59 protein-coding genes, 1 tRNA gene, 3 pseudogenes and 1 riboswitch (2 of these 64 cut by a window edge) are annotated in these 56,871 nt (G+C 37.8%); of the genes and pseudogenes, 36 read left to right on the top strand and 27 right to left on the bottom strand.

Going from position 1 to position 56,871, the window contains the following annotated elements:
- The 3 genes in view from AC4G3O_RS11330 to AC4G3O_RS11320 are tightly spaced (each overlapping or abutting the next) and all read right to left on the bottom strand, a layout consistent with a single transcriptional unit that may run on beyond the window.
- Positions 1–165 carry the beginning of a Na(+)/H(+) antiporter subunit C gene (locus AC4G3O_RS11330; RefSeq protein WP_066106626.1) on the bottom strand. The gene continues 177 nt to the left of window position 1, outside the view, so the window shows 165 of its 342 coding nt (coding positions 1–165); the start codon lies at positions 163–165; its stop codon lies beyond the left edge, outside the window.
- Positions 165–587, bottom strand: coding sequence for a Na(+)/H(+) antiporter subunit B (locus AC4G3O_RS11325; RefSeq protein WP_066106630.1), 423 nt, complete (start codon positions 585–587; stop codon positions 165–167). Before AC4G3O_RS11325 ends, AC4G3O_RS11330 begins: the two co-directional genes overlap by 1 nt.
- Positions 584–2,992 (bottom strand): Na+/H+ antiporter subunit A, encoded by a 2,409-nt coding sequence (locus AC4G3O_RS11320; RefSeq protein ID WP_139892296.1) that lies wholly within the window; start codon positions 2,990–2,992, stop codon positions 584–586. Before AC4G3O_RS11320 ends, AC4G3O_RS11325 begins: the two co-directional genes overlap by 4 nt.
- Before the next feature lie 226 nt (positions 2,993–3,218).
- On the opposite strand from AC4G3O_RS11320, the pseudogene AC4G3O_RS11315 reads away from it, so the two are divergent.
- Positions 3,219–3,776, top strand: a pseudogene (locus AC4G3O_RS11315) (DUF5366 family protein).
- 364 nt (positions 3,777–4,140) lie between these two features.
- Here AC4G3O_RS11315 and AC4G3O_RS11310 read toward each other — a convergent pair.
- Both AC4G3O_RS11310 and AC4G3O_RS11305 read right to left on the bottom strand, forming a co-directional pair.
- Positions 4,141–5,085 (bottom strand): annotated as a pseudogene (locus AC4G3O_RS11310) (transglycosylase domain-containing protein).
- Positions 5,086–5,096: 11 nt separating this feature from the next.
- Positions 5,097–5,321, bottom strand: coding sequence for a hypothetical protein (locus AC4G3O_RS11305; protein ID WP_066106641.1), 225 nt, complete (start codon positions 5,319–5,321; stop codon positions 5,097–5,099).
- 117 nt (positions 5,322–5,438) lie between these two features.
- Between AC4G3O_RS11305 and kapD the strand changes: the two genes are divergently transcribed.
- On the top strand, positions 5,439–6,059 hold the full coding sequence (gene kapD, locus AC4G3O_RS11300; RefSeq protein WP_066106643.1) for a 3'-5' exonuclease KapD: 621 nt from the start codon (positions 5,439–5,441) through the stop codon (positions 6,057–6,059).
- Between the two features lie 41 nt (positions 6,060–6,100).
- Here kapD and kapB read toward each other — a convergent pair whose 3' ends face one another.
- Positions 6,101–6,487 carry a kinase-associated lipoprotein KapB gene (gene kapB, locus AC4G3O_RS11295; protein ID WP_139892300.1) on the bottom strand — a complete coding sequence of 129 codons (387 nt, stop codon included), beginning with the start codon at positions 6,485–6,487 and terminating at the stop codon, positions 6,101–6,103.
- Positions 6,488–6,616: 129 nt separating this feature from the next.
- Here kapB and AC4G3O_RS11290 point away from each other — a divergent pair, with 129 nt between their 5' ends.
- Together AC4G3O_RS11290 and AC4G3O_RS11285 are read left to right on the top strand one after the other, a co-directional pair.
- Positions 6,617–7,357: a peptidylprolyl isomerase gene (locus AC4G3O_RS11290; RefSeq protein ID WP_077248121.1), complete on the top strand. Its 741-nt coding sequence runs from the start codon at positions 6,617–6,619 to the stop codon at positions 7,355–7,357.
- A 151-nt stretch (positions 7,358–7,508) separates the two neighbouring features.
- Complete coding sequence (locus AC4G3O_RS11285; RefSeq protein WP_066106649.1) at positions 7,509–7,712, top strand: hypothetical protein; 204 nt, start codon at positions 7,509–7,511, stop codon at positions 7,710–7,712.
- A gap of 108 nt (positions 7,713–7,820) precedes the next feature.
- Here the strand turns inward: AC4G3O_RS11285 and AC4G3O_RS11280 are convergent, their stop codons facing one another.
- The gene (locus AC4G3O_RS11280) at positions 7,821–8,990 is read right to left on the bottom strand and encodes a MalY/PatB family protein (protein ID WP_491136199.1); all 1,170 of its coding nucleotides are present in this window, start codon (positions 8,988–8,990) and stop codon (positions 7,821–7,823) included.
- Positions 8,991–9,222: 232 nt separating this feature from the next.
- Between AC4G3O_RS11280 and AC4G3O_RS11275 the strand changes: the two genes are divergently transcribed.
- Positions 9,223–9,723: an Lrp/AsnC family transcriptional regulator gene (locus AC4G3O_RS11275; protein WP_066106655.1), complete on the top strand. Its 501-nt coding sequence runs from the start codon at positions 9,223–9,225 to the stop codon at positions 9,721–9,723.
- Positions 9,720–10,886 (top strand): aminotransferase, encoded by a 1,167-nt coding sequence (locus AC4G3O_RS11270; protein ID WP_491136198.1) that lies wholly within the window; start codon positions 9,720–9,722, stop codon positions 10,884–10,886. The genes AC4G3O_RS11275 and AC4G3O_RS11270 overlap by 4 nt, the downstream gene beginning before the upstream one ends.
- Before the next feature lie 685 nt (positions 10,887–11,571).
- On the opposite strand, the gene AC4G3O_RS11265 is transcribed toward AC4G3O_RS11270, so the two are convergent.
- Both AC4G3O_RS11265 and AC4G3O_RS11260 read right to left on the bottom strand, forming a co-directional pair.
- Positions 11,572–11,916: a helix-turn-helix domain-containing protein gene (locus AC4G3O_RS11265; RefSeq protein ID WP_139892306.1), complete on the bottom strand. Its 345-nt coding sequence runs from the start codon at positions 11,914–11,916 to the stop codon at positions 11,572–11,574.
- A 49-nt stretch (positions 11,917–11,965) separates the two neighbouring features.
- Positions 11,966–13,303, bottom strand: a complete 1,338-nt coding sequence (locus AC4G3O_RS11260) for a sodium-dependent transporter (protein WP_491136197.1) — start codon at positions 13,301–13,303, stop codon at positions 11,966–11,968.
- A gap of 248 nt (positions 13,304–13,551) precedes the next feature.
- Between AC4G3O_RS11260 and yugI the strand changes: the two genes are divergently transcribed.
- Positions 13,552–13,956 carry a S1 domain-containing post-transcriptional regulator GSP13 gene (gene yugI, locus AC4G3O_RS11255; protein WP_140461708.1) on the top strand — a complete coding sequence of 135 codons (405 nt, stop codon included), beginning with the start codon at positions 13,552–13,554 and terminating at the stop codon, positions 13,954–13,956.
- A 203-nt stretch (positions 13,957–14,159) separates the two neighbouring features.
- Positions 14,160–15,362, top strand: coding sequence for an ornithine--oxo-acid transaminase (locus AC4G3O_RS11250; protein WP_187393487.1), 1,203 nt, complete (start codon positions 14,160–14,162; stop codon positions 15,360–15,362).
- A gap of 44 nt (positions 15,363–15,406) precedes the next feature.
- On the opposite strand, the gene AC4G3O_RS11245 is transcribed toward AC4G3O_RS11250, so the two are convergent.
- Positions 15,407–15,649: a DUF378 domain-containing protein gene (locus AC4G3O_RS11245; protein WP_066106678.1), complete on the bottom strand. Its 243-nt coding sequence runs from the start codon at positions 15,647–15,649 to the stop codon at positions 15,407–15,409.
- Positions 15,650–15,789: 140 nt separating this feature from the next.
- Between AC4G3O_RS11245 and AC4G3O_RS11240 the strand changes: the two genes are divergently transcribed.
- The 3 genes from AC4G3O_RS11240 to AC4G3O_RS11230 all read left to right on the top strand — a co-directional run bounded on the left by AC4G3O_RS11240 (position 15,790) and on the right by AC4G3O_RS11230 (position 19,035).
- Complete coding sequence (locus AC4G3O_RS11240) at positions 15,790–16,953, top strand: iron-containing alcohol dehydrogenase (RefSeq protein WP_066106679.1); 1,164 nt, start codon at positions 15,790–15,792, stop codon at positions 16,951–16,953.
- Between the two features lie 146 nt (positions 16,954–17,099).
- On the top strand, positions 17,100–18,452 hold the full coding sequence (locus tag AC4G3O_RS11235) for a glucose-6-phosphate isomerase (protein ID WP_491136196.1): 1,353 nt from the start codon (positions 17,100–17,102) through the stop codon (positions 18,450–18,452).
- A gap of 157 nt (positions 18,453–18,609) precedes the next feature.
- Complete coding sequence (locus AC4G3O_RS11230) at positions 18,610–19,035, top strand: YugN family protein (protein ID WP_148630737.1); 426 nt, start codon at positions 18,610–18,612, stop codon at positions 19,033–19,035.
- A gap of 2 nt (positions 19,036–19,037) precedes the next feature.
- Here the strand turns inward: AC4G3O_RS11230 and AC4G3O_RS11225 are convergent, their stop codons facing one another.
- The 7 genes from AC4G3O_RS11225 to AC4G3O_RS11195 form a co-directional block, all read right to left on the bottom strand.
- On the bottom strand, positions 19,038–19,811 hold the full coding sequence (locus AC4G3O_RS11225; protein WP_066106697.1) for a potassium channel family protein: 774 nt from the start codon (positions 19,809–19,811) through the stop codon (positions 19,038–19,040).
- A 30-nt stretch (positions 19,812–19,841) separates the two neighbouring features.
- A complete protein-coding gene (locus AC4G3O_RS11220; protein WP_148630739.1) occupies positions 19,842–20,963 on the bottom strand; it encodes a Ger(x)C family spore germination protein in 1,122 nt (373 codons plus the stop codon).
- Between the two features lie 3 nt (positions 20,964–20,966).
- Positions 20,967–22,085 (bottom strand): GerAB/ArcD/ProY family transporter, encoded by a 1,119-nt coding sequence (locus tag AC4G3O_RS11215; protein ID WP_139892311.1) that lies wholly within the window; start codon positions 22,083–22,085, stop codon positions 20,967–20,969.
- Positions 22,086–22,092: 7 nt separating this feature from the next.
- The gene (locus AC4G3O_RS11210; protein ID WP_181162020.1) at positions 22,093–23,553 is read right to left on the bottom strand and encodes a spore germination protein; all 1,461 of its coding nucleotides are present in this window, start codon (positions 23,551–23,553) and stop codon (positions 22,093–22,095) included.
- Positions 23,554–23,813: 260 nt separating this feature from the next.
- Entirely contained in the window at positions 23,814–25,277 is a 1,464-nt protein-coding gene (locus AC4G3O_RS11205) for a hypothetical protein (protein WP_491136195.1), read from the bottom strand.
- Between the two features lie 128 nt (positions 25,278–25,405).
- Positions 25,406–25,840 (bottom strand): hypothetical protein, encoded by a 435-nt coding sequence (locus AC4G3O_RS11200; protein ID WP_491136194.1) that lies wholly within the window; start codon positions 25,838–25,840, stop codon positions 25,406–25,408.
- Positions 25,841–25,972: 132 nt separating this feature from the next.
- On the bottom strand, positions 25,973–28,054 hold the full coding sequence (locus AC4G3O_RS11195) for a penicillin-binding transpeptidase domain-containing protein (RefSeq protein WP_225983623.1): 2,082 nt from the start codon (positions 28,052–28,054) through the stop codon (positions 25,973–25,975).
- 190 nt (positions 28,055–28,244) lie between these two features.
- On the opposite strand from AC4G3O_RS11195, the gene AC4G3O_RS11190 reads away from it, so the two are divergent.
- Positions 28,245–29,681 carry an NAD-dependent succinate-semialdehyde dehydrogenase gene (locus AC4G3O_RS11190; RefSeq protein WP_140461703.1) on the top strand — a complete coding sequence of 479 codons (1,437 nt, stop codon included), beginning with the start codon at positions 28,245–28,247 and terminating at the stop codon, positions 29,679–29,681.
- A 24-nt stretch (positions 29,682–29,705) separates the two neighbouring features.
- Entirely contained in the window at positions 29,706–30,629 is a 924-nt protein-coding gene (locus AC4G3O_RS11185) for an MBL fold metallo-hydrolase (protein ID WP_373925484.1), read from the top strand.
- 47 nt (positions 30,630–30,676) lie between these two features.
- On the opposite strand, the gene AC4G3O_RS11180 is transcribed toward AC4G3O_RS11185, so the two are convergent.
- Together AC4G3O_RS11180 and AC4G3O_RS11175 are read right to left on the bottom strand one after the other, a co-directional pair.
- The gene (locus AC4G3O_RS11180; protein WP_139892323.1) at positions 30,677–30,904 is read right to left on the bottom strand and encodes a sulfurtransferase TusA family protein; all 228 of its coding nucleotides are present in this window, start codon (positions 30,902–30,904) and stop codon (positions 30,677–30,679) included.
- A gap of 21 nt (positions 30,905–30,925) precedes the next feature.
- Positions 30,926–31,990: a YeeE/YedE family protein gene (locus AC4G3O_RS11175; protein ID WP_139892325.1), complete on the bottom strand. Its 1,065-nt coding sequence runs from the start codon at positions 31,988–31,990 to the stop codon at positions 30,926–30,928.
- A 396-nt stretch (positions 31,991–32,386) separates the two neighbouring features.
- On the opposite strand from AC4G3O_RS11175, the gene AC4G3O_RS11170 reads away from it, so the two are divergent.
- The 5 genes from AC4G3O_RS11170 (at position 32,387) to AC4G3O_RS11150 (ending at position 36,855) form a co-directional block, all read left to right on the top strand.
- Positions 32,387–33,343: an ABC transporter permease gene (locus AC4G3O_RS11170; RefSeq protein ID WP_066106731.1), complete on the top strand. Its 957-nt coding sequence runs from the start codon at positions 32,387–32,389 to the stop codon at positions 33,341–33,343.
- Positions 33,330–34,286 carry an iron chelate uptake ABC transporter family permease subunit gene (locus tag AC4G3O_RS11165; RefSeq protein ID WP_066106734.1) on the top strand — a complete coding sequence of 319 codons (957 nt, stop codon included), beginning with the start codon at positions 33,330–33,332 and terminating at the stop codon, positions 34,284–34,286. Before AC4G3O_RS11170 ends, AC4G3O_RS11165 begins: the two co-directional genes overlap by 14 nt.
- Positions 34,283–35,047: an iron ABC transporter ATP-binding protein gene (locus AC4G3O_RS11160; RefSeq protein WP_066106739.1), complete on the top strand. Its 765-nt coding sequence runs from the start codon at positions 34,283–34,285 to the stop codon at positions 35,045–35,047. Before AC4G3O_RS11165 ends, AC4G3O_RS11160 begins: the two co-directional genes overlap by 4 nt.
- Positions 35,048–35,423: 376 nt before the next feature.
- Positions 35,424–36,461: a siderophore ABC transporter substrate-binding protein gene (locus AC4G3O_RS11155; RefSeq protein ID WP_066106744.1), complete on the top strand. Its 1,038-nt coding sequence runs from the start codon at positions 35,424–35,426 to the stop codon at positions 36,459–36,461.
- Between the two features lie 61 nt (positions 36,462–36,522).
- Positions 36,523–36,855 (top strand): antibiotic biosynthesis monooxygenase family protein, encoded by a 333-nt coding sequence (locus AC4G3O_RS11150; protein WP_066106747.1) that lies wholly within the window; start codon positions 36,523–36,525, stop codon positions 36,853–36,855.
- A 131-nt stretch (positions 36,856–36,986) separates the two neighbouring features.
- Here AC4G3O_RS11150 and AC4G3O_RS11145 read toward each other — a convergent pair whose 3' ends face one another.
- A complete protein-coding gene (locus AC4G3O_RS11145; RefSeq protein WP_066106751.1) occupies positions 36,987–37,676 on the bottom strand; it encodes a polysaccharide deacetylase family protein in 690 nt (229 codons plus the stop codon).
- A gap of 150 nt (positions 37,677–37,826) precedes the next feature.
- On the opposite strand from AC4G3O_RS11145, the gene AC4G3O_RS11140 reads away from it, so the two are divergent.
- The 9 genes and pseudogenes from AC4G3O_RS11140 (at position 37,827) to AC4G3O_RS11100 (ending at position 46,414) form a co-directional block, all read left to right on the top strand.
- The gene (locus AC4G3O_RS11140) at positions 37,827–38,129 is read left to right on the top strand and encodes a DUF6509 family protein (protein WP_139892327.1); all 303 of its coding nucleotides are present in this window, start codon (positions 37,827–37,829) and stop codon (positions 38,127–38,129) included.
- 26 nt (positions 38,130–38,155) lie between these two features.
- A riboswitch (cobalamin riboswitch) is annotated at positions 38,156–38,349 on the top strand.
- Between the two features lie 110 nt (positions 38,350–38,459).
- The gene (locus AC4G3O_RS11135; protein ID WP_139892328.1) at positions 38,460–39,425 is read left to right on the top strand and encodes an ABC transporter substrate-binding protein; all 966 of its coding nucleotides are present in this window, start codon (positions 38,460–38,462) and stop codon (positions 39,423–39,425) included.
- A gap of 154 nt (positions 39,426–39,579) precedes the next feature.
- Positions 39,580–40,191, top strand: coding sequence for a TetR/AcrR family transcriptional regulator (locus AC4G3O_RS11130; RefSeq protein WP_490552346.1), 612 nt, complete (start codon positions 39,580–39,582; stop codon positions 40,189–40,191).
- 29 nt (positions 40,192–40,220) lie between these two features.
- Positions 40,221–41,393: an acyl-CoA dehydrogenase family protein gene (locus tag AC4G3O_RS11125; protein WP_491136193.1), complete on the top strand. Its 1,173-nt coding sequence runs from the start codon at positions 40,221–40,223 to the stop codon at positions 41,391–41,393.
- On the top strand, positions 41,353–42,570 hold the full coding sequence (locus AC4G3O_RS11120; RefSeq protein WP_491136192.1) for an acyl-CoA dehydrogenase family protein: 1,218 nt from the start codon (positions 41,353–41,355) through the stop codon (positions 42,568–42,570). Before AC4G3O_RS11125 ends, AC4G3O_RS11120 begins: the two co-directional genes overlap by 41 nt.
- Before the next feature lie 113 nt (positions 42,571–42,683).
- Positions 42,684–43,049 (top strand): SCP2 sterol-binding domain-containing protein, encoded by a 366-nt coding sequence (locus tag AC4G3O_RS11115; protein WP_066106771.1) that lies wholly within the window; start codon positions 42,684–42,686, stop codon positions 43,047–43,049.
- A gap of 346 nt (positions 43,050–43,395) precedes the next feature.
- Entirely contained in the window at positions 43,396–45,273 is a 1,878-nt protein-coding gene (locus AC4G3O_RS11110) for an AMP-dependent synthetase/ligase (protein ID WP_491136191.1), read from the top strand.
- 35 nt (positions 45,274–45,308) lie between these two features.
- A pseudogene (locus AC4G3O_RS11105) lies at positions 45,309–45,662 on the top strand (hypothetical protein); the annotation flags it as partial.
- A complete protein-coding gene (locus tag AC4G3O_RS11100) occupies positions 45,635–46,414 on the top strand; it encodes an enoyl-CoA hydratase/isomerase family protein (RefSeq protein WP_491136190.1) in 780 nt (259 codons plus the stop codon). The pseudogene AC4G3O_RS11105 and the gene AC4G3O_RS11100, both read left to right, overlap by 28 nt.
- Positions 46,415–46,521: 107 nt before the next feature.
- Here AC4G3O_RS11100 and AC4G3O_RS11095 read toward each other — a convergent pair whose 3' ends face one another.
- The gene (locus AC4G3O_RS11095) at positions 46,522–46,995 is read right to left on the bottom strand and encodes a hypothetical protein (protein ID WP_066106781.1); all 474 of its coding nucleotides are present in this window, start codon (positions 46,993–46,995) and stop codon (positions 46,522–46,524) included.
- A gap of 114 nt (positions 46,996–47,109) precedes the next feature.
- On the opposite strand from AC4G3O_RS11095, the gene AC4G3O_RS11090 reads away from it, so the two are divergent.
- The gene (locus AC4G3O_RS11090; protein WP_066106784.1) at positions 47,110–47,307 is read left to right on the top strand and encodes a YwbE family protein; all 198 of its coding nucleotides are present in this window, start codon (positions 47,110–47,112) and stop codon (positions 47,305–47,307) included.
- 80 nt (positions 47,308–47,387) lie between these two features.
- Here AC4G3O_RS11090 and AC4G3O_RS11085 read toward each other — a convergent pair whose 3' ends face one another.
- On the bottom strand, positions 47,388–48,125 hold the full coding sequence (locus AC4G3O_RS11085; protein WP_139892335.1) for a YqcI/YcgG family protein: 738 nt from the start codon (positions 48,123–48,125) through the stop codon (positions 47,388–47,390).
- Between the two features lie 185 nt (positions 48,126–48,310).
- Complete coding sequence (locus AC4G3O_RS11080) at positions 48,311–48,808, bottom strand: cupin domain-containing protein (protein ID WP_491136189.1); 498 nt, start codon at positions 48,806–48,808, stop codon at positions 48,311–48,313.
- 441 nt (positions 48,809–49,249) lie between these two features.
- Here AC4G3O_RS11080 and AC4G3O_RS11075 point away from each other — a divergent pair, with 441 nt between their 5' ends.
- Together AC4G3O_RS11075 and AC4G3O_RS11070 are read left to right on the top strand one after the other, a co-directional pair.
- Entirely contained in the window at positions 49,250–49,780 is a 531-nt protein-coding gene (locus tag AC4G3O_RS11075; RefSeq protein ID WP_066106793.1) for an HD domain-containing protein, read from the top strand.
- 183 nt (positions 49,781–49,963) lie between these two features.
- Positions 49,964–50,770 (top strand): formate/nitrite transporter family protein, encoded by an 807-nt coding sequence (locus tag AC4G3O_RS11070; RefSeq protein ID WP_066106796.1) that lies wholly within the window; start codon positions 49,964–49,966, stop codon positions 50,768–50,770.
- Between the two features lie 304 nt (positions 50,771–51,074).
- Here the strand turns inward: AC4G3O_RS11070 and AC4G3O_RS11065 are convergent, their stop codons facing one another.
- Complete coding sequence (locus tag AC4G3O_RS11065) at positions 51,075–51,281, bottom strand: hypothetical protein (RefSeq protein ID WP_066106799.1); 207 nt, start codon at positions 51,279–51,281, stop codon at positions 51,075–51,077.
- Between the two features lie 138 nt (positions 51,282–51,419).
- Here AC4G3O_RS11065 and AC4G3O_RS11060 point away from each other — a divergent pair, with 138 nt between their 5' ends.
- On the top strand, positions 51,420–51,929 hold the full coding sequence (locus AC4G3O_RS11060; RefSeq protein ID WP_180349988.1) for a GNAT family N-acetyltransferase: 510 nt from the start codon (positions 51,420–51,422) through the stop codon (positions 51,927–51,929).
- Positions 51,930–52,183: 254 nt separating this feature from the next.
- On the opposite strand, the gene AC4G3O_RS11055 is transcribed toward AC4G3O_RS11060, so the two are convergent.
- Positions 52,184–52,789, bottom strand: a complete 606-nt coding sequence (locus AC4G3O_RS11055; RefSeq protein WP_139892338.1) for a hypothetical protein — start codon at positions 52,787–52,789, stop codon at positions 52,184–52,186.
- Between the two features lie 216 nt (positions 52,790–53,005).
- Between AC4G3O_RS11055 and AC4G3O_RS11050 the strand changes: the two genes are divergently transcribed.
- From AC4G3O_RS11050 to AC4G3O_RS11035, 4 genes are all read left to right on the top strand, one after another.
- A complete protein-coding gene (locus AC4G3O_RS11050) occupies positions 53,006–53,185 on the top strand; it encodes a hypothetical protein (protein WP_066106805.1) in 180 nt (59 codons plus the stop codon).
- Positions 53,186–53,389: 204 nt separating this feature from the next.
- Positions 53,390–53,887, top strand: a complete 498-nt coding sequence (locus AC4G3O_RS11045; RefSeq protein ID WP_375138413.1) for a kinase — start codon at positions 53,390–53,392, stop codon at positions 53,885–53,887.
- A 170-nt stretch (positions 53,888–54,057) separates the two neighbouring features.
- Complete coding sequence (locus AC4G3O_RS11040) at positions 54,058–54,363, top strand: hypothetical protein (protein ID WP_490552332.1); 306 nt, start codon at positions 54,058–54,060, stop codon at positions 54,361–54,363.
- Position 54,364: 1 nt separating this feature from the next.
- The gene (locus AC4G3O_RS11035; RefSeq protein ID WP_491136188.1) at positions 54,365–54,568 is read left to right on the top strand and encodes a helix-turn-helix transcriptional regulator; all 204 of its coding nucleotides are present in this window, start codon (positions 54,365–54,367) and stop codon (positions 54,566–54,568) included.
- A 408-nt stretch (positions 54,569–54,976) separates the two neighbouring features.
- On the opposite strand, the gene AC4G3O_RS11030 is transcribed toward AC4G3O_RS11035, so the two are convergent.
- Positions 54,977–55,048, bottom strand: a tRNA-Ala gene (locus AC4G3O_RS11030).
- Between the two features lie 165 nt (positions 55,049–55,213).
- Entirely contained in the window at positions 55,214–55,909 is a 696-nt protein-coding gene (locus AC4G3O_RS11025) for an MgtC/SapB family protein (RefSeq protein WP_066106820.1), read from the bottom strand.
- Between the two features lie 120 nt (positions 55,910–56,029).
- Here AC4G3O_RS11025 and AC4G3O_RS11020 point away from each other — a divergent pair, with 120 nt between their 5' ends.
- Positions 56,030–56,871 carry the 5' portion of a DMT family transporter gene (locus AC4G3O_RS11020; protein ID WP_066106823.1) on the top strand. The gene runs 64 nt beyond the window's last position, so 842 of the gene's 906 nt are visible here — the first part of the coding sequence; the start codon lies at positions 56,030–56,032; its stop codon lies off the right edge, out of view.

Below are 56,871 nucleotides of genomic sequence, written 5' to 3'. Positions count from 1 at the left end.
AGGCACAGCTCCTTGTTTTAATCCTCCCATGGTAAGAACCAATAAATTCACCGCATGGCTCAATATGCTTGTTCCAATAATGATACGAAGCAAGCTTTTTGATAAAAGTAAATAGGTGGAAATCGTAAATAGAATTCCTATAGCAAAACACATTAAAATCTCCATCATTCACTCTCCCCAATCGTTTGAATAATGGTCATTGTCACGCCGATTACAACTAGATAAACACCCGTATCAAAGATAACTGCTGTATGAAGGGATGTTTTTCCAAGGAGCGGCAAATCAAAATAATCAAAGGCGTGCGTCAGGAAAGGAGCATCGAAGAATAACGCACCAGCTCCAGTCCCGACAGATAACAACAACCCCACAGCTATCAACGATAAATAATTTACCGGCAGAAAACTTTTTACGGTTTTTAAATCAAATGCCAGCAATAAAAGAATGATGGCAGAAGAAGTCATAAGACCACCGATAAATCCACCGCCCGGCGTATAGTGTCCGGCAAAGAAAATGTGTATAGAGAACAAAATAATAATAAAAGTTGCGATTTTAGTAACCGTCTGTAAAATTAAATCATTTGTTTTCATTCTTCCCCTCCTCTTTTCGTGAGACGGAGTTTAATCATGGTGTAAATTCCCATGGCTGCAATGGATAATACGGTGATTTCAAACATGGTATCCAAACCACGGAAGTCAACCAGGATTACGTTAACCATATTCTCTCCACCAGCTTCTTTGTACGTAACCTCTTTATAAAATTCAGAGATGGATTCAAATAGCTTCGTACTGTGAGAAGCCAGCGCGATAAGTGTCATCGTAATTCCGACACCGAGAGAGATTGCCAGGTTTGTCAATTTAAAACGCATACGCTTTTCCTTTGGTTTATACTTCGGCAAGTGATAGAAACAAAGCAAGAACAGCGATGTAGATACTGTTTCAATGACAAATTGAGTTAAGGCTAAATCAGGTGCCCTAAATAGAACAAATAAAAGTGATACCGTATAACCAACCGCTCCCATTAAAATGATTGAAGTCAGTCTCGATTTTGCAAATAGAATCATGATTGAAGCCAGAACTAAGATAAAGATCAAAATAACTTCGTATACCCCAATTGGAGTCATACTGGTTGTTTCGAATGCAAAGCTATCGGTTTTCCAAACCGTATAAAGTAAACTGATAATCAAGAAGCCAAATATATAAACTAAATAATCATGGATACTCCCGTTCATATATCCGCGGGTAATGAGACGTGAACCTGTATCCAGTGATCTTAATCCCATATTATATGCATTGTTTAATGTGTATTTATCAGAGAAATACGTATAAATCTTGCTCCATTTTGGATAGAACTTATACAAGATAATTCCTAAGATGACAACTCCGATTGTCATTAATAATGCGCCATTTACTCCGTGCCACATTTGTATATGAAGATGCGGAGGGTTTCCGTTTTCATAAAGGCTCGGCAGGATAGCTGCAGTAGCTGGCTCAATAATTGTTGAAGTAAGGATGTTTGGAAATAATCCAAAAATAATAACCAAGGCTGCAAGCGTGATTGGTGAAATCAATAATCCAATCGGTGCTTCATGTGGTTTTTTCGTTAATTTTTCAGGCTGAAGTTTGCCGCCAAATGTTCTAAATAAAAGAATCATACAGTAAACAAATGTGAATACACTTGCCAGCCATCCAATAACAGGGAATAAATTACCCCATGTTTGCAGGTTAAGAAAATCTGCTTTTGTTATATCTAATAGGCTGCCAAAGAACATTTCCTTACTCAAGAAGCCATTGAATGGAGGCAAGCCTGCCATTGAGAATGCTCCGATTGCAGCAATAGTAAAAGTGATTGGCATTATGGTCATTAATCCGCCCAGTTTACGAATATCCCTAGTTCCCGTTTCGTGATCAATTATACCGACTGCCATGAATAATGAACCTTTAAAGGTTGCATGGTTAATTAGGTGAAAAACAGCTGCCGAAACAGCGGCAATATATACATTATTCTCGGCTGATCCAAAATGGAGGGAAGCCGCACCGATGCCAAGCAGGGACATGATTAAGCCGAGCTGGCTGACTGTTGAGTAGGCAAGAATCCCTTTTAAATCATACTGACGTACTGCATTAAAGGAACCCCAAATTAAGGTTATGATACCGACCAGGCCGATAATCCATACCCATTCACCTGATAAAGCAAATATAGGGCTCAAACGTGCTACTAAATAGATACCTGCTTTAACCATCGTTGCTGAATGAAGATATGCACTGACTGGTGTAGGTGCTTCCATTGCATCAGGTAACCAAATGTGGAATGGGAATTGGGCAGACTTCGTGAATGCCCCTAATAAAACGAGTATCATCGAAAAATAAAAAAGAGGATGGTTTACCAAATCAGGAGCCATTGAAATTAATTCTCTGATGCTGAAGGTATTTCCCATTACAGAGAGGGTTATAAAACCTCCTAGCATGGATAAGCCACCTAAAAAGGTGATTAATAATGATTTTTGCGCTCCGTAGCGAGATCCTTTTCTCTCATGCCAATAGCCAATCAGCAGGAAGGAAGAAAGGCTGGTAAATTCCCAAAACGTATAAAGGACGATTAAGTTGTCAGATAGGACAACCCCAAGCATAGCCCCCATAAATAATAGTAAATAAACATAAAAATTACTCAGTTTTTCTTTTGTTTTGTCCATATAAAAGATGGAGTACAGAATAACTAGTGTACCAATACCTGTGATCAGCATAGCGAAGAGCAGGCCTAATCCGTCTACATAAACATCAAATGATATGTTTAGTGAAGGAATCCACTCAAAACTAGCTGTTATGGATTGATGATCCGTTATTTCAGGCAGGAACGTAAACAAATAACCAAATAATACGATAGGTATAATGAGTACGAACCATCCGGTATGTATTTTACGAGCATATTTGCCTATAAACGGAATACATATCGCAGCCAAAAAAGGCAGTAATATACTCAAGTGAAGCATTGACATAAGGACCTCCCTTAAAAAATTATAAAATATTGAAAAATTACAACAAAATGTACCAATCCGTACATTCAGCATAGCAAATTATACAGCAAATTTATATTAGACTGTACTTGAAAAGACTGGTATTCATGTGTTTTAACCATGTATTATATGAAGGAAAAAATTTAAAAATTTAATTCTCCTTTCCGATAAATGGTTTATAATGGGAAAATGTGAAGTATAAGGAATAATGAAAATGAAGAATACATATGTAACAGGTTATTTTCCCTTATTATCGATAATGGCATTTAGTCTGTTCTTTGCTGTTCATCTTATGGTAAGAATGATTGCATTTTTAAAAAGCAATGGGCTCTATTCAGGCATGACTGGATTGTTATCAGAGATCCATATTAAATTATCCTTTTTATTATTGTTCTTTATCTGTTTTTTTATGTTACTTGCTGTGTTAAAGCTTCTTGTCGATACCTTTTTGGAACTGTCACTTTTATTTTTCTCAAAGGATAAGGTGGGAGAAGACCTGCAAAAGCTGAGAGGGACTTCTATCATTTTTCTGATAGGTGGACTTATATCTATGTTATGTTGTCTTTGGTTGCTTGCAGGCTGCTTTTTACTTACTTCATTATTCGCTTTTATATACTTTCTGTATAAAATCAGTTCATCCTTATCGGGTACCTGATTGATAGGGATTATATTTTTTCATGTAACTATCTGGGCCGTTCTGTTATTGGCAGTCTGTCTCTCTGTCTTAAAATTATATAATAGTATAATGGCGGGACTTCCGCTGTAAAGGAAAAAGCATGATGAACCTCTAATAGAGAGAATACATCATGCTTTTCCATATTTGTATTTGCGGCTGACTTTTATTTAAAAAATCAATACTGGACGGCTGATCCTTGCCCACCCAGACCCCACCAGTATACGAAGCAGTCATCCCAATAAACCATAAATCATGATAATCATTTGTTGTACCGGTTTTTCCTCCTATATAAGCTACCTGTTTTTTGAAGCAATCGAACAGCTGCAGTATTAACCGATTTGGCCATTGCCTGATTGAGTGGAAGATTGCTATATGTTGAATGACCATAGTTCTCTGGGCAGTAATTTTCGATGCATATCGCTGAAGCGTCTATTTTTTGGATCCTTATTAGTTTTCAAATAAGGCGCATATACCAGCAATGGTTTAATCGTAGATCCTGGCTGACGAAAACTTTAAGGGCTCGATTAAATGTTGAGGGTTTATATGTTTTTCCCCCAATCAATGAGACAAGCTCATGAGTAGAATGATTAATAACTACCGCTGATGCTTCAACGTTTTTATAAGGCAGGATGCTACTAACGGCTGATTTGGCTTTTTCTGAATATCTGAATCGAGAAAAAGTGTGGATCGTAATTCCTGAATGCAGCAGTTCCGTGATGCGGTTATCTAATTTCTCTGTTAATTGATTAGATTCTTGTTCAGATAAACCAGAAAACTGATAACCATCCTGCTCTGCGACCAGCTGACGAAATTCAGCCAGCGTGTAATCGGTATAATCAGGAAATTCTTGGATTCGTTTGGAAAGATTTAATTTTATTGATTCTTTTAAAATTTGCTCTTTTTCTCCATTCGTTATGAAATTCTTATTCTCAAGTTGCTGCAGAAGTCTAACCTGGCGTTTTTTTGTATTTTGGAAATTAGTCAGCGGGTCATAAAGACTAGGGTTATTAGGAATTGCCGCTAGAAAAGAGAGTTCACCATGCTTGAGATTCTTTGCTGATTTGGAAAAATAAAAATAAGCAGCAGCTTCAATTCCATAGGAACTGTTACCATAGTAAATCGCAATTATGTAAGTATTTAATAGTTAATCTTTTGAAAAATCACGCTCAAGCTGATAGGCGTAAAGCAGTTCAGTTAATTTACGATTATATGTACGTTCATTTGTGAGGAATAAATTTCGAGCGAGCTGTTGTGTAATGGTGCTGCCCCCTTGATGAATTCCCCCGCTTTCCGTATTAATTATGAACGCTCTGCTAATAGCTGATAAATCAAACCCCTTATGTGAATAAAAATGCTGATCCTCTGAAACTACGTAAATATCCTTTAAAATTTGAGGGATATCAGCATCCTTTATATATTTCCGATTCTCTGTTTGATAGATTTCTCTGATAATTGTCCATCGGAATCTGTGATTGTACTGTTAAGCTGCATGGCTGATTGATCTATTTGTAAATTGGTGTCCAAAACATGATTGAGGCTTTGCAATTTGGAAAACTCATTCAGTGTTAATGTACTCAATCCGTATAAGGATGGAACCAGTAATAAAATCATACAAAATCCAATTGATTTTCTCATTTTTACCCACCTGGAATTCTATTCGTATATTTAACTATATCGTATTGATTTTATGGTTAAAAGAGGAAAATTTGGAAGGAGCAATAGATTACACGAAAACAAGGAGGTTGTATCATTGTGAAGAAGGATGACCACTATTTATTCATAGATTTTGAATTTACAATGCCAGAGGATCGAAATAATCCGAATGGGTTCTTTCCTGAAATCATTGAATATGGAATTATCGAGGTAAAGAGTGGAACAATAGTCAATCAATACAATTCTTATGTCCTGCCCAGAGTATTTCAGTCGTTAACGAACCGATGTAAGAACTTTTTGCACATTACCGAAGATGATCTTAAGACAGGGGTGGAATTTGATGTTTTTCACAGTTTACTGCGAGAATTGGATCATCCTAACTCTCCAACGATTGCTACATGGGGAAACATGGATATGAAGGTGTTAAAGCAAAACTGTCAGTATTCAGGACATATATTCCCTTTAACGGGAAAGCAATTGGATTTATCGATTGAGTATCAAAAATTCTTTGGTGACCGAAATCAGACAGGCCTATGGAAAGCAGTTCAGCAATATGGGGACAAGGCTAAAGGCGTTTGGCATCGTGCTTTGGATGATGCCAGAATGACTTATGAACTGTTTACATTAATTGAGCAGGACAGGAGGTATGTGGATAACTATAAGCCAACGACAATCGGAGACGTTGTGGATTTTTCACAGTTATTTAATGGGTTGACGTAAAAAACCAAATCAGTAAAGAGTGATTTGGTTTTTTATGTTTATCATATTGGAAAATACTCGCGCTCTATATTCGATATAGCTGACAAAGACATATCTGACCACTTTGATTCTTCTTTTTGCAATTCCTGTTTTAATGTTTCAAGAGACTGGCGCAGGGATTCTGTGTAATCAGGAATTTCCCCTTTAAACGGTTTCACCATGTTTACCGGGATGTTGGTTTGTTCCCTGTAAGCTAAAGCCTTTCGCTCATGGAAAAAATCAACTTCTGTTTGTTTTGGATGATGAAGATCTCCCTGCATAGGGTGCTTTAATACAGCCAGTATTTTAACAACCATATATCCATTTGTTCGGATATTGGTGATTTCGCCTACATATTTACCGGTTTTATAATGTGCAATCACTTGGTCGCCAATAGTGAGTTCATTCATTTTTATCCCCCATTCATATCTGTTCTTCTCTATCATACCGATGTACCATAATCAATCCTATAAAAAGCTCTTCAGAAAGATGCTTTTTTTTTGAGAATCGTGTAAAGTGAAAAATTGGAGGTAGTTTAAATGAAATGGAAGACCATGATACTATTATTAATAATCCTCCTTGGTGCAGCGATTTGGAATCTGTATATAAAAGATAAGGTATTCCAATCTGGTGATCAAACAACTTTAAAGCTGGATCAAACCATTAAAGAGAAAGAAGGCGAAGATAAAATGACAGTATTACCTCAATTTACAGAAGTACAAGGTAATGAAAGATTAGTGGAGATGGTAACTAATAAAGGTTCCATCCAAATCAAATTATTCCCTGACCAAGCTCCTAAAGCGGTTGAAAATTTCCTGACTCATGCAGAAAATGGATACTACGAGGGGATCATTTTCCACCGCGTGATCAATGATTTCATGATTCAAGGCGGAGATCCAACTGGAACAGGAATGGGTGGAGAAAGCATTTGGGGTAAATCATTCGAAGATGAATTCACGATGGATTTATTTAATTTCCGTGGTGCTTTGTCTATGGCAAATGCCGGCCCTGGTACAAATGGAAGTCAATTCTTTATTGTTCAAAAAGGTGCTGTTGAAGCGAATCTAAAAGGACAAATGGAACAAGCGGGATATCCTCAGGAAGCAGTGGAAAAATACATGGAAATAGGCGGAACTCCTTGGCTTGACCACAGACATACCGTGTTTGGACAAGTTACTGAAGGAATGGATGTTGTAGATGACATCGCAACTACTAAAGTAGGTCCTAACGATAAACCGGTTTATGATGTAGTGATTGAAAAAATCAACATCCTAAAATAATCCCTATAATGTAAGTAGGCTGTCGATGACTCGGCAGCTTTTTTCTTATTTATAAATGAGGATAATCAAATATCACTTATACTCACCCTAGTCGTGTTATAATATGGTTAAAATTCAAATGTTTTCAAATCAGGAAAGGGTGTCTCAAAACATGTCTCAGCCATTAGCGTTTATTATAGGATTATTCTTGTATTTTCCTGAAGATAAAAGAGAATACATTCCAGCCGGATTAACGATGGCCATTTTTACATTGTTTGCAGTGTTAACGATGCGGTTTATCATTGTTTATAATCGTAAGCAGGTACAGAAGGCAAAGGAATTGGAAGAAAAATTAAAAGAGCAAAATATTCAATGATGGCTGCACATGCAAAGTGTGCAGTTTTTTTTTGCCGAAATCTGAGTGGATTCTTCTTAAAATTAAACAAGCATTTGCCAGACTGATTGGCAAATGCTTGTTACATAATTAGTTGAGGTCTTGGAATGCTTCGTGCAATCTGCGCAAACCCTCAGTGAGAGTGTCCTTAGAGCACCCTATATTCATTCGAACAAATCCTTGGCCATCCTGCCCATATTTCGCACCGGGTTCAAGAGCCAATTTCCCTTTATGGATGAGCCTTTCTGTGATTTCAATATCTGATATTCCTAAATCCCGTAAATCGATCCAAACAAGGAAAGATGCTTGAGGAATCATGATGTTTATTTTCGGTAAATGCTTAGAAACATAATCAGTCAGGATTTCAATATTCTCTTCAATTTTGGATACGGTCTCACTCACCCACTCAGCACCATGGGTGTAGGCCGCTTCCATGGCAGTATAGGCAAGTACATTAATGCCCCCAATACCTTGCTTGAGGAATTGCTGTTCCATTTTTAAGAGGTAATCTTTATTTTCACTTAGGATCAGAGAGCCATGCAATCCAGCGATATTAAAGGTTTTACTAGGAGCCATCAGTGTAATAACATCTTTGCTGATGATTCCGGCAGGTGTGTGAATATTGTCATAAAAGATCAGGTCAGCGTGAATTTCATCGGAAATGACAGGCACTTGATAGTGCTGACATAGGCTAATCATTCTCTCAAGGTCTTTCTTTGCCCAAACCGTTCCGCCAGGATTGTGCGGGCTGCATAAGATGAATAATTTTACTCCATTACGAAGCTTGTTTTCAAAGTCTTCAAAATCAATTTCAAATTGATTTTGGTTGATTTTCATTCTATTGGTAACAAGAGTTCGGCCATTACTTTTAACGACATTATGAAATGGACCGTAGACAGGTGTTTGAATCATCACTTGATCTCCAGCTTCAGTAAATGCAAGAACAGCTGCTGATAAGGACGGAACTACACCTGGACTAAAAGAAATATTTTCTCTTTTAAGCGACCATTTATGCTTTTCGTTCATCCAATTTATGATAGCCTGGTATACAGAATCGGAGGCATATGTATATCCGAATATTGGGTGCTGTATGCGGGTAATTAAAGCTTCCTGTACCTGAACAGGCGAAGCCCAGTCCATGTCTGCCACCCACATTGGCCATAAGTCACTGCCTGCGAATAATGAATCAACGTTATCCCATTTATACGAAGCTGTTCCTTTACGATCTATAATGGTTTCTGTATTTGTTGTACTGTTCATTTTTTCACCCCGCCTTTATATGATTCCCTTATTTTATCATATATTTACAGACTGGCAGTTTTAGAAGATTTATTAATTGGCTTGTTTTCTCAAATAAATATGGTATGTGAGATGAAAATAATTGATTACATATTCATATGTATAAAATGAGTGTTATAATGGAAAAAGTTTAATTTAAATTAAATTTTCAGATATCTTTATATCTAATGATACTTTTAATGGAGGTGAGGGTATGAACCTTACAGCTAAGGAAATTGAGATTTTGAATATTCTCGAAGAAAACGCCAGAATCCCTCTGGATGATATAGTAAAAATGACAGCAATGTCTAAAGAGGAAGTTGAACTAGCCTTAAAAAAACTGAAAGAATCCAATATTATTGTTGGCTATGCCGCTTTGGTCGATTGGTCGAAAGTTAAAGATCACGAAGGAGTTACTGCCATGATTGATGTGAAAGTAACCCCTAAAAGAGGCGTAGGCTTTGATGAGACAGCAAAACGAATTTATCGCTATGAAGAGGTCACATCCGTTTATTTAATGTCAGGTGCTTATGACTTATCTGTGGTCATTGAGGGCAAGTCGATGAATGAGGTAGCGCGATTTGTTTCAGACAAATTATCGACTCTTGATTCAGTTATTTCTACAACGACTCACTTTATTCTTAAAAAGTATAAACATGATGGGACTGTATTTGCACCTCTTGATGAGGATAAAAGGATTGTGATAACTCCATGATTAAAACGAGTTATCTATCTGATACGGCTCGAGAAATGAAGCCCTCCGGAATACGTAAATTTTTTGATTTGGCAGCAGGCATGGATGGTATCGTTTCGCTTGGTGTAGGTGAGCCAGATTTTGTTACTCCGTGGCGATACAGGGAAGCTGCTATCCTCTCGATGGAAGAAGGCTATACGTCTTACACAGCAAATGCAGGATTGCTTGATTTACGCGAGGAAATTGCAGCCTATATGAGTAGACGTTTTCAGGTAACATACTCCCCTGAAAATCAAATTATTGTAACTGTAGGTGCAAGTCAGGCAATCGATATCGCCTTACGAGCCATTCTCAACCCAGGAGAAGAAGTAATAGTCGTTGAACCATGCTTCGTATCCTATGCTCCATTAGTGGCATTGGCAGGAGGTAAGCCTGTTTCGGTTGGAACCATGAAAGAATCTGATTTTAAACTGTTACCCGAACAGTTAGAAGCAGCTATAACACCGAAAACGAAGGCGATTATGATTTGTTCACCCAATAATCCAACAGGAACCCAATTGTCTAAGGATGATTTGAAAGCATTAGCTGAAATTGCTATTAAACATGATGTTCTTGTGATTTCCGATGAAATCTATGCGGAACTTGTTTATGATGACGCGTATACCAGCTTTGCAGCCATTGAAGGGATGTATGAACGGACGATTTTAATATCAGGCTTCTCAAAGGGATTTGCTATGACAGGCTGGAGGCTTGGTTTTGTATGTGCAAACAAAGAAATCTCTGAAGCTATGCTGAAAATCCACCAGTATGCGATTATGTGTGCCCCTACATCTGCCCAATATGCTGCTTTGGAGGCCCTGCGATATGGGGCGGGATATGTGGAAGAAATGCGTATGAGCTATAATCATCGAAGAAATTATATTGTTAGTTCATTTAATGAGATTGGTTTGAAGTGCCACACACCGGGTGGAGCATTTTATGCTTTTCCATCCATTGAATCTACTGGCATGAGCTCTGAAGAATTTGCAGAAAAATTATTGATTGAGGAAAAGGTAGCAGTAGTACCAGGCAATGTATTTGGTATAGGCGGAGAAGGGCATATCCGTTGCTCTTACGCTACATCTATCGATCAATTACGGGAAGCCTTAACCAGGATTGAACGATTTTTAAACAATCATTCATAAATTTCCTTAAGGACTTTTACTAAGAGTTTTCTGAGTATAGGGAAAAGATTTTCAAATATAAAAAATGAGGGGGCAACCATAAGTCGTTAAATGACCTATGGTTGCCTCTTTGTTTGGTTGAGGCCAACAGGATGTTGGTCACAAAGGCGTTGCCACACGACGTGGCGTTCTTAGTCTTTGTTCCTTGAAACAGTCGCCTCAGCCTTTTAATCAATCCAGCTTCAACTCCTAGTCCCTCGAGTCATAAGGATAGCCACTGCGGGAGGGAAGAACACCTCCCTGCGTGCCTCTCTCTTATGCTTTTCGGGCCTGGGCAGTCGCCTCAGCCTTTTAGTTAATCTAGCTTCAGGGCCTAGGAGCTCGGGACATAAGCATAGCCTCTACGGGGGAAGAACATCCCCTCCGAGCCTCTGTCTTATGCTCCTCGCTCCTGGGCAAGGCCCTTCAGCCTTTTAGTTAATCCAGCTTCGGCTCCTAGGAGCTCGAGTCATAAGCAAATACTCTGCGGGAGAAAAACCTCCCTCCGAGTATTCGTCTTATGCTTGTCGCTCCTGGGCAGTCGCCTCAGCCTTTTAGTTAATCCAGCTTCAACGGCTAGAAGCTCAGGACATAAGAAAAGCCACTGCGGGGAAGACCATTCCCTTCGTGGCTTTCTCTTATGCTGCTCGCTTCTGAACGAGCCGTTTCAGCTTTTTAAGTTCCCCATTATCCTTAGGAAGTCGGCTTCGGTTATGTCTTGGGTTTTCTTTAGTATTAATTTCGCTCGCTTTTGCCCCATTGTGTTGATGAGGTGATGGAGTTCGGGATCTAGTTGGCATGGTCCTGTTGGATTGGCGTGCTCCATTAATTCGGAGGCAGGGCAATCCAATGCAGTTGAAATAGTCAGGAGAACCTGGAGGCTTGGTGTTATTTCATTTTCCTCGTATTGCTCAAGTTTGTGAGTGCCGATTCTGGAGCGTAACGCTAGCTCTTCCACACTCATTCCTTTGTCAATTCTGTACTTACGAATATTTTCTCCAATTGTAGCCATTATCAATCCCTCCCGATATTAATAGTTCTCCTTATATTCTACCACCTTACTAAATAATTCCAATAGAGTTCAGGAAGACTAATAAAATTGCGGCAGGGCATACGTAACGGACTAGGATATACCAACCGTTAAACATCCAGTATTTCAATTTCGAGCCATTTTGTAACTCTGTTCTGACTGCGTTTTTATCCATAACGTAACCTATAAATATAGAGATAAATAGTGAACCGAGCGGCAGGGCAAGATTTGAAACAATAAAATCTGCCAGATCAAAGAATGTTTTCCCTGCAATATGAACATCATTTAAAATGCCATAGGATAAAGCACTCGGAATCCCTACAATGAAAGTGATGACTCCAGCCAGCCATGCGGATGATTTTCGTTTTTCGGGATTTTCTTTTGAAATGACTGCTACAACAATTTCCAAAATGGAAAAGGCTGAGGTAAGAGTCGCAAATAACAATAAGATCATAAAGATGATCATGAAAAATCCTCCGAATGCGATCTCATTAAATACAGCTGGTAGTATGACAAAAACTAGTCCTGGACCTGATGCAGGATCATATCCTAACGCAAATACAGCAGGGAAGATAACAAGTCCTGCTAATAAGGAGATTAAAATATTTAATACCACAACTGAAAAGCCAGATTTCATCAAATTCTCGTTTTTCGGCAAATAGGAAGCGTAGGTCACCATTACCGATGTTCCCACACTAAGAGCGAAAAAGGCTTGTCCAAGTGCCAGCAATACGGATTCACCCGTGATTTTATTGAAGTCTGGCTGCAAGAAGAATCTAACACCTTCCATAGCTCCATCCAAGGTTAACGATCGAACGGCCAATATAATAAACAAAATGAATAATGCCGGCATCATATACTTGCTTGCCCGTTCAATCCCTTTTTTGATTCCTCCCTGAACCACCCATATTGTCAATAGTATGAACAGAATCTGGGAAATGATTGATTCATATGGATTTTCAATAATGTTATTAAATAATGATTCATAATTAGCTACCCCTGTTATCTGCCCAAGTAGACTTCTGCCTAGATAGGATAAAATCCAGCCGCCTACCACACTGTAAAAGGATAGCAACAGAACGGAAGCAATTACACCCATCCACCCCATTAAAAACCATTTAGAATTAGGGGCTATAACTTTATAGGCACTGACTGCATCCTTTTGTGCGTTTCTTCCAATAACAAATTCGGAAATTAAAATAGGAGCACCGATAAAGAGTGTGAACGCAATAAATAAAAGGAAGAAGGCCGCACCGCCATTTGTTCCAGCCATATAAGGGAATTTCCAAATGGCCCCCAGTCCGATTGCTGAACCGGCAGCAGCTAAAATAAAACCAATCTTTGATGACCATTGTTCATGTGTTTGCATGTATGCACCTCATAGCTTGTAATCTTATTAATCGTATTATAGTAGCATTATACAGGAATAATTGCCAGAATATTAAATCTGATTAAACAGGTAAGTTATTCCTGCCGATAAAGGTGTTTATTATTAGGCAATAGGGTAAATAAAAATAGAAAGGTATGTAGGTCATTTTTGATAATGGTTAAACATTGTGCTATAATTTTATATTGCGTATATAAACGAAAAATTTAAACATTTATAGGAGTGTTATTATGACTACAAAATATGAAGTAGGTCAAATTCTTACAGGTAAAGTAACTGGCATTCAGCCTTACGGAGCATTCGTTGCTTTAGACGAAAATACACAAGGACTCGTTCATATTTCCGAAATTACGTACGGTTTTGTGAAAGATATTAATGATCAATTAAAATTAGGCGATGAAGTTAAAGTTAAAGTTCTTTCCGTTAATGAAGAAGCTGGGAAAATCGCTCTATCTATTCGTGCTACAGAAGAGCCACCAGCAGTTAAACAGGAAGCTCGTAAGCCTAAGAAAAAATCTCAACAAGGTTCAGTTAAAATTCCGCCTGCTGAAACACCACAAGGATTCAATACACTTAAAGATAAATTGGAAGAGTGGATTGAACAATCCAAACGCGAAGATCTTATTAAAAAATAATTGAATAGAAATGCAGAAACTGCCCTCATCACTTGTTTCGACTGTGATGAGGGCAGTTTTTTTGTTGTAAACAGTTATTAATTCCAATTGTTCGTAAATTATCGGATAATATAGACAAGACTCAATTATCGTTTAAATGGGTTTTTAGTCGAATGGAATTATACCTTATACGAATGAAAAACTTAGATAGGGGGCCGATTCATGTGACAAAGACAACTGTTTCCAACGAAGTGATTGAACAAACAGAACAATATGGTGCCAGGAACTATCACCCATTGCCGATTGTTATAGCAGAAGCTGAGGGTGTTTGGGTGAAGGATCCAGAGGGAAACCGATATATGGACATGCTGAGTGCTTATTCGGCTGTAAACCAGGGACATCGTCACCCAAGAATTATTCGAGCTTTAAAGGAGCAAGCAGATCGTGTAACTCTGACGTCAAGAGCTTTTCATAATGATCAGCTTGGTCCATGGTATGAAAAAATTTGTAAGCTAGCAAACAAAGACAAAGCACTTCCTATGAATACTGGTGCGGAGGCGGTTGAAACAGCTTTTAAAGCTGCAAGAAGATGGGCCTATGATGTAAAAGGAGTGGAAAAGGACAAGGCAGAATTTATCGCCTGCACTGGGAACTTTCATGGCAGAACGATGCTCGCTGTTTCTCTTTCTTCTGATGAAGAATATAAAAGAGGTTTTGGTCCAATGCTGCCAGGCATTAAGCTTATCCCATTTGGCGATATAGAAGCTTTAAAGGAAGCGATTACTCCCAATACAGCAGGCTTTTTGATTGAGCCAATCCAAGGTGAAGCAGGAATTAATATACCTTCTGAAGGGTTCCTTAAGGGAGCATATGATGTATGTAAGGCTAATGATGTTTTATTTATTGCAGATGAGATTCAGGTAGGGCTTTGCAGAACGGGCAGGATGTTTGCATGTGAGTGGGAGGATGTTGTTCCTGATATTTATATTTTGGGTAAGGCCCTTGGTGGCGGAGTATTCCCAATTTCCTGTATTCTGGCCAATCATGATATTCTTGATGTTTTTAATCCGGGGTCCCATGGATCTACTTTTGGTGGTAATCCATTAGCCTGCGCAGTATCTATGGAGGCTATTGATGTGTTAGTTGAAGAGAATTTGGCTGGAAAATCCGAACAGCTGGGAGCCTATCTGAGTGAAGAATTAAGGAAGATTGAAAATCCTATTATAAAAGAAATCAGAGGCCGTGGTTTATTTATTGGTATGGAATTAACGGAATCAGCACGCCCATATTGTGAACGGTTAAAGGATGAGGGCTTATTATGTAAGGAAACTCATGATAATGTCATCCGTTTTGCCCCACCACTTATCATTACCAAAGAAGAGCTTGATTGGGCGATTTCAAAAATTAAAAAGGTATTGTCTGTATAAATGAATAGGCCCATCCAAATAAAGGGATGGGCCTATTCTAGATATTATGATTTTGATGGATTTGGTTGTTCCTGGCTGCTTGTTTGTTCGCTTGGCTTGAATAATAATCCAAGATTGACAAGGCCTGCAATTCCAACAAGTGCATAAATAACACGTGCGAAACCACCAGCTTGGCTTCCGCCCCCAAAAACAGTTGCAACCAAATCGAATTGGAAAAATCCGATAAGTCCCCAGTTAATGGCGCCTATAATTGTTAAGACAAGTGCGGTACGTTGTATACCACTCATTTGATTTCCTCCTTCAAAAAGCATGGTTCAGTTATAGAGTGGTTAAAAAAAGAAAATATTATACATGATTTTAGGTTTTATTAATGAAATTAAAGGAATTAAAGATAAAGAAAACGGAATAATAGGGAGGAAATAGAATTATGCAAAATTTTACATATAAAAATCCGACAAATTTAGTATTTGGTAAGGATACAGTTAAAGAACTGAAAAATTTAATACCAGCCGATTCAAAAAATATTTTATTAATTTATGGTGGGGGAAGCATAAAGAAAAATGGCTTATATGATCGTGTTGTTGATGAGCTGAAGCACAGAGAACTAACCTATCATGAATTATCTGGAGTAGAACCAAATCCGCGTATCTCTACTGTGCGCAAAGGTGTCGATATATGCCGAGAAAATGAGGTTGATTTTCTTTTAGCTATTGGCGGAGGTAGTGTTATTGATTGTACGAAGGCAATTGCGGCAGGTGTTGTGTATGAGGGAGATCCATGGGATTTAGTCACCAAGAAAGCCAAAGTAAAGGGCGCTATGCCGTTTGGTACAGTTTTAACACTGGCAGCCACAGGCTCTGAAATGAACTCTGGCAGTGTGATTACGAATTGGGAGACACAGGAGAAGCACGGGTGGGGTTCACCATATACTTACCCTCAGTTTTCTATCCTTGATCCGGTTAATACGTTCACAGTTCCTCGCGATCAGACGATTTACGGAATGGTTGATATGATGTCACATGTGTTGGAAACATATTTTAACCACACAGAAAATACACCTTTACAGGATAGAATGTGTGAATCAGTGTTAAAAACAGTTAAAGAAACGGCTCCGAAATTATTGAACGATATGGAAAATTATCAATATCGGGAAACTATTCTTTACTGTGGAACGGTGGCTTTAAATGGTACATTGAGTGTGGGTATCCGTGGCGATTGGGCAACGCATAATATCGAACATGCTGTTTCAGCTGTCTATGATATTCCTCATGCAGGGGGGCTTGCAATCTTATTTCCAAACTGGATGAAGCACTGTATGCACGAAAATCTTGATAAGTTAGTTAGATTGGGAACTGAGGTATTTGACGTTGATCCAGCAGGTAAATCAAAAGAGGAAATCGCTAATGATTGTATCCGTAATATAAGAGATTTCTGGACAGGAATCGGTGCTCCATCCCGATTGGCTGATTATGATATAGACGATTCCAAAATAGAGTTAATAGCAGACAAAGCAATGGTGAATGGAGAGTTCGGAAACTTTAAAAAGCTTAATAAAGAGGATGTACTATCTATTCTCAAAGCATCTTTATAGTTTGAAAAAAAGGTCTTCCTGTAAGACCTTTTTCTCAATGTTACGAAATGTAAACGCTTGAAATTTTTGAAGCTATTAGTCGCAACTTGATTATCATTTTCGGATTCTGTAAAGTGAAAATGAGGAAACTGAATGGAGGACAAAAAATGACTCATATTAAATTTGATTATTCAAAAGCACTAGAATTTTTCCAAGAGCATGAAGTGTCTTATATGAAGGATACTGTAAAGCAACTGCATCATACAATCCATGAAAAAACAGGAGCTGGTAATGATTATCTTGGATGGTTATCTTTGCCTTCTAATTATGATAAAGAAGAGTTTGCACGTATAAAGAAAGCAGCAGAAAAGATTAAAAACGATTCTGATATCTTATTAGTTATTGGGATTGGCGGATCTTATCTTGGAGCTAGAGCGGCAATTGAAATGCTTCAACACAGCTTCTTTAATATTCTGCCTAGTGAAAAGCGTAAAGCTCCGCAAATCATTTTTGCAGGTAACAATATCAGTTCTACATATATGCGCGATTTAATGGATCTTCTTGAAGGAAAAGATTTCTCGATTAATGTTATATCTAAATCCGGTACAACTACTGAACCAGCGATTGCCTTCCGTATTTTCCGTAAGCTATTGGAAGAAAAATATGGCGCAGAAGCAGCAAAGGGCCGCATTTATGCAACTACAGATAAAGCTAGAGGCGCTTTAAAAACAGTTGCTGATGAAGAAGGGTTTGAAACATTTGTCATTCCTGATGATGTAGGCGGACGTTATTCTGTTCTTACAGCTGTTGGATTACTGCCGATTGCTGCAAGCGGAGCGGATATCGATGTTATCATGAAAGGTGCAGCTGCAGCTGAGCAAGATTATTCTGAATCTGAATTAGAGAACAATGAGGCGTATCAATATGCAGTTGTTCGTAATCTTCTTTATCGTAAAGGGAAAACCATTGAGATGTTGATTAACTATGAGCCATCCTTACAGTATTTCTCCGAGTGGTGGAAACAGCTCTTTGGTGAAAGTGAAGGAAAAGATCAAAAAGGAGTTTATCCATCTTCTGCGAACTTCTCAACTGATCTTCACTCATTAGGACAATACGTGCAGGAAGGTCGCAGAGATCTGTTTGAAACAGTTATAAAAGTAGAAAAGCCACGCCATGAATTAGTTCTTGAAGAGGCAGCAAATGATTTGGATAACCTCAATTATTTAGCTGGACAAACAGTAGATTTCGTGAATAATAAGGCATTTGAGGGTACATTATTAGCTCATACAGATGGCGGAGTTCCGAACTTGGTTGTGAGCATTCCGGCACTTGATGAATATACATTTGGTTATATGGTCTACTTCTTCGAAAAAGCATGCGCAATGAGCTGCTATTTAATGGGGGTAAATCCATTTGATCAGCCAGGTGTCGAAGCATATAAAGTTAATATGTTCGCTTTACTTGGCAAAGCTGGCTTTGAAGAAAAGAAAGCTGAGCTTGAAAAACGATTAAATTCTTAATATTATGTTCGTGCAAAAAATACCCGGTAAATGAACCGGGTATTTTTTATATGTACCATAGTTGAGAATATTAGGTGTTGAAGGCTGCCAATACCAGACATACCTTTCCTTCTATCAGTGGATATTAATAAAGGATCTAAAGGAAGGAAGGGATAACATGATTGAAATACCATCACGTCTAACAAATACTATAACAAATTATGTGTATGCCCATCATCAGCTTGGAAGCCATGGGTTTATCGTTGGCGGGAACTGGGATTATAAGCATGGTTATTTTGATTATCTAATGGATGGCGGTAGTAAATCAAATTATATTAGGATTCCCTTTACCACCATTAAGGGGTCTATAGAAGATAAAAACGGAGTAATCCGCTTTGGGACTCCTTACTTATTATCTTATGAAGCTAAAACCGGTGCCCAATTTTATATGAATCACCACCCATATTCAGATGAATGTGAATTTGATCATTACTCAAATCCATCAGATAATGTGTACGGTGGTGATTCAGGTTTGGAAAGATATTTAGATCTAGGCAGAGTATTAGTAAATGAAGCGGAAATTGCTGTGTTGGGATATGAATAAAATTATCTTGAAGACGGCTCTTGTTCGACTGTTTCTATAATGGTTTGGCTAATAATCGTATTAGTTGCAATAATACGATCTGCACCAGCTCGTTTGGCATTTTTCATTTGAAAGGGAGCCATTATTTCACAAATACAAGTGGCTTCTGGATAAAGGCCTTTAATACACAGTAAGGAAGCGATGACATGCAAATCAGAAGCACGTTCAGTTTTCGAGCGATCTGCTGTTAAAATGATGAATTCACTCTCGGTTACATTTGCATGAATCCATGTCTGTTCATTTGTACTGTCATTTTTCAAAAAAAAGATATGAGTGTCTGGCATTGGATGAGATTCTAATGTCTCGTCTATGATGACTATATTTCTTCGTGGATTCTCCTTATGCCATGTATCGATTAGCATTTTAGTACATTCATTCCAACCAACTATAATAAGATGCTTACGTTTTGTATAGATGGCAGAACCAAGCTGCAGGGCTGTCTGCCGTTTAATCACATAGGATGACATAGATGCGTAGTAGTAAGAAACAAATGCTGCACCAATTAAGATTAATGTACTGGCAGTTAACCTCCCTAAAAGAGTTTTGGGCACAATTTCGCCATACCCCACAGTTGTAATTGATTCAATGGTAAACCATATTCCTTCACCAATGTTGGTAAATGTTGAAGGCTCAATCAGATGCATAAGGATTCCATAGACTAGAATAATGCCAACGATAATAATAATCAGACGAGCAACTAAATGAAGTTTATTGAAAATATACTGAGCAGTATTCATACGTCGTCCTCGCTCTTATCAAAAATCTATTCAATCTAAAATTCCATTGTCCACAACTTTTATTTTAACAGTTGGGTTAATCTCAACTTTTTTTAAATCTAACTTTCCATTCTTCTTATACTCATCAAACAATTTTGGATCCTTAACCATCAGCTTACGGCCAAGCGCGAGTGCATCGCAATTGCTTTTCACTAACGTATCAGTTACTTTTCTAGCTTGTTTCGTTAAGTCCTTAGAAATATGCTTCTCAAGGGTTTTAATTTCGTCCTCTTTAAGCAAACCCTTTGTATATTCAGATACAGAAACCCTTAAGTTTAATGAAACTGTATAGACCGGTTTAGAGTCCTTGATTTTTAATTTTATTTTATGGGTGTTTTTTCGAATAAAAAAGCTAACCTTTTCATCAATTTCATTTTTTTTCTCCGGATTATTTATTGTAAATTGAGTATAGGTTCCTTCTTTGCCAACCATTAATAAGTATAAAGAAGAGTCCTCCCCAATTAAATTTTTACCGGTATAACTTAAGTTATCGAATAAAGCTACTCCCTTTACTTTTACCAGGCCACCCTTAAGTTTTTCTACATAGGGAAGGACAAAATCCTGACCTGGATCAAACATGGCAGGCATAATCGTAGCTAATGATTGCTCAGGAATCATGGAATGGTCTTCTGCACTGTCGAGTAACTCTTGTATGGCTCTACTAATTAAAGTGCCCTTAATATACTCGTCTTTTAAAATGTCTCGTGATTTTCCTTTTGTAATCAAGACTTTTGCGTTTACATTACTTTTTGCATCACGATATAACACATCCAGCAGGGGATAGATATCTGTTTTCGCCAATTCCTCGCCTATTAAAACATTACTTAATTTATTTATTGAGAATTCGCCGGGCGTAATTTGATTCATTTTTTCCCTTAAAATTAATGGAGATGCTCCCTTTACTTTATAACTGGTATTATAGGGTTCTATTTGTCCCCCACCTGCAGGCTTTAATGCACGAATAATTGTAATTAATTCCAGTGGTTCCGGGCCTTTAGCTTTGTCAAAACCTAAACTGAATGCCAGGGAAGTTTTAGATAAAAAATTTTGGTCCCAGCATCCTGTGGTAGCAATCAATATTGATAATATTAAACCTATCTTTAATAGTTTCATGGATCAATCACCTGCCTGATTTTGATGACTCTGGTTTATTTTTCGAATCATAGCAATAGCCAGTAGAAGAATGGGAAACCCTATCATGAACACATAAGTAAAGGGTAGCAAATAATTATTAAGACGAATCATGTTATCCTGCGCTTCCGGAAAAAGAGCACATAAAAGTGAGATTATCAAAGTAATAACCAATACAATGATTTTTTTGTTCTTGAATCGAGTATTTTCTGATATTCCTATTCCTGCTATAAAAATATATAGGACATAGGAAACGAGCATTGGAGAAATCCAGGCGCACATAATAATCAAATCCATCCGTTCAAAAATGCTAAGTATCGTCAATATTTTTAGTAAATAGAGAACTGGAATTGGAACTAGACCTAATGAATATGTACCAAAATGGGCAAGACAGATTACTAATAAAACAAGATAAATCAATGAAATAGTCAGGATTGAAAAAGTAATTACTCTTTTTTTTGTTTTTAATTTGTCATGAAGAAGTGGTAATAATACAAGTAATGAACTTAGGCCTGCATAACCAATCCCCATATGATATGAACCATTCAAAATTTTAGTAACCGGAACATCCCCAACTGGCAGTAGAAATAAAAGATGCATTTTAGGAATGGCAAAAGAAATAGAGAACAGGAGAAAGCCTGTTAACGCCAGGAATGTTATGCCGCTGAACCGCGCGAGTGTAGTTATCGTCCCTTTGGCTATATAGAGTCCCATTAAAATAAAGATTAGGTAAACAACAAATAGCGGTGTGACAGGCAGTGTCCATTCCTTTGATAAATACGTAAAATATAAAGCCGTATAGGTAGCAAGGCCAATGAAATAGATGATATACAGCCAATTCATTATTTTTCCGATCCATTTGCTTGTTAGAATCTCTGTCATTTGGAATAGATTCTTATCCGGTAATCGTTTATGCAATGAAAAGATGACCCATCCAATTAGTTGAAAGAAGATTAAAGTGATGATGGCAGATATCCAGGCATTATGTTTACTATGCTCATTAACAAGATAAGGAATGGCAAAAATCATGACAGAGCTAACGGATTGGACGGTTAAAAAGTATAATTGGTGAGCTGACAATAACTTTTTATTAGAAGCTATCATAGTCCATTTAACTCTCCTTCTTAAATGGTATTTTGAATAGCATTTTCGACAAGCTTTTAAAATTAAACGGCGCGACCGGTGCTAAATAAGGTTTTCCCATAGATTCCAATTCACATAAATGATAGATAATTAAAGTGAATCCAATCGCTATTCCAACTAAGCCAAAAATATAAGTTATAATGATGAGCGGGAAGTTTAGAATACGAATCATTTGTGCGACTTCCTGATTTGGAATAGTAAATGCCGAAATGGCTGTAATCGCAATCACGATTAACATCGTATTAGAAACCAGGTTAGCCTGAACAATTGCAGTACCTATGACCAAAGCACCTACCACACCAATCGTTGGTGAAACGGAACTGGGTAAACGGATGGCGGATTCCTTAAGAAGTTCCAATATGACCACCATAATAAGAGCTTCGATTAAGGGGGAGTAGGGAATGTTCTCCAAAGATCCTTTAACATTTGCTACAAGATTTAACGGGATAATCTCGAAATCAAATGATACAAGAGCGATATAAAATGATGGTAAGGTAATGGCCAGAAATAAGGCAAACAGGCGTAAAATCCGTTCAAATGAGCTTATATAAAAACGGCTTTCAATATCATCCGCTGCATGAAAAAAAGTAAAGAATGTAATTGGCATCAGGAAGACAGTAGAGCTTCCTTCAGTCATTAAGCCAACGGCACCCATTGATAAGTGATGTGCAACCCGATTAGGTTTTTCTGTATTCAAAATTTGCGGAAATGGTGAATAAACTGAGTCTTCTATATAATTTTGAATAACTTCTGTATTGATAGCTGTATCAAGATGAATAGAGTCTAATTTTTTTTCTATTTTTTCTATAACCTCCGGGTCTGCTTTCCCATTTATATAAAAAAGAGCGGCAGTAGCCTTTGGATATGAACCAAGTGTTTTTGTTTTAACCACCAAGTTCTCCGTTTTGACCCTTTTTCTTATCAGATTTAAATTATCTTCAATTTTCTCTACAAACCCTTCATGAGAACCACGTATACTTTGTTCCGATGCAGGTTCCTCAATAGAACGAGTCTTAAAATCTGCTGCTTCTACTAAATAACAGGCTGTATCACCTTCTTTAAACAGAGCAATATTACCGTCGAGCATATTATTAATAATATCTTCAAAACAGGTATAAGCAGAAACATGTGCCACAGGTAAGTTAGCAGGGCTGAGTGAAGAGTTAATCACTAATGGTTCTATCAGAAAGTGATCAATAATATCCTTTTTAACGATTGTTTTGATGAATGCCATTCCATATTTTTGATCACCATTTGAGAAATAACGTGTATCGAAATCTTGTGTACTAGAAAAGGCTGTTTTCAGTTTTTCAATATTATCTTCTACATGACAGGTTGTTTGTAAGCTCCGTATATCTGGAGTAGATGCCTCGTTCGATTGTACTTGTTCGTTAGTCTGGTTTGTCGTTCTCTTTTTAAAGAATTTCATATCCATCACCTAAACCTTAATTGATAAACGTTAGTATTAGTTAACTAAGGAATATTATTCAAATGATTGCAGGTGTGCTGGATTATGAATTGCTGCAAAACTTGATTGAAAATAAGATAGCCAAAAGTAATAGTAAGCAAATTAGGTCTTTGATTCATGGATAATTCTGGAGTTAAATCTTTTTGATTTAGTTTAGAGGGGGAGGAATATAAAAACCTCCGTTTACATTGATTTAAACGGAGGTTTATCTGTTATAAAATTTACTTTGTATTTGGATACTCAATTTCCTTTCTCCATTTTTTACGGTCCCTTTTATCTATTATCCATAAAAAAATAAATCTAAGTCCTAAGATAATGGAGATAAATACACCGGTTAATGTTACAAATAATGCTAAGTATTCGAGCCGATTATAACTTGATAATAAACTGGACCAATTTATATTCCCTTTAAGCTGTTCAGAAACTAAATTCATTCCGAATATTCCAGTTATGACAGAATAGAGAGTTAAAATTTGTAAAAGCATATTACCTTGTTTAGATGTGAAATTTTCTTGATATTGATTTAAACTTTGCAGCGTTGCACGTGTATCCTCGAATAGATCGTCTACCTTAAACCTTTCTCTTAGCCGGATAAAAATATCACGGCCCTTCGAGTTGGTTGCCAGTTCAAAAAAATAATAATTGGATGAGAAGGCATTGATCGCATGAATTAATTTTTCCACTTGTTTTGTATCCTGTGAAATTCTCACACGTGAGTATTCGTTTGCCACCTTAAGCAAGGTGATTTTATGAAATAAAGTGAGCATTAATCCGTAATAGTATTCGCCATAAAAAGTACTGGCAATATTATTAAATGCTTCATTTGTACGATTGGTTATACAAGCAATTCCCTGTTCATCGGGTATGTAATAAGTAAACGGTGCCCAACGGGTATAAACGATCGACTCCTTATATTGATCAATAAATTGTTGATTATTGCAACTGATATATGGCTTTTTATTTTGGGAATACCCATCCAGATTACCTAATCGGTAAACATCGTAATCCTCAATTTTTTCATCAGGTACTAATCCAATCAAGGACTGGACGTATAAATGATTATTTTCAAAAAATGGGAAGGATTCAAAGTAAGCATTATCTTCAGTGCTATCATCCATATATTTTTTAATTTCAGGCATGAGACAATCTAGCAAAAAGCGCTCAACATGTTCGAACTCCTGATCTTCATAGATTATTTTGGAAGTCGGCTGATTTTGTTCCATGATTCTAAATTCTGAAGCAAAATGAATAGCTTCAGTAAGATTCAATGATTGATCCTGGTCTTCCAAGTGAATACGTATGGTTAAAAAACCTAACTGATATGGACACACGGTTATATCAATGGATTCAACTACAAATTTGGTGCTGCAATACTTTGTTTGTAATGTACCAGAAACCAGATACATTTTGGAATACCGTTGAAATCCTTTCCCATCCTCCTTTTTAGGGAATAAAATTCGATTTGTAAAAGGAAGAAAAAAATTCTCCATATTTTCGTGATCTATTTCAAACCTGCCATAGAAATCGTCTTCTTTTTCAAGGTTATCCAGTCTAAACCATTTAAACTGATTTTTTTTCAATTTCTCAACCAAATCATCTTCCTTTCCGCGTATAAGCGAAAACGGGAACACAAATTGGAAGTTGGCACTGGAAACCTGTTTTTCAGTTATCGAGAGCTCTTTCATGAGAAAAATTCCTTTCTAAGTGCTTAATAAGCTTATTGAAGGTTTTTACCCTTGAAAGCGTAAAGTTAATCTGGATAAATTTTACGAAAAAAACACACAGATTGTATAAACCTGTGTGTTTTACTCTATTAATATTGGTAATAGGGGTTTGAATATTGTGATGGATCTGTGTCAAATTCCTCATAGGAATACGGATCGCGACCTTGAGATGAAAAGCCTCCATAACCTGATTGTCCTTGACCCCATCCTTGGCCCCACTGCTGTCCTTGCCAGCCGTGATGTGGGAATCCGTGGCCTCCGCCATATCCGTGATGTTGATGATGGTGATGGCCTGGATGGTAAGGCATATGGTGTCCATATCCTCCGCCTGAATAATGAGGGTATCCCATACCGCCGTGATATCCTTGATGATGTTGATGATGGCCCATACCACCACCATAATGACCGTGTTGCCCATAGCCACCACCACCGTGTTGTCCATGTCCATAACCGCTGCCATAATAGCCTTGTTGTCTCATTTCATGTGGGAAATTTACATTTTGCTGATCATATTCATTTGGCATTCCATTCACTCCTTCTGAACTGGTTCCTTATAGTATATGTGTCTATATAAAGAAGGAGCTTATTCGTCTAAAAGATGGGCGATGGCTCAAACAGAATGTATTGTATTATTTCCTTTTGTATGGTTTGTCTCTTTAATTTGCTTCCTTCTCTTTTTCCGTTCCAAAGTAGGCTCTAAATACCTTTTTCCCAATATCCATATTCATACGATGTCCATTTGATTGATACGCCCACGGTACTACAACACTTATAGCGATTTCCGGATTATCATGTGGTGCGTACGCAGCAAATGTGATATTCCATGTTTCCGGTTGTTCGGTTCCTGGTGTCCATTTTGGTCCATCATAGAAGGCTTCTGCTGTACCTGTCTTGCCAGCTGGTCTATATGGTTCTCTACCCATTTCTTTGTATCCGGTTCCTGTTGACGTTTGGGTAACAAGCCGTAACCCTTCTTTAACACGATTAATCCAATCTTCATTCATACTCAATTGGTTTTGGAATTTAGGTTCAATTTCTTGGAAGATTGGTCCAAGTTTTCCTTTTTCAAGTACTGGTTCACGAAGCTCCTTAACAACACGAGGCTGAATACGATATCCACCATTGGCGATGGTAGAGATATATTGCGCAAGCTGCAACGGAGTATATGTGTCATATTGCCCGATCGCCAAGTCCATCAGTTTACCGGCACCCAATTCTGTCCCCTTGTAGCCAATTTGTTCTCCGGGCAGATCGATACCTGTTCGTTTACCCAATCCAAACTCATAGAAATGATTTCGCATCATATCAAATGCTTCAGGTTTTACAGATAATGGTCCGTTCGGAACATAATTGCCTTCACCAATTGCAATAGCTGTTTTAAACATATACACATTGGATGATCGCTGTAAGGCAGTTAAGTCAGAAACGTACCCCATATTTGTATAGGATTTTTTTATAGGTGTTTCTTTTATGATCATTGGAGCATCATATAGAGTGGTTCCGGGATTAAGAACCCCTTCCTGATAACCGGTTAATACGGTGGCTGCTTTGACTGCCGACCCCATTGCATATGCAGTTGTATAAGTCCCTTGGGCAAAGTCCTTCATTTCATATTTATTTTTTTCGTCATCCCAAACATATTGTTTGCCTGCTAACGCTAATATTTCGCCAGTATTAGGATTCATGGCTACAACAAATGCTCGATCAAGATAAGGTGCATAATACGCTGCTTTTTTAGCTCTTAACTCTTCTTCAATAATGGTTTCCACTTTCTTTTGGAAATCTATGTCAATTGTCAGAACTAGGTCCTTTCCACGTTGACCATCACTAAGTTCTTCTATGGATAAAATATTTCCGCTTTTATCGAGTTTGTTTTTTGACTTAGCTTTTTGGCCATGTAAAATATCTTCATATTGAAGTTCAAGGTTTGAAACACCGACACGCTCGTTAAGACTGTATCCACGGGAAGAATAATATTCGACCTTTTCCTTTGGGAGACCTTCATCAGATGAGGTTGTTCTGCCAAGGATAGATCTTAAAGTACTGTCAAGCGGATATGCACGATTCCAATCGACTGAGGTATCGACTCCAGGCAATTCATCCAGATTTTCAGTGACCCGAGCCATTTCTTCATCGGTGACATCCTTATTCTTAACAATTTGTGGAGTCAAGTATGTTCCGCTGTTAAACTTACGGAAAATAGCGAGAGTTTTTAACTCTGCCTTTGTGAATGAAGATAACTCTTCTTCAGTGATACGCTCGAGCTGAAGTTTATATAATTCTTTATCCTTCTTATCAGAAAGCTCTTTTTTTGTTACTTTTTTCCCTGCTACCTTCGGATTCATAATAATCCAAAAGTCCTTGAGGTCCCGTTCTTTTATATCTTCCAGGTCATCTTTACTAATATCGATTAATTCAGATAGTTTCTCGGCTGTCTCTACCATTTCCTTTGTTTTTGCTGTTTTACTGCGCGTATAGGTGATTGCATTGACAGGTTGATTATCAACTATTAATTTATGATTTTTATCATAAATCAGGCCGCGTGGTACAGGTTTGTTAATGGTGATATCCTCTGTCCTTTCGACTTCTTTCTTGAAGGATTCACCATGAGCAATCTGTAAAAATCCTAATCGTAAAATTAAGGCTGTGAATAGTAAAAAGACAACAAAAAGTAATATATTTGTTCGCGTATTAACGGATTGCTTTTTTTTCTTTTTCTTTCGTTGGGGATTCTTCAATCTCTCAACCTCCAAAAATTATAAAAACTGTCTTATTTTCATTTTAATGGATTAATATGGATATTACTATTGATTTTGTTCTATTTTCATATTCAATTCGCAAGGGCGAAACAAATGATTGTTTTTAGATGAAAAAGAATGGGAAACTAGTAAATAGTATCTTTTTTACTTTAGGGAGGGGAATATAGGGATGAAGAGTATATGCTTTCCACAACAAATGTATATTAATGGAGAATGGAGAGACAGTGAAAATACAATAAATGTATATAATCCAGCTACATGCGAGGTGATAGGAAGCGTTCCGAATGGATCTGAATCTGATGCAAAGGATGCGGTTGAGGCAGCTTATAAGAGTGGAGTGGCATGGTCAAAATTTACTGCAGAGGAGCGGAGTACAAAACTCCGGGAATGGTCCAGATTAATAGATGTACATATAGATGAATTAGCAGAAATTATGACGCTTGAGCAGGGTAAACCATTTGAAGAGGCGAAAGGGGAATTACGCTACGCCAACAGTTTTATTACCTGGTTTGCTGAAGAGGGTAGACGTGTATACGGCGAGACAATCCCGGCATCTTCACCTAATAAACGGATATTCGTTCAAAAACAGCCTGTCGGGGTGATAGCAGCGATTACACCTTGGAATTTTCCGGCTGCCATGATTACGAGAAAAGTGGCACCGGCATTGGCAGCAGGATGTACGGTTGTTCTGAAGCCATCTGAAGAAACACCATTCACAGCCTTGAAATTGATTGAGTTGGCTGAAAAAGCTGATATCCCTGCCGGAGTCATTAATATTGTTACAGGTGATGCAAAGCGTATCGTGTCTGTTTGGCAGAAGGATTCAAGAGTCCGCAAAATTACATTCACCGGTTCGACTGAAGTAGGGAAGATTTTAATGAAAGATGCTGCAGATACGGTGAAGAAGATTTCTCTCGAACTAGGAGGACTTGCGCCTTTTATTGTAACAAAGCATGCTGATATTGAAAAAGCAGTTCAGGGAGCAATCGATTCCAAATTCCGTAATGCGGGTCAGACGTGTGTATGCGCCAACCGGATATTTGTCCAACAATCAATTATGGATGAATTTACTAATCTATACACGGAAAAAGTCAAACAATTAAAGGTAGGCAATGGATTGATAAAGGGAAATAATATTGGCCCGCTCATAAATGAGGAAGCTGTAAAAAAGGTTATGTCACACCTCGATGATGCGAAAGAAAAGGGCGCAACCATTCTTACAGGTGGATATGTTCCGAAAAACATGCCGGGACATTTTATAACTCCTGCAATTATCTCGGGTGCGACTGATGATATGCTGTGTATGAAAGAAGAAACCTTTGGCCCAATTGCTCCAATTTCAGTGTTTGATCAAGTTGAAGAAGCGGTAGAACGTGCAAATCATACACCATTTGGATTGGCTGCTTATGTTTTCTCGGATAATATTCGGGAGGCTGTTTGGATAGCTGAAAATCTGGAATATGGGATTGTTGGAGTTAATGATGGGTTGCCTTCAACAGCGCAGGCACCTTTTGGAGGATTTAAAGAGAGTGGACTGGGCAGAGAAGGAAGCCATTATGGAATAGATGAATATTTAGAGATTAAATACATTTCACTGGGTTTATAAAGAAGAGTGAGGGATTGTATCTATATGATGAAAAAATTTGAAAATCTTGATCGCGTAGGGAATGATCATACATTTCTGGATATGTATCGGTGGAATAAAGAACGGCGGAGAAAACAAAAGGATTTAAAAACTCAAATTAGCCGTGTTGATAACCCGCAGATTGAGGAGCTAAAAAGAAATCAATCCCGAACTTCTATAACCTGGATTGGCCATTCAACCTTTTTAATTCAAATGGCAGGGATAAATATTTTGACTGACCCAGTTTGGGCGAGGCGGATGGGTGTTCAAACCCGACTGACAGAACCGGGTTTGAAGATAGATGACCTACCATCAATCGATGCCGTTTTAATTTCTCATGGACATTATGATCATCTGGATTTCCCGACCATCCAAAAATTGAAGGGTGACCCGGTTTATTATGTACCCATTGGTCTGGGAAAAGCTTTCTTAAAAAGAGGGTATGGGAAAGTTCATGAAGCAAACTGGTGGGAGACATTCGTACATGGAGATGTATCTTTTCATTTTGTTCCTGCGCAGCATTGGACAAGACGAGGGGCTTTTGATATGAATACTTCCCACTGGGGAGGATGGGTGATTGAAAAAGTCAATACATCTGAAAAGGTCTATTTTGTTGGAGACACAGGTTATTTCAGAGGATTTAAAGATATAGCGGAGAAGTTCCAAATCAATTATGTACTTATGCCAATTGGAGCATATGAGCCTGAATGGTTTATGGCAAGCTCTCATATTAATCCTGAAGATGCTATCAAAGCATTTTTAGAATTGAAGGGGGACTATTTTATCCCTATGCATTACGGTGCCTATCGATTGGCTGATGATACAGGACCAGAAGCATTAGAGCGATTGTTGGATGAGTGGAGCAGGAGACAGTTGCAGAAAGAACAATTGAAGGCATTACTAATAGGAGAGACTTTGTGGGGGAATTAACAAGGGGGCAGTCGCTAATATATTTATGCGACTGCCCCTTGTTTAATTTATTGGCCTTTTTTCAAGACGATTTGCCATTCGGCACTGCCTGTTTGTTCAAAATTAGTAATCTCATGACCTTCTTTTGCGGCCCAGCGCGGAATGCTTTCTGTTCCTTGGGTGCAATCAAAATTGATGATTAATTCTTCGCCAACAGCCATTTCTACCATTGCCACTTTCGCCTCTTCTAGTGGGAAGGGGCAAACCATTCCGTTTGTCTCGAGTACTTTTGCCATAATGTATACCCTCCTATTAAATTAGGCCACCGCTGTATTACCGGTACCTGCTTTTTGTTTTTTTTGTTTTCGGATAATTGTAAAGTAAGTAGCCGTCCATGTTCCTAATAAGAAGAAGACAACAGCAACCCAGCCTTGCCAAGTAAACAGAGCAGTATTTACAAGCCCATTTCCGATGGTACATCCGCCTGCAAGCGATGCACCAAAGCCCATGATAAGTCCACCGCTAGCATTGTATGCAAGTGTTCTTTTATCCGGAAGGCGCCATTTGAATTCATTGCTGCCGCGAGCGGCAATATAGGATCCAAGGCCAATACCAAGTACAAGGAAAACTCCCCAGTTTAATAGGGATGTATCACCATTAACAAAGAATGTTAACAACTGTGCGGTTGGAGTTGTGATCCCAAGACCGGCCATTCGCCCTGTTGCTTCACTTAAAGGCCATGCAAGAATAGCGATGAGGCCAACGAGCAGCGCCGTGATGAATGGATGCCAGCGTTTCTCAAATAAAATATGGGCAATCCCTGTTTTCTGTTGTTTCATTTTAAAGGATGGCAGCTTAGGCTGTTTTAAGTTACGGTATACGAAAAATCCAATAAGTAATGCAAAAGCAATGACAAGTACCCATGGAGATAGGTTGAAAGTTTCATGGATATACGTATCGCTGGTTCTATAGGATAGTACATTTCCGCCCACAGCGCTTAATATCCCAAACTTAGTCATTGCGGCACCAAGTGCATAGCCGCCTAATGCAATCCAGCTCCCAATTAACCCTTCACCAGCCCGATACCAAGTACCAGTAGCACATCCTCCGGCTAGAACCATACCAATTCCGAAGATAAATCCGCCAACAATCGTTCCTAACCACGGAAATGCATCCGCTTGGATGGTGATGATTCCGTTAGCTGCAAGTGCATATACACCAATTGCCTGAATGGCAATAACGATCATGGTTGCGAGAAACATGCGTCCATCCCTAGCGAGAAGCAGGTCACGGTATGCTCCGACAACACAAAAACGTCCTCTTTGTAAGACAAAGCCTAAGAGAAGTCCGACGATAAGGCCATAACTAATAATTTGTATCATGATGAGATCCCTCCGTTGTTTGGATAGATGTATATTACAATAAACCTTATAAGATTACTACGAATTAAAGGAAGATTGTATAAAAATGATTCTTAAGTAGGAGTTTAAATGGATTTCACCTGTAACTTAGTAGGAATGCCTTTTTTGAGTTTTTATTACAAAAGCCTAAGTTGATGAAACCTTTCAGCGATCGTTGGGTTAAAGGAATATTATTTTAGAAGCAATTTTACAGGTGCTTAAAATCGTTACAATTTTCCTGAATTTTCATTTTATCATTGGTAATGATTATCACTAGATGTTGATTTTACTATTTTCATTGACTATAATTAAAGACGACTCAATAATGATTATCATTATCAGTAATGTTGTTGAGAAACTAATTTGACGGGGATTGCAATGAGACTATGGATGTTAGTATTAGTAACTATTATCCTATCCTTTATTTCGCTATTTATAGGGGCTATTGATATTAAACCGAGTGATTTACTAGATTTAGATTCAGACAAGACGCAAATCTTCTTGATGAGTCGATTACCACGGTTAATGGCCATTATTTTAGCTGGTGCAGGAATGGGAATTGCGGGCTTAATTATGCAAAGCTTAAGCCGAAACAAGTTTGTATCACCGACAACGGCTGGTACGCTAGATGCAGCAAAACTAGGTGTCATTGTCTCTATGGTGTTTTTTACTAATATGTCCTATATGGGGCAAATACTATTTAGTTTTGCATTCGCATTAATTGGTACATTTATTTTTATGAATTTACTTGAGCGCATTAAATTCAAAGATGTCATATTCGTCCCTCTTATCGGAATTATGTACGGTAATATCATCGGGGCGATTTCAACATTCATTGGATATGAAGCGGATGTTCTGCAAAATGTAGATACGTTTTTCTTGGGGAGTTTTACCTTGATCGTTTCAGGACGCTATGAACTGTTGTATGTAGCGGTTCCAGCAATTATCATTGCTTATCTATATGCAAATAAATTCACAGTAGCTGGTATGGGTGAGGATTTTGCGAAAAACCTGGGTTTAAGTTATCGTACAGTGTTAAACATTGGTCTAGTTATCGTAGCGGTAATTTCTACAACAGTCATTTTAACGGTAGGGATTATTCCGTTTTTAGGGTTGATTGTACCAAATCTGGTTTCCCTTTATCTGGGCGATAATTTACGTAAAACAATCCCTCATACAATATTCATGGGGGCGGCATTCTTATTGGCATGTGATATTCTAAGCCGATTGATTGTCCATCCATATGAGATACCTGTAAATACTACAGTTGCAGTAATTGGCAGTGCGATCTTCTTAATTATGTTGTTTAGGGGGAAAGCATATGCGAAAAAATAGTGTAAAGCTAATTATTTTAGCTGTTATTGCAATTGGATGTATGGCTTTATTTGCTTTCTATAATATTCAGGGCGGTTTTAGTTACGCCTTTCCAAAGCGTATTGAGCGCATAGTTGCTATGGTTATTACCGGAACGGCAATTGCGTATGCAAGTGTTATATTCCAAACCATTACACATAACCGTTTATTAACACCATCTGTTATGGGGATCGACTCGATGTATGAAGTCGTTCAAACTGTCATTTATTTTACGGCAGGGTCGGCTTCAATCTTCGTTGTAAGCCGTTACTTAAACTTTAGTGTAGCAATCATTGCGATGGTAGTATTCGCATTGATTTTGTATCGTTTTTTATTCAGGGCAGATAAATATCCAATTTTTCTTCTATTATTAGCAGGTATGATACTTGGAACATTACTCGGAAGTCTGGTAACGTTCATGCAAGTTCTAATTGATCCTGTGGAATATGAAAGTTTGCAAGCTCGCTTGTTTGCCAGCTTTATGAACGTGAAGACGGAATTACTGAGCATTGCTATTGTTATTTTATGTACCGCCTTTATATATGGCTATCGGTTATTACGTGATTTAGATGTTGTATCACTAGGTCGAGATAACGCGATTAATCTTGGTGTCGCCTATGATAAAATCGTGCTGAAAGTGCTGATTCTATCGTCTATTTTAATCGCTACTTCTACCGCACTGGTTGGACCTGTAACATTTTTAGGATTAATTGTGGCGAATTTAGCCTATCAATATTTGGCTACATATAAGCATTCGATATTAATCATTGGGGCAAGCTTGATCAGTATTATTGCGCTTGTCGGAGGACAATTTCTTGTTCAGCATGTTTTCCATTTGAATACAACGATTAGTGTCGTTATTAACTTTGTCGGTGGGATTTACTTTATTTACTTATTACTAAGGGAAAGTAGGAAAGCAGGATGATTGATATTAAAGGGCTTTCTAAAAGCTTTGGGAAAAAATCTGTTATTGAAAATGTAACATTGCAAATCCAACCAAGAGCTATCACTTCTTTTATTGGTCCAAATGGCGCTGGTAAATCAACGTTATTATCAATGGTGAGCCGTCTCTTAGATGCTGATACAGGTGAAGTATTTTTAGATCAAACTGACGTTAAGAAAATGAAATCAGATGCTTTTGCAAAGCGGGTGGCTATTTTAAGGCAGACCAATCACTTGAATATTCGTTTAACCGTACGCGAGCTTGTTTCTTTTGGACGCTATCCATATTCAAAAGGGCGGCTGAATGCAGATGATGAACGAATTGTAGACCAAGCACTGGAGTATTTAAATTTAACAGATATGCAGGATAAGCTGTTGGATGAGTTATCAGGCGGTCAAAAACAACGTGCCTTTATTTCAATGGTTATTGCACAAGATACGGATTATATTTTATTAGATGAGCCATTAAACAATCTGGATATGAAACACTCTGTGCAAATTATGAAAATACTGCGCAAGCTGGTAGATGAGTTAGGGAAAACGGTTGTAATTGTCTTGCATGATATCAACTTTGCTTCTGTATACTCTGATCGCATAGTGGCGTTAAAGGATGGGCGTCTGATAAAGGACGGTCCAGCGCATGAGATTATTAACTCAGAATCCTTGCGTGATGTATATGACATGCATATTCCTGTACAAGAGCAAGATGGATGTCGTATATGTGTATACTTTAATTCACATTAGATTCTAAAATAGATTCTGGCCTTATATTTTTGGAACAATTGACAGCAGCAAAATCTTGTTCAAGTTAAGGGTCGTATACTTAAGTTTTCGCGAAGACTCCAAAATAGCTGTTATTTTGGAGTCTTTTTTTATAGTATTTCTTTTGCTGAGCACATTTCTAACTGATATTTAACTTTTCAAGGAGAGAATATCTCGAGAATGATACGAAATCATCCATGTCTAATTCTCGTTAGGTCAGATAGGAAAAATAAAATTATTTATCAAACACTTCAAAAGAGTTGACATATTTTGTGATTCTCATTTAGAATGATAATGTCGATTGAAAATGATAATCGTTTTCAATTACCAACAGCGTATTTTAGGAGGAGAACAAAGGATGAAGAAATGGAAAACTTTAACTGCTTTGGCAGCGTTAACATTAATGTTGACAGCTTGTAACTCAGGTGACGAGTCAACAACAGGGGAGTCTTCTGAGACAAAACCAACAGAAGAAAAAGAAACTGTCGAAAGTTCTAAATTTCCAATGACAGTATCTTCCTTAACAGAATCACGTGAAGATGAAGAAAAGGGTACGACAACTACATTTGAAGAAGTAAAATTAGATAAAATGCCAGAACGCATTATTGCTCTGGATTATGGCTTTTTAGATACACTTGATGCATTAGGTGTTGAAGGAATCGTAGGCGTAGCTGCTGGTGGCGGTAAAGGAAATATGCCAGCGCATTTAAAAGAAAAATATGTTGCTGAGGGTGTTGCCGATGTTGGTACACTAAAGCAAATCGATTTTGAAGCAGTAGCAGCTGCTGAGCCGGATGTTATTTTCATCTCTGGTCGTCAAACACCATTTTATGAACAATTAAAAGAAATCACACCTAACGTTATTTTCATTGGTTCTGACAATGATAATTACATAGAGGCTGTATATGAAACAGTTGATTTAGCAGCTCAAATCTTTGATAAAGAAGAAAAAGGCAAAGAATTGAAAGCTTCATTACAAGAAAAAGTTGATGCAGTAAAAGAAAAAGCTGCTGGTTATGAAAATGCATTGGTAGCGATGTACAATGACAAGAAAATCTCCGGTTTCGACAATGGTGAAGATTCACGTTTCGCATATGTATATAATGACTTTGGCTTCAAGCCAGCAACAACTGATATCGAAGCATCTTCCCACGGTTCTGATTTCTCTTATGAGTCAATCCTTTCTGTTGATCCAGAAGTATTGTTAATTATCGACCGTACTGCTTCTGATGTAGAAACAATTAAAAAAGATATTGAAAATGATATTATCAAAAAAACCAGTGCTTACAAAGAAGGCAAAATTGTCTACTTAGACGGTGTTAACTGGTACTTCTCAAGTAACGGTGTAACGACTGAAGCAGAAAAATTAGATGAAATCTTAAATGAATTAAAATAATCTTCATAACAAGGAGCATGTCTCAAGTGGGGCATGCTCCTTTAATAAGGGGCGATTATGTATGTTTGTTCAAATCCGTAAGTGGATAGTGACAGAGGGAAATTCAGACAAGATATTGGAACGCTTCAAAAAGAAGCCAGATCAAGGTCCGTCGTTAATTGAGCAGCGTGAAGGCTTTATAAGTCGGGAGTTATTAGTGAAAAAAACAACGCGTGGGGAAGAAGAAGTTGTCATGATTATCCGCTGGGAATCAGAGGAAGCATGGAAAGCATGGGAAAAGAGCCCTGAGCATATCGCTGGCCATAAAGCGAAAATCAAGGAGCACGGAGGTAAGCCCCCAAAGCCAGAATACGTAATCAATATGGAACATGGCAATTACCTTGTAGTCGAATAATAAAAAACAAAACGCCCCTACCTGAAAGGGCGTTTGTTTTATAATGTAAACCTTATTTCAGGTTAGAAAAGAAGCGTTACAGAATAATGGACAGCATTTGCGATTTGAACTGATAGGAGTATTTATCATTTTTAAAATTCAAAAGTTGGTGTGGACTCATCCATTATTTTAAAGGTGTATCCCTTATGTTTCAGACGGCGAATGATTTCCGGAAGCCCATCCACGATTGTTGTATTGCCGTTAAAATCATGCAGGAGGATATAGAGATTTTCTTTTTCACCTACCCCTTGCATAATTAATTTAAGTAATTTTTTTTCTGGAATTGGAGGATTTAATCCATCGTTAGCATCGCAGTTCCAATCATAATATTTATATCCTCTTTTTATTACCTCAGTCTTTAATTGATCCATTAAATCAGTCCCGGCATATTGTTTTGCGACATAGTTATTGGAGCCGCCGGGGAATCGTAGGATTTTCGGGCTTACGCCTACTTCCCTTTCCAAAAATTCTTCCAGTTGAGTAATGTCTTTAAAAAAAGTATCCTTGGATCGATAGATTTTGGAATAATTATGAGAATAGGAATGCAGTCCAAGAGCGTGTCCATTTTTTACGATATCTTTATATAAATACATATGTCCCGGGCTGGCTGTTCCCGTTACAAAAAAGGTTGCCTTAACATCCTGAACTTTGAGGATATCGAGGATTTCCTGTGTGATGTTTGAGGGACCATCATCAAAACTGAGGTAGGCTGTCTTTGCAAATGTTTCAGATGGAATAAGAAGCTGGATAATGAGCAATGTGAGAACAGATAGAGTACGCATAATAAACTCCTATGGATTAAGTGATTTTAATATAGTTTTTGATTCTTGTTAAAAAATATTCCTAAACGGAGTTGAATAATTGGGTAAAATGTTTAATAAAGAGATTGAACATGTATAATAGACATAAGCATTTTAGAAAGGTTGATAAAGATGATCGAGATACAAAGTTATACAGTTGAGAAACTGGAAGACCCGTTTGGTATCCTTTCTGGAGAAAGGTTCGAATATGTACTGGAGATTTCCGTTCCCGAGGAAGATGAACTATATACCGATAAGGGTCTTCTGTTGCGTGTTATATATGTAATGGATGAAAATCAGGACCAAATTTCAAAATATGAGTTTATAGAAAGTGAAACACAAAGTATTTTGGATTTTGAGCTTGAGGAAGATGAATTATCGATGGTTTTACAATTTTGCAGGGAACATACTGATGTTGAATATGAAGAAGAATGAAGATAGCTGATTATATAAAAAATATAAATATTGAATAGTGTAAGAGTGCCTTATTTATTAGGATAATAGGGAAACCGGTGCAAATCCGGTGCAGCCCCCGCTACTGTATACGCGGATGAAATGATTTGTAAACCACCGGCTCTTTGTTTAGAGCATGGGAAGGTAAATCAGAGTAAATTGATGCGTCAGCCAGGAGACCTGCTCTTTCTTTTGTATGTACTATTTTTCGGAGGGAAAAGTAGGCGTCCAATCCTGTTATTTTAATGTGGATTTTCGCCTTAGCTTTTTTCGAGCTAAGGCTTTTTTATTATGTTGGAAAGGGGAATAACTATGCTAAAAAAGCAAAACTATTTATTTTTATTTATGCTAATGCTTACGCTATCTATGTTAATGTTTGGGTGTTCGTCAACTGAAGATGACTCAAACCAGAAGAAAGAGGTTTCTGAATCAACGTCCACAGCCTTTCCTGTTGAGGTAAGGGATGGATCCGGAGAAAGCATCAAGATTGAGGAAAAGCCGGACACGATCGTATCCTTGCTGCCAAGCAATACTGAAACGGCCTATGCACTAGGTCTTGGAGAGAAAATCATTGGTGTATCAGATTATTGTAATTTTCCTACAGAAGCTGCTGACAAACCTAAGGTCGGCGGGTTAGAAATCAATATTGAAAAAGTGTTGGAATTAAATCCGGATCTTTTATTGCTTTCTGCCAGTCATTTTAATAATGCTAAGGATACCATTAAACAATTCCAGACAGCTGGTATTGATGTTATTATCGTACCTGACGCCAATTCGTTTGATGGTGCATATGGAACAATTGAATTGATTGCTAAAGCAACCGGAACATCAGACAAAGCTGATGAAATTATTTCGGATATGAAAAAAGAAGTAGCAGAAATTAAAGAGAAAGCAAGTGCTATAAAAGATAAGAAGAAGGTTTGGATTGAAGTATCTTCCTCACCGGATTTATATACAGCGGCTAACGGAACCTATATAGACGAAATGCTTGATATCATTCAGGCAGAGAATATTGCCGCTGATCAAGAGGGTTGGGTAACAATGAATGAAGAACAAGTCATTGATCGCAATCCTGATGTTATTCTTACTACATATGGCTATTATATTGAAAATCCAGAAGAAAAGGTATATGGAAGAAAAGCTTGGTCCGAGGTACCTGCCGTTCAAAATAAGCAGGTTTATGATGTAGATAATGACACAGTGTCAAGACCGGGACCACGTTTAACAGAAGGCTTGCAATTGATAGCTGAAAAAATCTATCCTGAAATATTTAAATAAACATTTTCATTTAAGAGCCGTGCCCATTTTACTTTGGGAGGCTCTTTTTTTGTCGAAGAAAATAAATTAAATTTTCTAACAATTTTGTTGAAATTTCCCTTTTGAGTAGGTATGATGATACCAATACGTATTCGTACTCACACATGGGATTGGAATGATAAGAATGTTATATGTAAATGACCTGCCGACCGAAGCAAGAGATAAAATGCTATATGCAGCCCTCCAATTATTCACTACAAGAGGTTACAAGAATACATCAGTTCTGGACATAGTTGAGTATGCACATGTCTCGAAAACAACGTTCTACCAACAATTCGGCAATAAAGAGACTTTGATTGTTGCACTTTGTGAAAGTTTGATTGGAGAAGTTGCAGAAGAGATTAAGCTTGCAGCTTTACGGGAACCACGCATTGGTTATAAAGCATATGCCGGAATTCTTCGCTATTTGGAAATTTGCTTTTCCAATAAGGCTGTTGCCAATTTTATTTTACTCGAATCAGTCGGAGTTTCTTTCGAAGTAGAACTGGTCAGACGAGAAGCACTTAAAAGTTTCGCAGATCTTATCTTTTTTTTTGCTTACCAGGAGTTTCCGGAGAATGTGAATGAACAGGAAGTTAGGATCATCTCTCAGGCAATGGTTGGAGCAATCAATGAGGTCGTCATTCAAAAATTCCGGGAACCAAATCACCAAAAGACAGATGTAGAATATCTTGCTAGATTATTAAACCGATTGGTCATGCGCTCATTTAGCAGTCTCTCAAATTAATAAACTATTGATATGAAGGAGGGAGAAAGTTGGTTTCTTTTTTACCAAGTGAGGAAGAAAAGGCATTTGTTGATGTAGCTAAGGATTTTGCGATTCAAAAGATTCGTCCCTATGCCAGGCAAACGGAAAAGAATCAGGGGGTAAGTGAGGACGTGGTCAGAAAGTTGAGTGACCTTGGATTATTAAATCTGGAACTGCCTGAATCATTCGGTGGCCTGGAATTGCCGCTCGTTTCCCAGGTACAGATTGTTGAGGCGCTTGCTTATGGTGACCTTGATACTATTCAGGGGCTTCCAGGAGCCGGGGAGGGAGCATCGTTTATTCGACTAAAAGAGGATCATAATGCATTTTCTTTTTACCAAACTCAATGTGGAACGGGAATTTGCCCAACAGTCGCCTTTCTTTATCCAAATCAACATAAACTCCAAATAAAAAAAATAGACAATGGATACATCGTTGATGGAGAAACGAGTCCGCTGAAAAATGTCAGAAAGGCTGAATATCTATTAATTGCAGGAACTGCCACTAATGGTGAAGCGGTATTGCTCTGGATAGATCAAGAAAATAACCATTCTTGGAAAGTGCTTGACGGTGATTATCGTTTGGGGCTATTGAGTGCTGGCTTTTCGAGAATTCAGCTTAATGAAGTAAGCGTTTCCAATAATAATATTTTGGCTAGTGGAATAGATGCTGAAACTTGGATGAATGAAGCAATGAGCCGTGTACGAACATTAGAGGCTGCCAAAGAAATTGGTGTTATGGCAGCTGCGCTTGATTACACAGTTGAATATACCTCCCAGAGAAAAGCGTTTGGGGTAGAAATCGCAAAATTCCAGGGTGTTTCTTTTAACCTTGCACAAATGGCTATCCAGACGGGTGCAGCAAGGCATCTTGTTTTATATGCGGCAAAACAAATTGATGAAGGTGAAACTGATGCTGTTTTCCACAGTATCCAGGCACTTAAAAAAGCCCATCAATCGCTTCGATATGTAACAGATTCAGCTGTACAGCTCCTTGGTGGGCATGGATATGTTCAGGACCATCCTGTTGAGAAGTGGATGAGGGACGCTCAGGCACAAGTCGGTTGGTTTGAACAAGAGGGCGATTTAGAAATCAGGGCAGGAAACTGGATCATGTATGGTAAGGAGAGGGGGATGAGTAATGATCACCTACGAGTTGACGCCACATCAAAGTCAAGTTAAGGAAGTGGTCCATTGGTTTGCTGAAAATGAAATGCGACCGGTATCCATGATTGCCGATCAATTAAAGAAAGTACCGGATGATTGGCTGGATAAAGTAAATCAACTCGGAATTTCTTTAAGCATGTCTTCTTTTGGAGAGTCCAATGATGATAAAAAGAAAAAAGATTTTAAAAAAGCGAAGGAGCGCCAAGGAAATCGATTGGGAGTCATTGCCTCTGAGGAATTAGGCTGGGGAGATTGCGCGATTGCCTTGACGCTACCCGGGCCAGGGCTTGGAGGTCCGCCTGTTCAGCATAGCGGCACACCGGAACAAAAGGAACGTTTTTTATCCATTTTCTCCAGAGATGAGAAACCGAAGTGGGGAGCATATGCTTTGACTGAACCAGAGGCAGGTTCTGATGTATCCGGTTTACAGACGACAGCTGTTAAAGTGGACGGCGGTTATGTGATAAACGGGCAGAAGATATTTATTACAAATGGCAAAAGAGCTTCCTGGGTTGTTGTATTTGCTACGGTAGACCGCAATTTAGGTAGGGCTGGTCACCGGGCATTTGTTATAGAAAAAGGTACACCCGGCTTCTCATGCTCGAGATTGGCGGAAAAAATGGGTCTTCGTGCTTCTGAAACAGCAGAACTTGTGTTTGAGGATTGCTTTGTTCCGGATGAAAACCTTTTAGGTGGAGAAGAGGCCTATGTCAATAAAGCGAATGGATCAGGTGGCTTCAGGGTTGCTATGAAAACATTCGACAACACAAGACCCATAATAGCAGCCATGGCTACCGGAATTGCAAGAGCGTCCTATGAATATACATTGGATTTTGTAAAAAGAGAATATCCTCAGCACGGCAATCATTATCATCAAGCCCTGAGACTCTTCTCAGAGATGCAGCAAAAAATTCAGGGAGCTCGTCTGTTAACCTGGGAAGCTGCCTGGAAAGCAGATTTGGGAAAAGCGAATGCAAAAGAAGCAGCCATGTGTAAGGCCTATGGTGGAAAGATTGCTTTGGAGGTTACTTCAGCCTGTCAGGAAATACTCGGTCCATATGGTCTTGAGGGACATCTAGTCGAGAAATTATATCGTGACGCAAAAATTTATGACATTTTTGAAGGGACTAATCAAATTCAGCAATTAATTATTGCGCGTCATCTGTATGAACCATATGGTATTCGTGTGTAATGATTTTATAAATACGTTCAGGAGGTGGTGAAACGACAGGACAAAAATGCTGCATCTAAATAAAACTGAAAAATCAAAAAATATCCTTTAATAATAAAGGGAGGAATTTTAAAATGGGAAAAGCAATTGAAGATTATACATTAAGAGAGTCTTTTGAAAAAATTGAGGAAGCACTTAAAAACGATCCTCAGCCAATTCAAGGAATTACGACACGCTATCAATTCACAATCACCGGTTCCGAAGAAGGAATCTATCAGCTTAATATACACGATGGTCAGGCAGAGGTAGTCGAAGGAGAAGAAACACCAGCGGATTGTACACTCACCATGTCTGTCGAAAACTTCCGCCAATTCCTTCTCGGCAAACTAAACGGAACCGTAGCCTTCATGTCCGGCAAACTAAAAATCAAAGGCGACATCGGAAAAGCAATCAAACTAGAAGGAATACTGAAACAATATAACGTAAAGGAATATTTATAAGAAAGGCTGAGGCGACTGTTCAGCTCCGACAAGCATAAGAGGAGTCACGTAGGGAGGTGTTCTCCCTCCAGCAGTGGCTACACTTATGACTCGAGGAGCTAGGAGCCGAAGCTAGATCTCAAGAAAAGCTGGAGTGGCTTGCTCAAAAGCGAGGAGCATAAGACAGAGGCTCATAGGGGATGAACTTCCCCCGAAGAGGCTATGCTTATGTCCCGAGCTTTTAGCCACGGAAGCTAGATCTCGCTAAAAACGGAGACCATGTAAGGTGGACCAAAGACTAAAAACGCCACATCGTGTGGCAACGTCTTCGTGACCCTACGACGTGTAGGCCTAAGGGAGGTGTTTTATGAAACCTGCAAATTTGGTAGAGATGGTTTGGAGAACAGCCGAAAAAAATTCACAAAAGAATGGTTTTTTAGTTAAAGTAGCAGGTGAATATAAGGGGATCACATACAGGGATTTTTGGATACAGGTTTCACAAACGGCTGCCGGACTGGCACATTATGGGGTTGGCTTTGGTGATCATGTAGCCATATTATCTGATAATAATCCTTACTGGGCTATAAGCGATATAGCGATTATGAGTTTGGGTGCAGTCAGTGTGCCAATCCATTCAACTTTACCATCTGATCAGATTTCTTACATTCTCAGTAATGCAGACTGTAAGTTTCTTTTTGTAGAAAATCAAAAGCAACTGCAAAAGATTCTTGCTAATTCTACTCTCGATAAACTGATTATCTTTTATCCCGGTGATTCCTTAGCAGAAAAGAAAGAAGATATGCTGACAATGGAACAATTAATGTCAGCAGGTGAAAAACATCCTTTATTTAACTGGGAAGATGAGTTCCAGGCAATAACAAGAGATGATTTAGCAACGATTATTCATACCTCGGGAACAACTGGTTATCCAAAAGGTGCAATGTTAACGCATGGAAATATTTTATCAAATGTTGAAGGCGTTCAATTTTGGGTGTTGGAAGCCCGGCCTGACGACATCATGTTATCCCACTTACCACTATCCCACATATTTGAACGTATGGCAGGTCAATTTTTTCCTTTGTCAGTTGGTGCAACAATTGCTTATGCAGAAAATATTGATACCGTACAACAAAACCTTCTAGAAGTACAACCTACCATCCTAGTCAGTGTCCCATTGTTATTTGAAAAAGTATATGCCCAGGCTCAAAAGATGGTCGAATCCGGTACCCCTATTCGCAGAAAAATTTTTGACTGGGCACTTAAAGTCGGAAATACAAGATATAAATATTATTTATCCAGTGCTACAGATGTAATGGTTCGTAAAAGTGAACTACCGAAAGAGTTTAGGAGAAAGTGGAAAATAGCTGATAAACTTGTCTACCAAAAAGTAAAAAAACAATTGGGTGGAAGAATCAGAGGCTTTATATCAGGCGGAGGAGCTTTAAATCCAGAAATCGGGAAGTTTTTCTGGAGTGTTGATCTTCCGGTCCTTGAAGGATATGGCCTGACAGAAACCTCCCCCGTTATCTGCGTAAATCCGTTTTCCAGAACCAAAGTTGGAACAGTAGGAAAACCATTGCCGAACCTGGACGTCCATATCTCAGATGATGGTGAGGTACTTGTTAAAGGCCCAAGTATCATGAAAGGTTACTATCATGATGAAGAGGCTACCAAGGAACACTTTGAAAATGGGTGGTTCAAGACTGGCGATATAGGCGAGTTTGATGAAGATGGCTTCTTAAGAATTGTGGATCGAAAGAAGCGGATTATAGTACTTACTTCGGGGATAAATGTGGCTCCACAGTCTGTGGAAAATGCACTTCACCAAAGTATTTATATAGAAAATGCCGTTTTGGTTGGACAAAATCAGAAGTATGTAATCGTCTTATTAACTCTAAATTATGAAAATCTTAAGAGCTGGTGCAAAAGGAAGGGCATTCGTGGTTCTGTCAATGAGTTGGTTACGAATAAAAAAGTACAGGAATTGATTACGAGAGAAGTAAAATCCAATACTCATAAATTCGCACGCTATGAACAGCCCAAAAAACTAATCATTGTAACGAAAGAATGGACTGTGGAGGGTGGGGAGATGACTCCGTCCTTAAAGGTACGTTTTAAAGAAATAGAAGAAAAGTATAAAGAAGTTATTGAACAAATGTATGAAGAAGACGCATATGCAGAGATCGAGGTAGCTGCTAATGAAGTAGCAGTTGGCCTGTCATTGCCTAAATCGAAAGGAGATTAATAAGTATGTCATTTTCACTGGAAGGAAAAGTAGCTCTTGTTACCGGTGCTATTATCCCGGCAACACAAAAGGTATTGGATAAGGCAGGTCTTTCCATGGATGATATCGATATTTTTGAAGTGAATGAAGCCTTTGCTTCAGTTGTATTAGCATGGGCGAAAGAGCTGGAACCAGATATGGATAAAGTAAATCCGAATGGAGGAGCGATCGCATTGGGCCATCCTCTGGGCGCAAGTGGAGCTCGTATTATAGCCACTTTACTTAATGAATTGGAAAGAACAAACGGAAGATTTGGGCTTGCAACCATGTGTATCGGTTTTGGTCAGGCAATTGCTGTAATACTGGAAAGGGAGGTAGGGGAATGGGGCAAAATTGTTTGTTGGAGGTAACTGATAAGGTGGCAATCATTACGATTAATCGACCTCCCCTAAATACATTGAGCAGAGATACATTATATGAGATTGGCACCTATTTGGATGATATCGAAAATAATCATATGATTAGAGCTATTATATTAGTCGGAGCGGGAGAAAAATCTTTTTCAGCTGGTGCAGATGTAAATGAATTTTCAGATTTAGCGGATCCGGAAAAAGCGAGGGAAACGATTCAAGGGATGCATGATCTATTTAACCGAATTGAGTCTTTCTCTAAACCTATCATTGCAAGCATAAACGGTCGTGCGCTGGGTGGTGGGAATGAATTGCAAATGGCTTGCCACTTGGTAATAGCTGCAGACACAGCAGAGTTTGCTCTTCCAGAAATAAAGCTCGGAATTATGCCTGGCTATGGGGGGACCCAACGGCTGCCAAGATTGATTGGCCGCAGGCGGGCTCTTGAATTAATCTTAAGCGGTGAAAAAATTTCGGCGATAAAAGCATTGGAGTATGGTTTAATCAACAAAGTTGTGCCTGCTAAAATGCTGAAGTATGAAACTTTAGCGATTGCAGCCAATTTAGCTGAAGGGCCGCCGCTTGCGCTTAAAGGGATCCTTGATTCTGTGGGGAGAGGTACAGAAGTTTCCTTAGAAGATGGAATCTCAATTGAACTAGAGAATATGCTGAAAATAGCCCGTTCGGAGGATGCGATGGAGGGAATCAGTGCCTTCTTTATGAAGCGAAAGGCAGAGTTTTCAGGTAAATAAATTAGATAGTGTCTGCATGGTCCGTTTATTTGTTGGATTAAATAGGAACAGCCCATTGGATTATGGATTACCAACGGGCTGTTAGGTTCGTTTACTTTACTTTTCGTTTACTTTACTTTATGGAATCCTTCTTCCATTAAATAAGATTTTGCTTCATTGTAGGATGGGAATGTGCCATCTAGGTTTAAGCCAGCATATACATTCCACATATCCTCTTCTGCTATAACGGTAAGAGTATGTCCTTCGTTATTCCTCCAGGTTTCTTCTTCACCTGCTATATCGCCAGCATAATCCTCATAAGGATCAGTAGATAGAAGCTCTATGGATTTAGCTATGATAGTTTCTAATTGCTCAGCGGAAAAATCCTTGATATTCACCAATCCCTTTTGACCCACACGGTACCCAGGAATGCCTTCTGCATAAACGAAACCATTACCGTTTGGATGCAGGTGATAAACAACATTCGATTTATCTAATTTGCTTTCAGGATATTGATAGTTGATACGCCCAAGTGAAACATTTTTACGTTCGAGTTCCTTAAAGGACTCTATAATTGCAATTTTTTCTTCAAAAGTTAACATATTGCCTCCAAAAAAGTGGATTTTACTATTTTTCCATTATACCATTAGTGGATAGATTACGTTATGTTCAATGAATGTATTTATGGATCGAGATAAATAAGGGAGGTTAGAAAAATGAACACTGGAAAGAATCGCAGTGATATACGAGCAGGACTAGAAGTCGATATCGTGTTAAAAAAAGACCAGCGCTCAGGTGCATTAACTCGCGGTATCGTTAAAGATATTTTAACCAATTCAGCAACACATCCGCATGGCATTAAGGTACGGTTAACGGATGGCCAGGTGGGAAGGGTTCAGCAGATTATTAAATAATGTATCGAATCTTGAAGGCGTACAAGCTCCCACTCTATAAAAAAGAAGCTGATTCAATGATCAGCTTCTTTTTTATATGATTATGAATCTTTATGGTGAAATGGACATTTCCCAGCGATTGGTTCTATATCATCACCGATAAAGTATTGCTTCCATTCATTATGGTTTTGATCCCCATAATGACTGATATCCGGATGCTTAGGGAGCTGATCCCATTTCTCTACTCGTTCACGAACTTTCTCTCTGGACATGATTCCGCCTTTTTCAGTCCCTTCAAGTCCTTCAAAAATCATTCGCGGTTGAAAGCCAAGAACTAAACTATTACCGAGGTCACGGGTTTTCCGTTGCTTGTAGGCAGGGCAATTGCCGAAGATAAAGAATGGTTCACCGGCAAAGTGAAAGTCCCAAAGGAAATGTTCAGGATCCTTCGGTTTATCCTCAGGCCAAAGCTTCGGATCATGCTCGTGTAAATACTGTAGGATTCTCCAAAAATAATCTCTATAGTAAGGGATATCGCGTTCCTCTTTTTCAGGTTCAACAAAAACAAATAAACCGTGTCTTATATGAGGTGGATTCTTAAATAGTTCAAGAAAGCTTTCTACTGCTTTTGGAAGAGAGGACCAATCATTATGAGTCATATACGCATAACGGAGTTCTCCTTTATTTTCTGCTTTCATACCAAAGTAACATGGAAATGTTGGGTTTGTAACAATGTTATGAAATGTTTGGTATTCTTCTGTTACCCATTGTGGTACGATTTGTGGATTGGTCATATCTTGTTTTTCTAATAAACTTAAATTTGTTTTTGTATCCGGCATATAATAATTCCCCTATATATTCATTTTAGTAAGTTCTTTATTCCCTATTAATAGTCTTTGAAACATTTTGAAAGACAGTAAAATATTGTTTTGCGGAACGCTAAAAAATCAGGAGATTAATCGCTGAACAATTTAAAGTCACACTACTTTATCAAACGGTATAACATGCATATCTTCTTTTGAAATTATACCTGCCACTCTTTTATCAGAGGACCATCCTTACCGTTAATAGGATCAGTCTTTGGGATGGGAACCTTGCTAATTTCCTCTAATACTTCAGGACGTTCATTTTCTTTCCCGTATTTAGTGTTATAGTCCATCCCATTTGGATAAGCTCCAACGACAGAAAAGTCAGAGCTGGCTCTATGGCGTTTATGGCCGGTTCCGGCTGGATGAATAATCACATCACCTGACTGAACATGAATCTTCCTTCCTGTTTCACCGCCAATCATAAGGGTGGCTTCACCTCTAATAACCCCTAGTACCTCATGAGAATTACTGTGATAATGATGATAGTCAAATACCCCATTTGTCCAACTATTTAGCCATTGATTTTCATTAAATAGGCTTTCCATAGTGGATTCAGGGCTGTCTACAGCTTGATCATATAGAATGACTGGTAAGTTTGGATTATTAGGTATCCTACCATCATCCTCGAAGAAAAAAGTTTGATACTGATTCATTTGTACTCCTCCTCCTGTATTCACAAAATTCCCTTTTTAGATGATGATAAACAAGTCAACCTGGATATTTTTGTATGGGAGTTTTTCGGAAATACTTATGTTTTTTCTAAACTAGTATCTGCCCAACTACGAATTATGCCGTTTTTAAAGACAGGGCATGAAAATACAATAATGAATAATAACTTGGTCCATGTTAATATCTTGACAAGCTGCCACGGTTTTCCAAGATTAGCGATAATACTAGCCATAAAGTGCAAAAGAATGAATGCGAATAAGGGTGTAAAGGAAGGCTAATTGTAAAATTTCGTTTAAAAGTACAGAAACAAGATAATTTTATAGAATAATAAATTCCTTTTAAACAGTGAAGTATCCATGCTATAATGCACAAAAATATATATTTATCTCTATAAATATACAAAAATAACCAGGGAGGGAGACCTTATGAGAGAAGTAACTTTACTTGATATATTTGAGCATCGCATTGCTCAAAAATATTTAAATCGTTCTGGCTTGGCACATGCAATTGCCGTTGCTTACCATGCCTTTCATTTAGCGAAAGAACAGAATATCGATGTCGATTCTGCAGCAAAAGCAGGTCTGCTCCATGACATTGGACATTTTACTTGGTACCGTAATGGTAAATGGGATTATGATTTATATAGAAAGAACGATATACATCCAATTAAGGGCGCTGAAAGAGCGCATAAATTATTAATAAGGCTTGGTGAAAATCCGGTTCAGGCGAAAACGATCTCCCTCGCAATTTTATTTCATACAGATTCCTTTTTACCTTCAAATGATATTGTTAGAACACCTCTTCAACAGATTGTTAAATGGGCAGATGAAAAAGATGAAGAGGAAGGCGGCCTTCACCATTATCGGAAGATTGAGTATGAAAGAGCGAAAGCCAGTATTATAAAACTCGATTCCATGATTGATGAAGAATTAAAAGAACATAAAAAAATGATATAAATTAAATCCCCATCTGTAAAAAACGGAGGGGATTCTTTAGTTAACATCATTAGAATTTGAATTATTCATAAAATGTTCTCTTTAAGCATTTCTAAAATACGAATATAATAAACTTGGATAGATTGATAATTATTTCCATATGATGATGTGGAAGACGTATTACATAGATTGGAGAGAACATACATGAGTTTCAAAACTCCACAGGAAATTGCCATAGCAGCAGTAGAAGCAGGTGTGAAGAAGACCAGTTTACCTTTAACAAATTTATTACTATTGGGATTTTTGGGCGGTGCTTATATATCTGTGGGTTATTTACTATATATCCGAGTAACCGCAAGCTTGCCTGAAGACTGGGGGACCTTTGGAACATTTATTGGTGCATCTGTTTTCCCACTTGGACTTATTTTAATTTTAATTGCAGGCGGAGAATTATTGACTGGTAATATGATGGCAGTGCCAATGGCCTGGCTTGCCAAACGGATTCCTTTCTCACGATTAGTTCACAATTGGTTTTGGATTACGATTAGCAACTTCGCAGGTGCTATTTTTGTAGCTTATTTCTTTGGCCACTTAGGAGAGTTTACAGCCAGCGGTGTCTTTCTCGAAAAAACGGTGGACGTGGCTGCTCATAAAATAGATGTTGATTTTTGGCCGGCTCTTATTTCAGGTGTTGGTTGTAACTGGCTTGTGGCATTAGGTGTTTGGCTTTCATACAGTGCAAACGATATCGCAGGAAAAATAGCAGGGATATGGTTTCCAATCATGGCATTTGTAGCAATTGGCTTTCAGCACGTAGTAGCGAATATGTTTGTGATTCCGGCAGCAATATTTGAAGGTTATTTTACCTGGATGGATTATTTTAATAACTTTGTACCTGTCTTTTTGGGGAATGCCATAGGCGGATCTATTCTTGTTGCTTTTGTTTACTGGAAATCCTATCAATCCTATATAAACCCTACCACCAAGAAAATAAAATCGGAAAGTATGTAACAATTGTGAGAGGCAGTCGGTCGTTTCACTATATGATACTCCTATAAAAACACTTAGATTTAATAAAATCCGTGTTTTTATTTCATCTGTTCCATTTTGGGCTAGATAATCATGCCGATCAACGCCATCCCATATTTATAAAAGTGTAGTAGTATTACTGCATAACCATGTTACCTAAATATGAAGAAAAAGGGCTAAACAACATAGCGCCTTTTTCAAGTTTGCAGTCAAGAATATTATTTTGTTATTTAAGCCTATGATGAACGAGGGAATCAAGATAGCCTGTCTTATATTAAAAAACAGTTCAATCTTCTTCACTCTGTCGGGCAGCCCATAGAACAATGGCTAATATCATAAACAATATTTCCATTAAAGGATCGTTTGTTACGGCTTTTAATAGCACTAAAAGGATGACCCCGTTTACAGGATTTTCGTCTGTCAGCATAATCACAATAATATCCAGCAGCGGGAGGGCGAAATCCAATATATTTAAGTCATTTTCAGATTCCATTCTAACAGTCCCTTCCGTTTTTTTATCATCGTATTCGAAATAAATGAAAAAGTGCGTTTTTGCTGAGACAAAGGGCGTAGGAAAAGAGCGTGGCAGGATACATATCTAAATAATTAGAAGCAAGTGGAGAGTGATAATTTGAGTATTGAATTGCTCAAGGCAGATGAAAAGGATGCAGCAGCTTTATTTGCCATCCAACGCAAATCGTTCATGCCTTTATTAGAAAAATATAAGGATTACGATACGAATCCTGCAAATGAAAAAGTAGATCGGCTGATCCTACGATTAAACAATCCTAATGGTGTATTTTATAAAATTATGTTCAATAAACAGCTAGTTGGAGCCATTAATATTCTGTGGAGAGAGGGGACCGAAGAATATAAAATCAGTCCCATGTTCATTTTACCTGAATATCAGGGGATGGGAATTGCACAGGAAACAATAAAAATCATTGAAGATTATTATTGCAAAGCAAAAAGCTGGGAACTGGCCACGATAAAAGAAGAAGAACGGAATTGTCATCTATATGAAAAAATGGGTTATATAAATACCGGTGAACTCCGAAAATTAAATGAGAATACAACACTGATTTTCTATAAAAAGCTTATGGAAGAGCAAGCAGTAGGTCATAAAAGTGAAGAAAGATAATTAATCAATTGTATTCAAATCTGGGGAAAGGCTATTTATACCTTCTTTAAAAATAAGTTATTATCTCCCCTTAACTGAAGATTCTCGGTGTTTTATCGAGATGAAATTTTTTTAAAATAAATTGCTCCGAAGAGGAAATAGTATAAGAGAGGGAACCAATTGAATTGTTTTACGAAAAGCAGAATTTGTATAGTGGAAATACTATTCATTCATGAAAAGAGCTGCCTTCATCGGGAAGACCGCTTAAAATTGGCTTACTTATTCTCTTCTGTTTTATTCTCATCTGTTTGGATATCATCCGGATAAACGATGGTATCAAATGTTTTGGAGGTTTCTTCGTTCTTTAGCTGGAAGGTAACCTTATAATCATCTTCATTTACACCATTAAATAATTGATAGTACAGTGATTGATAAGCTAAATTGAAGAAGGCAAATCCGTCCATACTGCTGTTTTCATAAAGCTCCTGATCCATTTTAATCGTATACTCTGTAAATGATTTATTGTGTTCTATCTTTTTAATTGAAGGAAAGTCTTCATCGGCTTCTATTTCTTTAATGGAAGTGTCTATTGTATCTCCCATCTCTTTCAGCATTTCCTTATGCTTAGATTTGGACATTTTATATGTAACCGATCCATCATCATTTACAATTACTTCTTTTACCCCGTCCTCTTTAGCCTCTTTCTTTAGTTTCACCATATCTGTGTCTTCAAAAAATGATGCAGGTAATGTCACTTCAACATTTACCATTCCCTTATTGACATCCACATTATCGGAATTTTTATTTTCCTCATCCTTTGATGAGCAAGCAACCAGCATAATACTCAATACTAATAGAAAGAGCAGTTTACCACTTTTCATTATGAACCCCCTGAGATGTAATTAATCCTTTATTAACGTAACAAATTTAATAGGTAGTATCTAAATATTCACCGAAAAATATATACTGAAGATTTTGGTAAATTAACTAATGTAATACTTATTTTATGGATAGTAAATAGATTTGATACACAAAAGCATTATAGATAATATAAGAAAAACTTCTATGTTAGAATAATCACAAAGGAGGCAGATGCTATGAATACAGTTCCCTTAATAATTGCTGTTATTGCAGGTATTCTTTATGGTTCCGTACGTTCCGTGAAAAATCAAAATAGTAAAGATGAATCTGCAAAGAAGGAAGCAGGCCTTTACTTACAAAGTATTGTGGTTTGTATCGCTGTTTATTTAATAGTGAGCTTCGTTCAGAGTATCTAAAGACTATACATATTCACTTAAGTAAGGATTTTTCTCTAAATTTAAAAGACCGTTTAAGCAGTAGAGACATAAAGTCGCTTTCCTAATTTATAGGAGGCGACTTTTTTACTTAGATGATAAAAAGGAAAATGATTAATCATACCGAATTATTATTTTCATAAGAGGCTTATAGAGAAATAAAAAACATAATAGGGAATGGGATCGATGGAATCAAACTTAATTATTCTAAGAGGAAACTCCGGAAGTGGAAAAACAACCATTGCTAAAAGCATTCAAGATCAGTTAGGAAAAGGTACCCTGTTAGTTTCTCAAGATAATGTTCGGCGTGAGATGTTGAAGGTCGAGGATAGAGAAGGGAATCTTTCGATTGATTTGATTCGTCAAATTGCTGAGTATGGGAAAGGGAGATGTGAACACACCATTGTTGAAGGAATTCTGAATAAAAGTCGCTATGGTCAAATGCTAAATGACTTAATCCAGTTCTATGGCGGAAAGGCATATATCTATTATTTTGACTTGTCATTCGAAGAAACGGTAAAACGTCATCTCTCACGTGATAAAAAGGAAGAGTTCGGTGTAGATGCTTTACGAAAATGGTGGACCCCAAATGATTATTTGGAAGTGGAAAATGAAGTGAAAGTAACAGGTCATTTAACACATACCGAGATAGTGGATTTGATTTTAACACAACTGCAAGAGTGATGATGATAGCAGGGAGTTAACCTATAGAATTGAGATACATTAGATCACTGCCTTTGAATAATCTATATTATTTAGAAGTCCGATATGTAAAAACTTTTTGACATTTATGATGAGTATGGATACAATGAAAATGTCAAAAGGTTTTTACATTTTCAAAGGAGCTTTCATTAATGGATTGTTTAGCTATCTTGCTGTTGTTTGTGATTTTAGCAATTTGTGTTTTACTCATCATCGTTACTCTTGTGTCATTACCTCAACTGGGTGATGAAAGAAAAGATTTTATTAAGATGAAAGCTCAGTCGTTTGCATTTGCAGGTGTTATTGGATATTTATTGATTAATCTTGTTGAATCTATTTATGTAACTTTCTGGACAGACAACACTTACGAAGGCATAAATCCATTTACTGCTCTTATAGGTATTTCTTTAGTGTATTTAATCTCACTACTATTTTGCAAAAAGAAATATGGTGGTTAAGTTGAAAAATCATATTAGAGAATTAAGAAAATCAACAAAGCTATCTCAAGAAGAACTTGCTAAACTTTGCAATGTATCACGACAAACGATAAATGCGATTGAAAACGATAAATATGACCCTACATTACAATTGGCTTTTAGTATAGCTGCTGTATTAGATACAACAGTAGATGAATTATTTATAAATGAGGATATGGATATGTAATTTTAGACCTTAACTTAAATTAAGGTCTTTTTTTAAGTGCTTAGAAAGTCTTAGGAGTTAAAACCTGTATTCTGAATTTGACTCTCAGAAACCTTCTTTCAAGCAGAAGAAAAAGGAGCACCGACTGTAGCTCCTTAACAAATCATTATTAATTGTTTTTTATGTTATTTGGGGGGAATGGAAATGTACTCGCTGATCATTATGGCTGTAATAGAAAATAACTTAATAAATTCTAACTATACAGTAGTACATCTTCACTCATAATTGTTATGGAGGTCCGCTTTGAAGTTCTAAGGTCAAACGCCTAGTTAACAAATTGTGCACTAGTTGTGCAACTCAACCGATTCTTTGCATAGATGTCTCCTGTAAAAAAAGAAAAAACCCTTGCTACACAAGGGTTTCCCGGTATGGAGCTAAGGGGATTCGAACCCCTGACCTCTTCGCTGCCAGCGAAGCATTCTCCCGCTGAACTATAGCCCCATAATAAGTAATAAAATTATGTACAACCTTATTTTAACTAATTTAATACGAATGTCAATCTTGTATGAAGTATTTTTGCTGAATCTTCTAACTTAACCAAGCTATAATGCAGGGTAAAAAAGAGTAGGAAAGAAACTGCCTATGCTTCTTTCCTGCTCCTATTGATTATGCATTTTCAATTTCAATGCTCATGACTCCATCGATAGAAGAAACGGAATAATAAACATCTGTAATTAGCCTTTTGCTGTCTATGGTGGTTCTTAAACGAATTTGATGACTGTTAGTCAGATCTTTTATGCGAACAGACTTAATTGAAATCTCTTTTTGTTCAATTAAATTTATAATTGGCGCTATACTGTCTTTTTCTGCAATAATTAACTGGAGGTTTAACTCTTTTTCTCTAAACTTTTTTGGCCCAATATAATTAAATAACATGGGCAGCAATTCAACGCTGATGATTAACAAAACTACACCTGCTATTGCTTCCATATAAAAACCTGCACCTACTGTAATCCCTATTCCGCCTGCTCCCCATATTAATGCTGCAGTAGTTAAACCAGATATACTGTCATTGCCTCTCCTTAATATAACGCCAGCTCCAATAAAACCAATTCCGGATACTATCTGGGCTGCAAGACGGAGCGGATCCATTGTTACTGTGACTCCATATGCTGATCCTTTTGCATTATATGCAGATTCAATAGAGACAATAGTTAATAAACAACTAACGATTGAGATTACTAGAGATGTTTTCAGACCAACAGGTTTTCTTTTGATTTCCCGTTCCAGTCCTATGATAAGCCCTAATACTGCTGATATGCATAATTTAATAATCATCTGTATATCAATTGAGAAATCCATATTGCCAACCTGCCTTTATAAGTTCTTCTATATAGAATAGAATATGAGACGGATCTGTTCCAGAATTATGAATTATGAATATTTATTTGTTTAAATTACAGTTAAAGGGTGGAATAATATATGACTCAGTCACTTTTTAAACCTTATCTTGCCATTGTTGTAGGAGTGATTGCTGTATCCTTCTCAGCGATACTTGTTCGCTATTCGGAAGCCGAGTCTGGTGTCATTGCTTTTTACCGCATGTTATTTTCCTGTTTAATTCTAATTCCGTACTTTTGTAGGGAGGCTGTTAAAGAGATAGGAAGGATTAATAAAAAAGATTGGGTATTATGTGCAGCGGCCGGAGCGTTTCTTGCTTTTCATTTTATTTTTTGGTTTGAGTCTCTTCGGTATACTTCAGTGGCTAATTCAACTGTCCTAGTCACAATGCAGCCTATATTTGCTTTTTTAGGTACCTATTTTTTATTTAAGGAACGAGTATCTATCGGTGGAGTCGTAAGTATTATTGTGGCGATTTCAGGCAGTATATTGATTAGTGCCAGCGATTTTTCGCATAATAAGGGAGCTTTGTTCGGAGATGTACTTGCCATAGTAGCTTGTGCTCTTGCAACAGCTTATTTCTTGATTGGACAAATGGTACGTAAAAGAATGGGGTTAACTGCTTACACTTTTATTGTATACGGTATTAGCGCAATTATATTATTGATCTATGTATTGGGGAGCGGCCAGGAGTTATTCGATTATCCTAAAAAAGAGTGGTACCTATTTATCTTGCTTGCAATCATTCCTACATTGTTGGGGCATTCACTTTTTAATTGGGCAATTGAATGGGTTAGTGCAACAAAAATATCGATGGCTATATTATTTGAACCAATAGGTGCGGCAGTATTGGCGTACTTTTTATTTAATGAAAGCCTATCTGCTATACAATTGTTTGGTGCAACATTAGTATTGGTGGGGTT

It is taken from the genome of Bacillus sp. z14 (2026), from assembly GCF_058313575.1.
This window is presented reverse-complemented; position numbering and strand designations above follow the sequence as displayed.

Bases quoted from the DNA above. Each gene is read 5' to 3' on its own strand.
- AC4G3O_RS11240 (WP_066106679.1), top strand. From the start codon at position 15,790: ATGCAAAATTTTACATATAAAAATCCGACAAATTTAGTATTTGGTAAG.
- AC4G3O_RS11190 (WP_140461703.1), top strand. From the start codon at position 28,245: ATGAAGAGTATATGCTTTCCACAACAAATGTATATTAATGGAGAATGG.
- AC4G3O_RS11290 (WP_077248121.1), top strand. From the start codon at position 6,617: ATGAAATGGAAGACCATGATACTATTATTAATAATCCTCCTTGGTGCA.
- AC4G3O_RS11275 (WP_066106655.1), top strand. From the start codon at position 9,223: ATGAACCTTACAGCTAAGGAAATTGAGATTTTGAATATTCTCGAAGAA.
- AC4G3O_RS11080 (WP_491136189.1), bottom strand. From the start codon at position 48,808: ATGAATCAGTATCAAACTTTTTTCTTCGAGGATGATGGTAGGATACCT.
- AC4G3O_RS11145 (WP_066106751.1), bottom strand. From the start codon at position 37,676: ATGCGTACTCTATCTGTTCTCACATTGCTCATTATCCAGCTTCTTATT.
- AC4G3O_RS11230 (WP_148630737.1), top strand. From the start codon at position 18,610: ATGATTGAAATACCATCACGTCTAACAAATACTATAACAAATTATGTG.
- AC4G3O_RS11270 (WP_491136198.1), top strand. From the start codon at position 9,720: ATGATTAAAACGAGTTATCTATCTGATACGGCTCGAGAAATGAAGCCC.
- AC4G3O_RS11305 (WP_066106641.1), bottom strand. From the start codon at position 5,321: ATGAGAAAATCAATTGGATTTTGTATGATTTTATTACTGGTTCCATCC.
- AC4G3O_RS11215 (WP_139892311.1), bottom strand. From the start codon at position 22,085: ATGATAGCTTCTAATAAAAAGTTATTGTCAGCTCACCAATTATACTTT.
- AC4G3O_RS11280 (WP_491136199.1), bottom strand. From the start codon at position 8,990: ATGAACAGTACAACAAATACAGAAACCATTATAGATCGTAAAGGAACA.
- AC4G3O_RS11025 (WP_066106820.1), bottom strand. From the start codon at position 55,909: ATGGATTTCTCAATTGATATACAGATGATTATTAAATTATGCATATCA.
- AC4G3O_RS11210 (WP_181162020.1), bottom strand. From the start codon at position 23,553: ATGAAATTCTTTAAAAAGAGAACGACAAACCAGACTAACGAACAAGTA.
- AC4G3O_RS11135 (WP_139892328.1), top strand. From the start codon at position 38,460: ATGCTAAAAAAGCAAAACTATTTATTTTTATTTATGCTAATGCTTACG.
- AC4G3O_RS11155 (WP_066106744.1), top strand. From the start codon at position 35,424: ATGAAGAAATGGAAAACTTTAACTGCTTTGGCAGCGTTAACATTAATG.
- AC4G3O_RS11185 (WP_373925484.1), top strand. From the start codon at position 29,706: ATGATGAAAAAATTTGAAAATCTTGATCGCGTAGGGAATGATCATACA.
- AC4G3O_RS11160 (WP_066106739.1), top strand. From the start codon at position 34,283: ATGATTGATATTAAAGGGCTTTCTAAAAGCTTTGGGAAAAAATCTGTT.
- AC4G3O_RS11050 (WP_066106805.1), top strand. From the start codon at position 53,006: ATGAATACAGTTCCCTTAATAATTGCTGTTATTGCAGGTATTCTTTAT.
- AC4G3O_RS11085 (WP_139892335.1), bottom strand. From the start codon at position 48,125: ATGCCGGATACAAAAACAAATTTAAGTTTATTAGAAAAACAAGATATG.
- AC4G3O_RS11140 (WP_139892327.1), top strand. From the start codon at position 37,827: ATGATCGAGATACAAAGTTATACAGTTGAGAAACTGGAAGACCCGTTT.
- AC4G3O_RS11115 (WP_066106771.1), top strand. From the start codon at position 42,684: ATGGGAAAAGCAATTGAAGATTATACATTAAGAGAGTCTTTTGAAAAA.
- AC4G3O_RS11075 (WP_066106793.1), top strand. From the start codon at position 49,250: ATGAGAGAAGTAACTTTACTTGATATATTTGAGCATCGCATTGCTCAA.
- AC4G3O_RS11170 (WP_066106731.1), top strand. From the start codon at position 32,387: ATGAGACTATGGATGTTAGTATTAGTAACTATTATCCTATCCTTTATT.
- AC4G3O_RS11205 (WP_491136195.1), bottom strand. From the start codon at position 25,277: ATGAAAGAGCTCTCGATAACTGAAAAACAGGTTTCCAGTGCCAACTTC.
- AC4G3O_RS11045 (WP_375138413.1), top strand. From the start codon at position 53,390: ATGGAATCAAACTTAATTATTCTAAGAGGAAACTCCGGAAGTGGAAAA.
- AC4G3O_RS11040 (WP_490552332.1), top strand. From the start codon at position 54,058: ATGGATTGTTTAGCTATCTTGCTGTTGTTTGTGATTTTAGCAATTTGT.
- AC4G3O_RS11055 (WP_139892338.1), bottom strand. From the start codon at position 52,789: ATGAAAAGTGGTAAACTGCTCTTTCTATTAGTATTGAGTATTATGCTG.
- AC4G3O_RS11070 (WP_066106796.1), top strand. From the start codon at position 49,964: ATGAGTTTCAAAACTCCACAGGAAATTGCCATAGCAGCAGTAGAAGCA.
- AC4G3O_RS11110 (WP_491136191.1), top strand. From the start codon at position 43,396: ATGAAACCTGCAAATTTGGTAGAGATGGTTTGGAGAACAGCCGAAAAA.
- AC4G3O_RS11090 (WP_066106784.1), top strand. From the start codon at position 47,110: ATGAACACTGGAAAGAATCGCAGTGATATACGAGCAGGACTAGAAGTC.
- kapB (WP_139892300.1), bottom strand. From the start codon at position 6,487: ATGAATGAACTCACTATTGGCGACCAAGTGATTGCACATTATAAAACC.
- AC4G3O_RS11130 (WP_490552346.1), top strand. From the start codon at position 39,580: ATGATAAGAATGTTATATGTAAATGACCTGCCGACCGAAGCAAGAGAT.
- AC4G3O_RS11220 (WP_148630739.1), bottom strand. From the start codon at position 20,963: ATGAAACTATTAAAGATAGGTTTAATATTATCAATATTGATTGCTACC.
- AC4G3O_RS11150 (WP_066106747.1), top strand. From the start codon at position 36,523: ATGTTTGTTCAAATCCGTAAGTGGATAGTGACAGAGGGAAATTCAGAC.
- AC4G3O_RS11260 (WP_491136197.1), bottom strand. From the start codon at position 13,303: ATGCAAACACATGAACAATGGTCATCAAAGATTGGTTTTATTTTAGCT.
- AC4G3O_RS11285 (WP_066106649.1), top strand. From the start codon at position 7,509: ATGTCTCAGCCATTAGCGTTTATTATAGGATTATTCTTGTATTTTCCT.
- AC4G3O_RS11320 (WP_139892296.1), bottom strand. From the start codon at position 2,992: ATGTCAATGCTTCACTTGAGTATATTACTGCCTTTTTTGGCTGCGATA.
- AC4G3O_RS11165 (WP_066106734.1), top strand. From the start codon at position 33,330: ATGCGAAAAAATAGTGTAAAGCTAATTATTTTAGCTGTTATTGCAATT.
- AC4G3O_RS11095 (WP_066106781.1), bottom strand. From the start codon at position 46,995: ATGTTAACTTTTGAAGAAAAAATTGCAATTATAGAGTCCTTTAAGGAA.
- AC4G3O_RS11100 (WP_491136190.1), top strand. From the start codon at position 45,635: ATGGGGCAAAATTGTTTGTTGGAGGTAACTGATAAGGTGGCAATCATT.
- yugI (WP_140461708.1), top strand. From the start codon at position 13,552: ATGACTACAAAATATGAAGTAGGTCAAATTCTTACAGGTAAAGTAACT.
- AC4G3O_RS11235 (WP_491136196.1), top strand. From the start codon at position 17,100: ATGACTCATATTAAATTTGATTATTCAAAAGCACTAGAATTTTTCCAA.
- AC4G3O_RS11200 (WP_491136194.1), bottom strand. From the start codon at position 25,840: ATGCCAAATGAATATGATCAGCAAAATGTAAATTTCCCACATGAAATG.
- AC4G3O_RS11065 (WP_066106799.1), bottom strand. From the start codon at position 51,281: ATGGAATCTGAAAATGACTTAAATATATTGGATTTCGCCCTCCCGCTG.
- AC4G3O_RS11265 (WP_139892306.1), bottom strand. From the start codon at position 11,916: ATGGCTACAATTGGAGAAAATATTCGTAAGTACAGAATTGACAAAGGA.
- AC4G3O_RS11180 (WP_139892323.1), bottom strand. From the start codon at position 30,904: ATGGCAAAAGTACTCGAGACAAACGGAATGGTTTGCCCCTTCCCACTA.
- AC4G3O_RS11245 (WP_066106678.1), bottom strand. From the start codon at position 15,649: ATGAGTGGTATACAACGTACCGCACTTGTCTTAACAATTATAGGCGCC.
- AC4G3O_RS11225 (WP_066106697.1), bottom strand. From the start codon at position 19,811: ATGAATACTGCTCAGTATATTTTCAATAAACTTCATTTAGTTGCTCGT.
- AC4G3O_RS11325 (WP_066106630.1), bottom strand. From the start codon at position 587: ATGAAAACAAATGATTTAATTTTACAGACGGTTACTAAAATCGCAACT.
- AC4G3O_RS11120 (WP_491136192.1), top strand. From the start codon at position 41,353: ATGATCACCTACGAGTTGACGCCACATCAAAGTCAAGTTAAGGAAGTG.
- AC4G3O_RS11175 (WP_139892325.1), bottom strand. From the start codon at position 31,990: ATGATACAAATTATTAGTTATGGCCTTATCGTCGGACTTCTCTTAGGC.